This is a genomic window from Pseudomonas sp. Irchel 3E13, assembly GCF_900187455.1.
Lineage (GTDB): Bacteria > Pseudomonadota > Gammaproteobacteria > Pseudomonadales > Pseudomonadaceae > Aquipseudomonas.
The window spans coordinates 1-57,671 of the sequence record NZ_FYDX01000008.1 but is presented as its reverse complement, the minus strand read 5'-3'; the positions used below and the strand labels follow the sequence as shown (position 1 = coordinate 57,671).

The 57,671-nt window shown below is 61.5% G+C and carries 49 protein-coding genes and 1 pseudogene (1 of these 50 running past the window's edge); 15 read left to right on the top strand and 35 right to left on the bottom strand.

What is annotated here, in order from left to right; all coding sequences use genetic code 11:
• On the bottom strand, positions 1-642 hold the 5' portion of the coding sequence (locus CKW37_RS15275) for an SDR family NAD(P)-dependent oxidoreductase (RefSeq protein WP_095156541.1). It extends 60 nt beyond the left edge of the window; only the first 642 of its 702 coding nucleotides appear in the window; the start codon lies at positions 640-642; the stop codon falls past the left edge of the window.
• A 134-nt stretch (positions 643-776) separates the two neighbouring features.
• On the opposite strand from CKW37_RS15275, the gene CKW37_RS15270 reads away from it, so the two are divergent.
• Both CKW37_RS15270 and CKW37_RS15265 read left to right on the top strand, forming a co-directional pair.
• Positions 777-1,175: a Zn-ribbon domain-containing OB-fold protein gene (locus CKW37_RS15270; RefSeq protein ID WP_095156540.1), complete on the top strand. Its 399-nt coding sequence runs from the start codon at positions 777-779 to the stop codon at positions 1,173-1,175.
• Complete coding sequence (locus tag CKW37_RS15265; RefSeq protein ID WP_095156539.1) at positions 1,175-2,365, top strand: thiolase family protein; 1,191 nt, start codon at positions 1,175-1,177, stop codon at positions 2,363-2,365. Before CKW37_RS15270 ends, CKW37_RS15265 begins: the two co-directional genes overlap by 1 nt.
• 9 nt (positions 2,366-2,374) lie before the next feature.
• On the opposite strand, the gene CKW37_RS15260 is transcribed toward CKW37_RS15265, so the two are convergent.
• From CKW37_RS15260 to CKW37_RS15235, 6 genes are all read right to left on the bottom strand, one after another.
• Positions 2,375-3,160: an IclR family transcriptional regulator gene (locus CKW37_RS15260; protein ID WP_095156538.1), complete on the bottom strand. Its 786-nt coding sequence runs from the start codon at positions 3,158-3,160 to the stop codon at positions 2,375-2,377.
• Between the two features lie 94 nt (positions 3,161-3,254).
• The gene (locus tag CKW37_RS15255) at positions 3,255-4,835 is read right to left on the bottom strand and encodes an MFS transporter (RefSeq protein WP_095156537.1); all 1,581 of its coding nucleotides are present in this window, start codon (positions 4,833-4,835) and stop codon (positions 3,255-3,257) included.
• Positions 4,836-4,868: 33 nt separating this feature from the next.
• A complete protein-coding gene (locus tag CKW37_RS15250) occupies positions 4,869-5,753 on the bottom strand; it encodes a fumarylacetoacetate hydrolase family protein (RefSeq protein WP_095156536.1) in 885 nt (294 codons plus the stop codon).
• A gap of 1 nt (position 5,754) precedes the next feature.
• Complete coding sequence (locus CKW37_RS15245) at positions 5,755-6,705, bottom strand: VOC family protein (protein WP_095156779.1); 951 nt, start codon at positions 6,703-6,705, stop codon at positions 5,755-5,757.
• Positions 6,706-6,771: 66 nt separating this feature from the next.
• On the bottom strand, positions 6,772-7,530 hold the full coding sequence (locus CKW37_RS15240) for an SDR family NAD(P)-dependent oxidoreductase (RefSeq protein ID WP_095156535.1): 759 nt from the start codon (positions 7,528-7,530) through the stop codon (positions 6,772-6,774).
• A gap of 51 nt (positions 7,531-7,581) precedes the next feature.
• Positions 7,582-7,818 carry a ferredoxin gene (locus CKW37_RS15235; protein WP_095156534.1) on the bottom strand — a complete coding sequence of 79 codons (237 nt, stop codon included), beginning with the start codon at positions 7,816-7,818 and terminating at the stop codon, positions 7,582-7,584.
• Between the two features lie 108 nt (positions 7,819-7,926).
• Here CKW37_RS15235 and CKW37_RS32455 point away from each other — a divergent pair, with 108 nt between their 5' ends.
• The 5 genes from CKW37_RS32455 (at position 7,927) to CKW37_RS15215 (ending at position 11,899) form a co-directional block, all read left to right on the top strand.
• Positions 7,927-8,112 (top strand): hypothetical protein, encoded by a 186-nt coding sequence (locus CKW37_RS32455; RefSeq protein ID WP_143502002.1) that lies wholly within the window; start codon positions 7,927-7,929, stop codon positions 8,110-8,112.
• Positions 8,113-8,124: 12 nt separating this feature from the next.
• Positions 8,125-9,384, top strand: a complete 1,260-nt coding sequence (locus CKW37_RS15230) for an MFS transporter (protein WP_095156533.1) — start codon at positions 8,125-8,127, stop codon at positions 9,382-9,384.
• A 23-nt stretch (positions 9,385-9,407) separates the two neighbouring features.
• Positions 9,408-9,728 (top strand): 2Fe-2S iron-sulfur cluster-binding protein, encoded by a 321-nt coding sequence (locus tag CKW37_RS15225; RefSeq protein WP_095156532.1) that lies wholly within the window; start codon positions 9,408-9,410, stop codon positions 9,726-9,728.
• 20 nt (positions 9,729-9,748) lie between these two features.
• A complete protein-coding gene (locus tag CKW37_RS15220; RefSeq protein ID WP_095156531.1) occupies positions 9,749-10,984 on the top strand; it encodes an NAD(P)/FAD-dependent oxidoreductase in 1,236 nt (411 codons plus the stop codon).
• 75 nt (positions 10,985-11,059) lie between these two features.
• The gene (locus CKW37_RS15215) at positions 11,060-11,899 is read left to right on the top strand and encodes an oxidoreductase (RefSeq protein WP_095156530.1); all 840 of its coding nucleotides are present in this window, start codon (positions 11,060-11,062) and stop codon (positions 11,897-11,899) included.
• Here CKW37_RS15215 and CKW37_RS15210 read toward each other — a convergent pair.
• From CKW37_RS15210 to CKW37_RS15190, 5 genes are all read right to left on the bottom strand, one after another.
• Positions 11,889-12,239, bottom strand: a complete 351-nt coding sequence (locus tag CKW37_RS15210; RefSeq protein WP_095156529.1) for a nuclear transport factor 2 family protein — start codon at positions 12,237-12,239, stop codon at positions 11,889-11,891. The two genes, CKW37_RS15215 and CKW37_RS15210, sit on opposite strands and share 11 nt — an antisense overlap.
• A gap of 13 nt (positions 12,240-12,252) precedes the next feature.
• On the bottom strand, positions 12,253-13,542 hold the full coding sequence (locus tag CKW37_RS15205; protein WP_095156528.1) for an MFS transporter: 1,290 nt from the start codon (positions 13,540-13,542) through the stop codon (positions 12,253-12,255).
• Positions 13,543-13,573: 31 nt separating this feature from the next.
• On the bottom strand, positions 13,574-14,362 hold the full coding sequence (locus CKW37_RS15200) for an SDR family NAD(P)-dependent oxidoreductase (RefSeq protein WP_095156527.1): 789 nt from the start codon (positions 14,360-14,362) through the stop codon (positions 13,574-13,576).
• An 83-nt stretch (positions 14,363-14,445) separates the two neighbouring features.
• Positions 14,446-15,477 (bottom strand): hypothetical protein, encoded by a 1,032-nt coding sequence (locus tag CKW37_RS15195; RefSeq protein ID WP_095156526.1) that lies wholly within the window; start codon positions 15,475-15,477, stop codon positions 14,446-14,448.
• A gap of 57 nt (positions 15,478-15,534) precedes the next feature.
• Positions 15,535-16,812 (bottom strand): cytochrome P450, encoded by a 1,278-nt coding sequence (locus tag CKW37_RS15190; RefSeq protein WP_177454426.1) that lies wholly within the window; start codon positions 16,810-16,812, stop codon positions 15,535-15,537.
• A 186-nt stretch (positions 16,813-16,998) separates the two neighbouring features.
• Between CKW37_RS15190 and CKW37_RS15185 the strand changes: the two genes are divergently transcribed.
• A complete protein-coding gene (locus CKW37_RS15185; protein WP_095156525.1) occupies positions 16,999-17,664 on the top strand; it encodes a TetR/AcrR family transcriptional regulator in 666 nt (221 codons plus the stop codon).
• A 47-nt stretch (positions 17,665-17,711) separates the two neighbouring features.
• On the opposite strand, the gene CKW37_RS15180 is transcribed toward CKW37_RS15185, so the two are convergent.
• The 8 genes from CKW37_RS15180 to CKW37_RS15145 form a co-directional block, all read right to left on the bottom strand.
• On the bottom strand, positions 17,712-19,316 hold the full coding sequence (locus CKW37_RS15180) for an NAD(P)/FAD-dependent oxidoreductase (RefSeq protein WP_095156524.1): 1,605 nt from the start codon (positions 19,314-19,316) through the stop codon (positions 17,712-17,714).
• 58 nt (positions 19,317-19,374) lie between these two features.
• The gene (locus tag CKW37_RS15175; protein WP_095156523.1) at positions 19,375-20,196 is read right to left on the bottom strand and encodes an SDR family NAD(P)-dependent oxidoreductase; all 822 of its coding nucleotides are present in this window, start codon (positions 20,194-20,196) and stop codon (positions 19,375-19,377) included.
• A 30-nt stretch (positions 20,197-20,226) separates the two neighbouring features.
• Positions 20,227-21,036 (bottom strand): enoyl-CoA hydratase/isomerase family protein, encoded by an 810-nt coding sequence (locus CKW37_RS15170; RefSeq protein ID WP_095156522.1) that lies wholly within the window; start codon positions 21,034-21,036, stop codon positions 20,227-20,229.
• Entirely contained in the window at positions 21,033-22,004 is a 972-nt protein-coding gene (locus tag CKW37_RS15165) for a lactoylglutathione lyase (protein WP_095156521.1), read from the bottom strand. Before CKW37_RS15165 ends, CKW37_RS15170 begins: the two co-directional genes overlap by 4 nt.
• Before the next feature lie 44 nt (positions 22,005-22,048).
• On the bottom strand, positions 22,049-24,583 hold the full coding sequence (locus CKW37_RS15160) for an RND family transporter (protein WP_095156520.1): 2,535 nt from the start codon (positions 24,581-24,583) through the stop codon (positions 22,049-22,051).
• 35 nt (positions 24,584-24,618) lie between these two features.
• A complete protein-coding gene (locus CKW37_RS15155; protein ID WP_095156519.1) occupies positions 24,619-25,740 on the bottom strand; it encodes a YCF48-related protein in 1,122 nt (373 codons plus the stop codon).
• Positions 25,741-25,872: 132 nt separating this feature from the next.
• Positions 25,873-27,237 (bottom strand): DUF1329 domain-containing protein, encoded by a 1,365-nt coding sequence (locus CKW37_RS15150; protein WP_095156518.1) that lies wholly within the window; start codon positions 27,235-27,237, stop codon positions 25,873-25,875.
• A gap of 30 nt (positions 27,238-27,267) precedes the next feature.
• Positions 27,268-28,923: a DUF1302 domain-containing protein gene (locus CKW37_RS15145; protein ID WP_095156517.1), complete on the bottom strand. Its 1,656-nt coding sequence runs from the start codon at positions 28,921-28,923 to the stop codon at positions 27,268-27,270.
• A gap of 407 nt (positions 28,924-29,330) precedes the next feature.
• On the opposite strand from CKW37_RS15145, the gene CKW37_RS15140 reads away from it, so the two are divergent.
• Both CKW37_RS15140 and CKW37_RS15135 read left to right on the top strand, forming a co-directional pair.
• Positions 29,331-30,176, top strand: a complete 846-nt coding sequence (locus tag CKW37_RS15140; RefSeq protein ID WP_095156516.1) for an SDR family oxidoreductase — start codon at positions 29,331-29,333, stop codon at positions 30,174-30,176.
• An 11-nt stretch (positions 30,177-30,187) separates the two neighbouring features.
• The gene (locus tag CKW37_RS15135) at positions 30,188-31,072 is read left to right on the top strand and encodes a DMT family transporter (protein WP_095156515.1); all 885 of its coding nucleotides are present in this window, start codon (positions 30,188-30,190) and stop codon (positions 31,070-31,072) included.
• Here CKW37_RS15135 and CKW37_RS15130 read toward each other — a convergent pair.
• From CKW37_RS15130 to CKW37_RS15100, 7 genes are all read right to left on the bottom strand, one after another.
• A complete protein-coding gene (locus tag CKW37_RS15130; protein ID WP_095156514.1) occupies positions 31,069-31,854 on the bottom strand; it encodes a tyrosine-protein phosphatase in 786 nt (261 codons plus the stop codon). The two genes, CKW37_RS15135 and CKW37_RS15130, sit on opposite strands and share 4 nt — an antisense overlap.
• 2 nt (positions 31,855-31,856) lie before the next feature.
• Complete coding sequence (locus tag CKW37_RS15125) at positions 31,857-33,056, bottom strand: phosphotransferase (protein WP_095156513.1); 1,200 nt, start codon at positions 33,054-33,056, stop codon at positions 31,857-31,859.
• On the bottom strand, positions 33,053-34,087 hold the full coding sequence (locus CKW37_RS15120; protein WP_095156512.1) for an amidohydrolase family protein: 1,035 nt from the start codon (positions 34,085-34,087) through the stop codon (positions 33,053-33,055). The genes CKW37_RS15125 and CKW37_RS15120 overlap by 4 nt, the downstream gene beginning before the upstream one ends.
• 182 nt (positions 34,088-34,269) lie before the next feature.
• Positions 34,270-35,631: a DUF1329 domain-containing protein gene (locus CKW37_RS15115; protein ID WP_095156511.1), complete on the bottom strand. Its 1,362-nt coding sequence runs from the start codon at positions 35,629-35,631 to the stop codon at positions 34,270-34,272.
• A 27-nt stretch (positions 35,632-35,658) separates the two neighbouring features.
• Positions 35,659-37,317, bottom strand: a complete 1,659-nt coding sequence (locus tag CKW37_RS15110) for a DUF1302 domain-containing protein (protein WP_095156510.1) — start codon at positions 37,315-37,317, stop codon at positions 35,659-35,661.
• Positions 37,318-37,381: 64 nt separating this feature from the next.
• Positions 37,382-38,872, bottom strand: coding sequence for an aldehyde dehydrogenase family protein (locus CKW37_RS15105; RefSeq protein ID WP_095156509.1), 1,491 nt, complete (start codon positions 38,870-38,872; stop codon positions 37,382-37,384).
• Positions 38,869-40,488, bottom strand: coding sequence for a GMC family oxidoreductase (locus tag CKW37_RS15100; RefSeq protein ID WP_095156508.1), 1,620 nt, complete (start codon positions 40,486-40,488; stop codon positions 38,869-38,871). The genes CKW37_RS15105 and CKW37_RS15100 overlap by 4 nt, the downstream gene beginning before the upstream one ends.
• A gap of 243 nt (positions 40,489-40,731) precedes the next feature.
• Here CKW37_RS15100 and CKW37_RS15095 point away from each other — a divergent pair, with 243 nt between their 5' ends.
• Positions 40,732-41,379, top strand: a complete 648-nt coding sequence (locus tag CKW37_RS15095; protein ID WP_095156507.1) for a TetR/AcrR family transcriptional regulator — start codon at positions 40,732-40,734, stop codon at positions 41,377-41,379.
• On the opposite strand, the gene CKW37_RS15090 is transcribed toward CKW37_RS15095, so the two are convergent.
• Positions 41,360-42,271 carry a LysR family transcriptional regulator gene (locus CKW37_RS15090; RefSeq protein ID WP_095156777.1) on the bottom strand — a complete coding sequence of 304 codons (912 nt, stop codon included), beginning with the start codon at positions 42,269-42,271 and terminating at the stop codon, positions 41,360-41,362. The genes CKW37_RS15095 and CKW37_RS15090 overlap by 20 nt on opposite strands.
• 54 nt (positions 42,272-42,325) lie before the next feature.
• Complete coding sequence (locus tag CKW37_RS15085) at positions 42,326-43,252, bottom strand: zinc-binding dehydrogenase (RefSeq protein ID WP_095156506.1); 927 nt, start codon at positions 43,250-43,252, stop codon at positions 42,326-42,328.
• Positions 43,253-43,526: 274 nt separating this feature from the next.
• On the opposite strand from CKW37_RS15085, the gene CKW37_RS15080 reads away from it, so the two are divergent.
• Positions 43,527-47,090, top strand: coding sequence for an indolepyruvate ferredoxin oxidoreductase family protein (locus tag CKW37_RS15080; protein WP_095156505.1), 3,564 nt, complete (start codon positions 43,527-43,529; stop codon positions 47,088-47,090).
• 13 nt (positions 47,091-47,103) lie between these two features.
• On the top strand, positions 47,104-47,661 hold the full coding sequence (folE, locus tag CKW37_RS15075) for a GTP cyclohydrolase I FolE (protein WP_095156504.1): 558 nt from the start codon (positions 47,104-47,106) through the stop codon (positions 47,659-47,661).
• 175 nt (positions 47,662-47,836) lie between these two features.
• On the opposite strand, the gene CKW37_RS15070 is transcribed toward folE, so the two are convergent.
• The 3 genes and pseudogenes from CKW37_RS15070 to CKW37_RS15060 form a co-directional block, all read right to left on the bottom strand.
• On the bottom strand, positions 47,837-49,489 hold the full coding sequence (locus CKW37_RS15070) for a methyl-accepting chemotaxis protein (protein ID WP_095156776.1): 1,653 nt from the start codon (positions 49,487-49,489) through the stop codon (positions 47,837-47,839).
• A 272-nt stretch (positions 49,490-49,761) separates the two neighbouring features.
• A complete protein-coding gene (locus CKW37_RS15065) occupies positions 49,762-50,928 on the bottom strand; it encodes an aldo/keto reductase (RefSeq protein ID WP_143502000.1) in 1,167 nt (388 codons plus the stop codon).
• A gap of 36 nt (positions 50,929-50,964) precedes the next feature.
• Positions 50,965-51,731: pseudogene (locus CKW37_RS15060) on the bottom strand (SDR family oxidoreductase).
• A gap of 97 nt (positions 51,732-51,828) precedes the next feature.
• Here CKW37_RS15060 and CKW37_RS15055 point away from each other — a divergent pair.
• On the top strand, positions 51,829-52,722 hold the full coding sequence (locus CKW37_RS15055; protein ID WP_095156503.1) for a LysR family transcriptional regulator: 894 nt from the start codon (positions 51,829-51,831) through the stop codon (positions 52,720-52,722).
• Positions 52,723-53,158: 436 nt separating this feature from the next.
• Here the strand turns inward: CKW37_RS15055 and CKW37_RS15045 are convergent, their stop codons facing one another.
• A complete protein-coding gene (locus tag CKW37_RS15045) occupies positions 53,159-54,169 on the bottom strand; it encodes an NAD(P)-dependent alcohol dehydrogenase (protein WP_095156502.1) in 1,011 nt (336 codons plus the stop codon).
• A gap of 162 nt (positions 54,170-54,331) precedes the next feature.
• Between CKW37_RS15045 and CKW37_RS15040 the strand changes: the two genes are divergently transcribed.
• Positions 54,332-55,246: a LysR family transcriptional regulator gene (locus CKW37_RS15040; protein ID WP_177454425.1), complete on the top strand. Its 915-nt coding sequence runs from the start codon at positions 54,332-54,334 to the stop codon at positions 55,244-55,246.
• 8 nt (positions 55,247-55,254) lie between these two features.
• Here the strand turns inward: CKW37_RS15040 and CKW37_RS15035 are convergent.
• Positions 55,255-56,111 (bottom strand): IS5 family transposase gene (locus CKW37_RS15035; protein ID WP_095156501.1). Its coding sequence is split into 2 segments (ribosomal slippage): positions 55,255-55,767 and positions 55,770-56,111, totalling 855 coding nucleotides; the frame shifts between segments, so codons are not numbered across the junction.
• Positions 56,112-56,811: 700 nt separating this feature from the next.
• The gene (locus CKW37_RS32450) at positions 56,812-57,570 is read right to left on the bottom strand and encodes a hypothetical protein (RefSeq protein ID WP_143501998.1); all 759 of its coding nucleotides are present in this window, start codon (positions 57,568-57,570) and stop codon (positions 56,812-56,814) included.
• Positions 57,571-57,671: the final 101 nt, after the last annotated feature.

Below are 57,671 nucleotides of genomic sequence, written 5' to 3'. Positions count from 1 at the left end.
TAAGAACGCGACCACCCCTGACAGTGCCTGGGGGGTCACCCAGCGACTGCTGTCGGCGTCGGGCATGTCGGCGCGGTTGGCTGGGGTGTCGATGATGCTGGGCAACACCGCGTTCACCGTCACGCCACGGTCTTTCAGCTCTTCGGCCAGGGCTTCGGTCAGGCGGGCCACGCCCGCCTTGGAGGCGGCATAGGCGCCCATGCCGGCTGCGGCCTTGACCGATGCCAGCGCGCCGATATTGACGATTCGCCCGGCGCCGGATCGCAGCAAGTAGGCCAGCGCCGACTGAGCACTGACCACGGCGGTGCGCACGTTCATCTGGTACAGGCGGTCCCAGGTGTTGAGGCTACCGCCTTCGAGGGTTTCCCAGGAAAACCCGCCGGCGACATTGACCAGGCCATCAATGCCGCCCCAGTGCGCGGCCGCCTGCTCGAATGCGCCAGCAGCCGACTCGGCCGAGGTCAGGTCGATTCCACCGAGGCACAGCAGGTTCTGCGTCGCCAGCAGATCAGCAGGCACCTCGCTGCGATCCAGCAGGATCACCCGCGCACCCTGCGCCAACAGGTACTTGCCCAGCGCACTGCCCAAGGCACCGAAGCCGCCCGTGACGACTACCCTTCTGTCCAGTAATGACTGGGACATAGCCAAATCCTCTTGTTGTTTTACCGTGCGAACGGTCGATTCGTGCTTTCTCTGGCGGCAATATATGACACTTTTCCAGAATATGTGCAAATGATACTGTGTGACTCCACGTCAAACATTCACCCGGACTGCTGATGCCTAGAAAACTCCCTGCACTGAACGCCGACAACCGCGCCTTCTGGCAAGGCGGTGAAACGGGCCGTTTGCTGATACACCGCTGCGCGGCCTGCAGCCGCTACTTTCATCCGCCCGCCCCGCTCTGCCCGCATTGCGCAAGCTTCGAGGTGGCCCCCGAGCCGGTGTCCGGCCAAGGCAAGGTGCTCAGTTTCACCATCAACTACCAAGGTTGGGCGCCAGACCTGGAGGTGCCCTATGTCGTGGCGATCATCGAACTGGCAGAGCAAGCCGGCCTGCAATTTGTCAGCAACGTAGTGGGCACACCGGTGACAGATGTACATATCGACATGCCGGTACAGGTCACCTTCCTCAATGCCGAGGATGTGTGGCTACCCCTGTTCGAGAGGGCTCAGTGATGTTCGATCATCGTTACGAAAAAGACGTGGCCATCACCGGCATCGGTCAGTCGGAAGTGGGCCGGCCGTCAGACAAGTCAGCCATGCGCCTGACTCTCGATGCCTGCCTGCAAGCCATTGCCGATGCCGGGCTACAGCGCAGCGATATCGACGGGGTGGCGTGCTGGCCGGGCGACAACAACAATGGCGACCCGTTTTCCCCGGTGGGGCCAAGCGCTCTGAAAAGTGCCCTGGGGCTCAACGTCAACTGGTTCGGCGCTGGCTACGAAGGACCTGGCCCCCTTGCCGGGGTGATCAACGGAGCCATGGCGATCGCTGCCGGACTGTGCAAGCACGTGCTGGTGTTTCGTACCATCACCGAAGCCTCGGCACGCGCGGTCAACCGGCAGGCCGGCGCACTGACCGCCAAGACCCAGGGCCGCGACAGCAGCTATGCATGGCAATGGTTCACGCCGTTCAATGTGCACTCAGGCATAAACCTGATGGCCCTGTACGCCCAGCGCCATTTTCACGAGTACGGCACCCGCGCCGAGCAACTGGCGCAGATCGCGCTCACTTGTCGACGCAACGCCATGCGCAACCCCAAGGCGGTTTACCGCACCCCCATGACGATGGACGACTACATGGGTGCGCGAATGATCTCCTCGCCCCTGCGCCTGTTCGATTGCGATGTGCACTGCGATGCCTCTACCGCCATCGTCCTGTCGCGTCGCGATGTGGCCCAGGACTTGCCGAATACGCCAATCCGCATCGAAGCCATGGGTGCCGCGCTGAACCAGCCCTGGTCGTGGGACCAGATCTCACTGACCCGGATGGCCGCCTTCGATGTCGGTCAGATGATGTGGGCGCGCACCGACTACACCCCGCAGGACGTAGGCTCGGCGCAGTTGTACGACGGTTTCTCGATTCTGACCCTGATCTGGCTGGAAGCCTTGGGCCTGTGCCCCGTTGGCGAAAGTGGGGCCTTTGTCGAAGGCGGGGGGCGCATCGCGCTGCAGGGTAGCTTGCCGATCAACACCAATGGCGGGCAGTTGTCCGGCGGACGCACCCATGGCCTCGGCTATGTGCACGAGGCGTGCTTGCAACTGTGGGGCCGCGCCGAAGGTCGGCAAACCCGCGATCATTGCGTCAGCACAGTGGCCGCGGGCGGCGGCCCCCTGGGAGGCAGCCTGCTGCTGGTACGCGAGTAGCGGCGGGTTTCAGTAGAGCACGCAGGCGACTTCGTTACAGAACTCGATCAGCGCCTTGCCCATCTCGGCAAGGCCCTCTTCGTCGCGCTGGCCACGGAACATCACCGCCGAAACGGTGAACTCGATGCTGTTGGACGGCGAATAGATCGGTGCCGCCACAGCCAGGATGCCGCCCGAAAAATGCCCGTCGTCCATCGCCCAGCCCCGCTCGGCAGCGACTTTGACTTCCTCGCGATAATCCTCGAGCGACAGCGGTCGAGCCCAGCGGATCTTCTCGAAACTGCTTTCCAGCAGCGGATCGTCCATGTCGATCTGAGTGGCGAACAATCGCCCACTGGCGCCCATCAGAATCGGCAGCCGTTGGCCTTCGGCCATGTCGATGCGCACATCAGTGGGGCTGGCGGCGGAACTGACGATGACGATCCGGTCCGGGCTCATCTTGCGCCACAGCGTGATGGTGACCCGCAGCCGCGACGCGAGGTTCTGCAACAGTGGCTTGGCCATCTGCACGCGGTGACCCTGGGTCACCAGTTGCTCCACCAGGCGTGCCAGGCCGGAGCCCACGGAGTAGCGCTTGGACAGCGGGCTGAAATCAACCACATCTTCCTGCACCAGGGTCCGCAGGATGTTGAAGCAGGTACTGGGGTTGATGCCGAGCTGACGGGCGATGTCCACGGAACGCTCGGGTTTACCGCCCTGGCTGAGGTGACGCAGGATGCGTATGGCATTGGAAACCGGTTTCACAAGAGTGGCATTGGCCGATTTTGCGCTGTCGCTGACGTCTGAAATGTCCATACTGCGTCCCGGTAACAAATTATTGCCGTCATTCTAGCCTGAGAATTACCAGCGACGTAAAAGTTTTACATGGGAATTTCTCGTTAACACAGCGTCAGTGTTTTACCGGAGGCTGGTAGATCAGCCTTCGCGTTTGCAGGTCTTCGTGGCGAAACGGCTGCAAAAGCCTTTCCTGAACAAGGTCGGCCTGGGTAACGCGTACCTGCTGGCGCAAGTAGTCGAGCCAGGAGTCGACGATGAACCGCTCGCTGTAGCACTGCGGCTGGGCCATATCGCGATACAGTCGCCAGTTCCGCGCCCCATTGCGCCGCCGCGCCTTGCCTACCGCGTACACAGCCATCAGAAAAGCATCGCGCTGCGTCACGGGCACTTGATACATCACCTCTACCGAGACGGGCCCGTCGGCATGTTCCACGGGCGCCGGCAACTGCAGGCTGTCACTCAGCGGGACCTGGGCAAAGTCGGCTTCGTGCCCCATTTCCACGCGACCCTTGCGCGTCAGCAGCACCCCGCCGAGCAGGCTTAACGTGGACAGCAGCAGGCTCGCCTGCAGTCCTGCAAACTCGGCCAGCACACCCCAGGCGGCGCCCCCGAAGGCCATCGCGCCCATCAGGGTCAATACATACATTGACGCCACGCGAGCCCTCACCCAATTGGCGGCATAGGTTTGCACCACCGAAGAGAGCGTGGCGTTGACCGCCATCCAGCCAAACCCCGCGCACAGCATCATCGAGCACACCACGTAGCGGTTGCTCGACAGCGCGGCGGCCAGAGCGGCGGCGGCAAAGGCGACGGTACCGCAGACAATCAGACGACGCAGGCCGAGCCTGCGCTGCAGGCGGGATGAGTTCAGTGCGGCCAGCACCGCCCCCGCCCCCAGGAACGCCATCAGCAAGCCGTAGCCATCAGCGCCCATGCCCAGTTGCCGCCGAGCAACCAGAGGCATCAGCGCCCACAAGGCGCTGGCGCTGCTGGTGAAGATCAGCACCTGCTTCAGCGCACTGGACAGCACCGCCGAATGGCGGATGTAGCGCAGGCCGCTGCGCATGCCGCCCATCAGGGTTTCCGGCGGCAGATCCTGGGCAGGCGGCGCCGGCGTGAGGCGGAGCAGAAAGAGCATCACCGCGGCCATGCACAGCGCAATCAACAAAAATACTGACGTCGTGTTCCAGTAGGCAATCAATGCCCCGGCCAGGGCAGGACCCAGTGCGCGAGTGGCGTTGACCGCAATGCCGTTCAGGGCAACCGCTGCCGGCACCTGATCGCGGGACAACACGGTGACCATGGTCACCATCCACGCCGACATCCCCAGCGCGCTGCCAGTGCCCAGGACAAAGGTGAACGCCAGCAGCCCCCAGGCTTCGAGGCGGTCGCACCAGGCCAGGACGCTGAGCATGATCGCCGCAAACACCATCAGCCACTGGGTCACGATCAGCCAGCGGCGCCGATCCACAAGATCGGCGATCACCCCACCCGGCAGTGCAAACAGAAACACCGGCAGTGTCACTGCGCTTTGCACCAACGACACCATCGTCGGCGACGCGGTAAGCGTGGTCATGATCCACGCCGCGCCAACCGTCTGCATCCAGATCGCCAGATTGACCACTGCACCGGCCAGCCATAGGCCACGGAAGGCCCTGTTGCGAAATGGCGCCCACGCCGAAGCCTCGCTCATTATTTCTCCTCGGAACGTCTTGCAGAACAGGGTTTAGTGATCCAGCGGCAACCCCAGCCGCCCAACCGCTCGAGCAGGAGCCAGCGGGCAAGGCGCCGCAATGGTGTTGCGCAACTGGCCGATGCCGCCGATGTGTGCCACAACCTGGTCGCCTGGCTGCAAGAACCGCCCGCTCTCCAGGCCCACCCCGTGCGTGGATCCAGTGAACACCATATCTCCGGGGCGCAGCTTGATCCGTGCATCCAGGTAATTGAGCAGCTCATCCAGGGGAAAGATCATGTGTCGGGTGTTGTCTTGCTGGCGCACTTCATCGTTGACGCTCAAACGCATCTCCAATGCGGGCTGCTGCCCGCCACCGAGTTCGTCGACCGTCACGATCCAGGGCCCCGTGGGTGTGGTGCGGTCCATGGCTTTCTGGGTCAGCAGGTCCAGCCGCCCGATCTGCTGGCCCGCATCGCGCGCACTGATGTCGTTGCCCACGGTAAAACCCAACAGGCATGCACTGGCGCGAGGCTCATCCAGCAGGGCTCGACCCACCACCGCCACCAGCTCCACCTCGTAATCCAGTTGCCGGGTCAGCGGCGAATGGTGGATTGGATCATTGGCCCCCACCAGTGCCGAATCGGGCTTGAGGTAGGCCAGCGGGTGCGCCGGGGCCTTGCTACCCAGCCGTTCGAGGTGACTGAGGTAGTTGAGGCCCACGCCGAACACGCGACTGCCCGGCTCCAGCGGCGGCAACAAGCGGGCACCGGCCAGCGACAACCGTTCTCCCGCCAGGTCCAGGGCATCCGGGTGCAGGCTCGCACCCAGTCCCGCCCAGCGCACGAAGGGCGCCCTGACTCGCCGACAATGGTCGCCGCCGGCGTCTACCAGCGCCCAGGACGCCTGTCCGTCCAGCTCGATGCGTGCCAGACGCACGTCACTGCCTGGCCAGGTAGGTGGGCAAGTATTCGGCGTCGAGAACCTCTTCGGGAGTCTTGACGCTCGGGCCGAGGATCGGCCCCACCATCTCGTGCCCCCACAGGCTGAGTTTTTCCGGGTTCAACTCATAGGGATCGCCTTGCCACGGCTCGATTTCAGCGATGGTTTCGAAAGCAAAACCCGAGGGGTTGTAGTGATAGAACGACAGGTGCGGATCTTGTGCATGCTGACCGAGGGTCATCATCATCGGCAGTTCGCGCTGGCGCACGATATCGTAGGTTTCCCCGACATCCCGCACGTTGCGAACGAACAGTCCAACGTGCTGGACGCCCATCCGTCCTGGCCCGTGGCCATAGGCGATGTCATGGCTGGTGTGGTGGTTGAGCTTCGAACGGAAGAAACCCGTCCGCCCCTTGCCCGCCCCCGCGCCGTACCAACTGAAGCCCATGACGTTGAGCAGAAAGTCTTCAAGCTCAGGGGTGTAGTCCGGGGTGATCAGCACCACATGGCCCGCACCGCGCTCGTCGGCAAGAAACCCACTGTGGGGCCGCCCCGGCTGAAATGAACGTGGAAGCCATTTCTGTCCATAAAACAGCTCATGCTGATAGCCGACCGGGTCGCGGAAGCGAACCACCTCGCGCACGCCGCGGGCCTCACAGAGTTGCGCATCACCGCGGCTGTACGCCACGTTGGCCGCCTCAAGCTTCCTGATCCCGTCCTCGAACGCCATGCGCCCGATGGCTTCCCAGCCGATGTAGGCGATGCGGTCAACCTTGCCCGGATGGAACGCAAAGCGGTGACGGCGATCATCGATTCTGAAATACAACGAATCCGGGTCGCCGGGCGGGTTCTTGCCGATGCCAAAGCCCATCACCTGCGGGCCGTACTCGCGCCAGGCGTCAAGATCAGGGGTTTCGAAGCCCATGTAACCGATACCAATGATGTCCACGTTGTTCACCTTGTTCTTGTTCGAGATGAAACGATGCCAACCGCTGCTCGCGCTGTCGCCGCTGGGCTAGACCGCCAGCAGCCCGCCGTCGATGACAAAGTCGGAGCCGGTAATGAATGATGCTTCATCGGAGGCGACGAACACCGCCAGTGCCACCACCTCTTCAGGCTCCCCCGGGCGGTCCATCAAAACGCCGTCGAGCAGCATGGCGCGGGCCTTGGGGTTTTCCAGAAACGACCGGGTGCCAGGCGTGGCGACGAACCCCGGGCTCAGGCTGACGGCGCGAATGCCGACGGCCGCACCTTCCACGGCCAGTTGCCGGGTAAACGACACCACCGCGCCTTTGGCTGCCGCATGGGCGCTGATACCGGCGACTTTCGAGCCGCCCCAGGCTGCCGTAGAAGACACGTTGATAATCACCCCGCGCCGCTCGGCCAGGTAGGGCCAGGCGTATTTGGTGGTGTAGAACAGCAGATCGATTTCGTTGCGCAGGGTGTACTGCCAGTCTTCGATCGAGAATTCGCTCACCAACCCGAAACGCGCCGCCGATGCGTTGTTGTAGAGAACATCGATCCGCCCATGCTCAGCAACGGCGGCCTCGATCCAGGCCCTGGCCTGTTCGTGATCGCCCAGGTCCACGGGGGCGCTGCCATACAGGGTAAAGCCCTCGGCGCTCATCATTGCGCGGGTCTGCTCATGGCCCTCGGCATTGAAGTCGCAGCCGACCACAATCGCTCCCTCGCGGGCGAAGCGCAGCGCTGCCGCACGGCCCTGCCCCCCACCGGTGCCGGTGATCAGGGCCACCTTGTCGCGTAAACGTCCCATCTGCACATCCTCAACTCGTTGGTTATCACGCCCAGCCAAGTGCGGGCGCGCTCAAGCGGGGCTGTCGTCGGCACCGATGGGCTCCAGCCATACCGCTTCGGCCGGACAGGCGGCAGCGGCCTCGCGGGCTTCCTCTTCAAGTTCAGGCGGGACCCGGGCGTCATCGAAGTACACCAGACCGTCGTTATCGAGCTTGTACACACTGGGGCAGATCGTGGCGCACAAGCCATATCCACAGCAGCGCCCACGGTCGGCAACGGCTTTGAACTGCGCTTTGTCTGAACTCATTTTTTTCTCCTTATCAGGTTCAGGATCGTCAAATTATGAACACTTATTTATTTTATGTGCAATTTATTTTTGGCGAGGATATGCTCACCCTCAGCCACGGCAGCAAACATGGTTGCGCCGCAACATTCCCCAACGGGTGTGAGCAATGTTGAACACGCTGTAACCGAGGGTGATTCAACGGCATGGGCGGCGCAGGACATTCGTTTGTCTGTGAGTCATACGGCTTTGCTGGACAAACCTGAAATCACCGATTTCATTCAAAAAACGCAGTGTTTGGCTCAACAAAACCTATAAGGAAGCCAACCCATGAACCCTTCGAAAAACCAGGCGGCCATCGATCTGCACGAATTCCGGCAAAGCTGGAAGATCCTGCTGCTGTCCGTCGCGGGCGTGGCCATCAGCATCAACGCCGCGCTTTTGTACGGTTTCGGCACACTGGTCGTACCGCTGGGCGATGCCTTTGGCTGGGGCAAAAGCGAACTGCAGGCGTGTATCACCTTTCTGTTTGGCGGCGCCGTGGTGTCCCTGCAACTGGTGGGCTGGTTCAACCTGCGCTTCGGCATGAAGCGCGTCACCGTGGTGTCGCTTCTGCTGCTGTCAGTCGGCTACCTGGCCACTACCCAGGTCACCTCGTCGATCTGGTCGATGTACCTGGCCTTTGCGCTACTGCCGATCGTGGGCATGGGTGCGCTGGCCGTGACCTGGACGCAACTGATCAGCCTCTGGTACGACCGCAATCGCGGGCTGGCGCTCGCCATCGGCCTGTCGGGCACCGGCGTCACCGCTGCCACCGTGCCCCGGCTGATGGCCTGGGGCATAGAACAGTGGGACTGGCGTGCGGCCTTCGTGATCCTCGCGCTGCTCAACCTGCTGGTGCTGCTGCCACTGATCCTGCTGTGGTTCAAGCTGCCCAAGGCGGCTGATACCACTCCGCACACTGCCCTGGCGCAGTTGCCAGGCATGAGCTTTCGCGAGGGCATGGGCTCTCTGAAATTCTGGACCTGCAACCTGGCGCTGGGCCTGGTGATCTCGTCGATTGTCGGCATGGTCACAAGCACGGTGCCAATGCTGCAGGCCAAGGGACTGTCGGCAGCGGATGCGGCCACCATTTTCAGCGGCTTCGGCATTTCGCTGATCCTGGGGCGAATGGTCATCGGCTATCTGCTGGACCGGCTATGGCCACCGATTGTCTCCGCGTGCAGCCTGCTGCTCCCCGCCGTTGGCTGCCTGGTGTACCTGAGCGGCACTAGCGAATTCATGCCCTTGATGCTGGCGGCAGTGCTGGTCGGGTTTGGCGCCGGGGCGGAATTCGATATCGCCGCGTTCCTGATTGCCCGCTACTTCGGCCTGCGTGAATACGGCCGCCTGTTCGGCGTTCACCAGGGCCTCAATACCGTGGCATCGGCACTGGCGCCGCTGCTCTTTGCCTTCCTGCTCGCACGTACCGGCTCATACACCGCCATGTTGGTGTACAGCGCCGCGTGCTGCGTGCTCGGCCCCCTGTTGCTACTGACCCTCGGACGAGTGCCACGCTTCAATGCGCAGCCCTTGCCCTGCCACTCCTGAGCCCACAAGAAACGGAGCAGAACATGCCCACACTGACCTTCATCGAGCACAACGGCACCCACCATCAGGTCAAAGGCGAAGTCGGCCAGTCGGTCATGCAGGCCGCCACGTTCGCCAGCGTCCCCGGCCTGCCCGCCGATTGCGGCGGAGCCTGTAGCTGCGCCACGTGCCACACCTATGTCGACGCGGCCTGGTTGCACACGCTGCAGGCACCGGAAGAGATAGAGAGCGACATGCTCGAGTACGCCTTCGAGCGCCGTGAGAACAGCCGCCTGAGCTGCCAACTGATCATCAGCGAAGACATGGAAGGCATGGTGTTGCACCTGCCCTCTTCGCAATTCTGAATGCGTTGCAAGGAGTATTCATGACCCTCGCCTCAGTCGTTATCGTCGGTGCCGGCCAAGCCGGATTTCAAGTGGCCGCGTCCCTGCGCCAGGAAGGCTACGAAGGCTACATCACCCTGATCGGCAATGAGCCCGGCCTGCCCTACCAGCGCCCGCCGTTGTCCAAGGCCTACCTGCTCGGCAAGATCCAGGAAAACAACCTGCTGTTTCGTCCCGCCGAGTTTTACGCCACCCAACGCATCGAACTGCTGCACGACCCGGCCACTGCCATCGATCGGCTCAATCGCCGCGTGGTGCTGGCCTCCGGCACGGCCCTGAGCTATGACCACCTGATACTGGCGACCGGCGCGCACAACCGCCCACTGCCAGTGCCCGGTGCGGAACTGCCGCACGTATTCGGTATCAAGACCAAGGCCGATGCGGATGCCTTGGCGCCGCTGGCCAAACAGGCGCGCAACGTGGTGGTGGTCGGCGCAGGCTTCATCGGCCTCGAATTTGCGGCGGTGGCCGCCGCTCAGGGCGCCCAGGTGCATGTGCTGGAGCTGGGCGAGCGCCCTATGGCGCGTGCGGTGTCACGGGAAATGTCCGAGCTGTTTCGCCAGGCACACGAGCAATGGGGCGTGCACTTCGATTTTCGCCAAGGCCTGGGCCGCATTCTCGACGACAACGGCAAGGTGTGTGGCGTGCAAACCGCGGATGGACGCACCCTGCCGGCAGACCTGGTGGTGTTCGGCATCGGGGTCATCCCCAATGCCCAACTGGCCACCGAGGCGGGCCTGGACATCGAGAACGGCATCAAGGTGGACGCTCACCTGCTCACCTCTGACCCGCAGATTTCCGCGCTGGGCGATGTGGCCAGTTTTCCGTGCGTGCAGAACGAAGAGCAGTCGACCCGCCTCGAATCGGTGCAGAACGCCATCGACCAGGCGCGTACCGTGGCCGCGCGCCTGATGGGCAAGCCCTCGCCCTACGCCGCCCTGCCCTGGTTCTGGACTGACCAGGGCGATCTGAAACTGCAGATCGCCGGGCTCTCCAACGGCCACGACAGCACGGTCGTGCTGGGTTCTGCCCAGGACAGACAACTCTCGGTGCTGTGCTTTCGCAATGACCGCCTGGTGGCCGTGGAGTCCTGCAACCGCCCGGGCGACCACATGGCCGCCCGCAAGATTCTTGCCCGCGCCCCAAGGCTGACGGCGGCCCAGGCGGCGGCCGAAGGTTTCGATCTCAAGACCTGGGAAGCGGCCAACCGCGACTGACGCGCCTCACCCACAACCCGCCGCGCTGTGCCCAGAGCCCAGCGCGGCGTTTGCACAACCTGCTGGAGCGATGCAATGAACAAGGTCTGGTTTGTTACTGGCGCGGGCCGCGGGCTGGGCGCCGCCATTGCCAAGGCGGCGCTGGCGGACGGTGACCGCGTGGTCGTCAGTGGTCGGCGGCTGGAAAGCCTGCACAGTGTGTTTGCCGAGTATGGTGAGCAGGTGCTGGCGGTGGCACTGGAAGTGAGCGATGCAGCCCAGGCACTGGCTGCCGTCGAAGCGGCCGTGGCTCGCTTCGGTCGAATCGACGTACTGGTCAACAACGCGGGGTATGGCCAACTGGCGCCCTTCGAAGACAACCTTGCGAGTGATGCCGAAAAGCAATTTGCCACGAACGTGTTCGGGGTATTCAACGTGTGCCGTGCCGTGCTGCCGGTGATGCGCGCGCAACGCAGCGGTCATGTGTTCAATGTGTCGTCCATGGGCGGCGTACTGGGCATGGGAGGCGCGGCGTTGTACTGCGCCTCCAAGTTCGCGGTGGAGGGTTTCTCCGAATCCCTGGCCCAGGAAGTAGCCCAGTTCGGCATCAAGGTCACGCTGGTGGAGCCGGGGGTGTTTCGCACTGACTTTCTCGATGCCAGCTCTGCTGTATTCGGTGAGCGCGGGCTGCAGGATTACGCCGCGTTCACCGCCAGGGTCAAGGCGGCGTCAGCCGCCGGCAACCATCAGCAGGCCGGCAACCCGGCAAAACTCGGCGAGGCACTGGTACGCCTGGCCAACACCAGCGAGCCGCCAATGCGCTACCTGGCCGGTTCCGACGCCTACCGGCAGGTCAGCGCAAAGCTCACCGGAATGCTCGCGCAGATAGAAGACTGGCGCGAGCTCTCCTGCTCTACCGATGGCACTAAAGGTTAATGAAGTAACGCACGAACAACCTCCCCTCTTCGAACCGATACAACTCGATCGTCTCTATGCCACCGTCCTGCTCGCGAAAGGCGTTCAGGTGGTGGCAGGCCGCTTCATTGCCATTGATGATGCATTGACGCACCTCGACCCTGATCTTGGGCTGCTGTTGCGCCCACATCCCCTCCAGCACTTGCCAGGCGTCATGCTGCGGCTTGCCGACATACTCGATGCTCAAGCCATTGGGCGACACGCTGCGGTAGTGGGCAAAAAACCCCTCCTTGTCGCCCCGATTCCAACAATCGATCTGGCCATGCAGAAAGTCTTCGATCACGTGTTTTTCCATCGTCATGTAAGAGTCGTCCTCAGGCGGGTTGTTGTTTCAACTGACGCTGCAGTGCTTGAAATGCCGGTTCCATCCTGAGCCACAGCAGAATGGTCGGGCCGATGATGGCGCAGAAAAAGCAACTCACCAGCACCGCGGAATAGCTGCCGTACACATCGAACAGATGGCCGAACAGCATCGGCACCAACCCGGACACGATGGTGATCAGGCACAGGTGCAAGCCAAAGATGCGCGCGTAATCCTTCAGGCCGAAATAACGCGCCATCAGAAACGCCGCCAGGTCGAATTCGGCGCCGGCACTGGCACCGATGCACAAGGTAGCCAGCACCAGCAGCGGGACGTGCTGCGAAGCGCCAAAAAAGAAGATCACACACCCCAGCGCAGGCAGTACAAGACTCACCGCCGCCACCAGCGACGGCGAGTAACGGTCCAGCAAGTACCCCACCAGCAAACGGCCGCCAATGATCGAAATGCCGAACGTACTGAAGATCTGGCTGGCTTGCTGCGCGCTCAGGCCCTTGCTTTGCAGCATCGGCACGATGTTGGTGACCATGCCCACGGTCAACGACACTGAAAGGATCAACGCGACGTTGAAGCCCCAGTACTTGCCCGAGCGCAGCGCCTGCCGGAAGCTCATGCCTGACAACGACGGCTCCGTTCGCGGCGTTGACGGGTCGGTCTTACCGGCCCCGGCCGGCATACGTAACCACATCAACGACAGGGGCAGCGTGAACAGCAGCGGCATCGCCCCCAGGGCGATGAACCCGGCTTGCCAGCCATAGGCGGCAATCAACCGCGACAACACGGGTGGCAAGATCAGCGCCATCAGCCCGGTACCGCACAGGATCACGGCCAGGGCCAGCCCCCGATTACGCTCGAACCACAGGTTGACCAGTTGCGTCCAGGTGATCGCGATGGTGCCGGCGCACACGATCGGCATACAGAAGAACGCCAGGTACAACCAGGAGATCGAGCCCTGGATCTGGGTGATGGCGAAGTAACCGACGACCTGCAGCATGATCGAGACGATGGCCACCCGGCGCAGGCCGTAGCGCCGATACAGCCAGCCGACCACCTGGGTGGAGATCGCCACGCCGGCGAACAGAAAGGAAATCGAGGCTTGCAAGTCACCACGGCTCCAGCCGAAGGCCTGTTCCAGCGGAATCACCAGGGTGCCGAACGCATAGAGCAAGGCGGCGGTGATGCTGGTGCAGATGCCGAACAATCCCAGCAGGACCACGCGCCAGCCGCGCTTGAATTCGGAAAAATCATTGCCAGCGGACTGGCGATTGCGAGTCGGTGTAGTCATACGCTTTTACTCCCGGAGCAGACGCGGCTGGTTACTGGCCTTTGAGGATTTCTTCGACCTTGGGCAGCGCGACCATGGTGGCGCCACCGTCCACCAGCAATGAGGTGCCAGTGATGTAGGACGCCTCGTTGGACGTCAGGAAGAGCACCGCATTGGCAATGTCGGCAGACTCGCCCAGACGCCCGACCGGGAAGTGCGCCGCGAGCTTGTGCGGCAGTTCCTGCCCCAGGGTTTCCAGCATGTGGTCAGTGCCGATAAGGCCGGGCTCGACCACGTTGACCAGAATGTTCATGGCGCCGAATTCCACCGCCAGCCCGCGGGCGAAGGCATTCATGAAGGCTTTGCTGGAGCCGTAGGCGATCAGCCGCGGGGTGTATTTGCGGTTGGCCTCACCTGAGGAGATGAAAATCAGCCGCCCCTTGTCGGGCGCCTTGGACAGGTAGGGCGCGCTGTCCTTGGCCAACCAGAACAGCGACTGGATATTGCTGCGCACGATGTGATCGAACGCGTCATCCGGCATCTCGGCGATCAGCCCGTGGCGAGTATCGGCGGCGCAGTGCACCACGATGTCCAGGCCGCCGAACTGGGCTACACCGCCCTCGACCATCGACCTGATCGCCTCGCGGTCGGCGATGTCGCCACCCACCAGGCTGGCTTCGGCACCCAGTGCACGAATCTGCTCGACGGTGTCTTCACCGTAGCGCGCCGTCCGTGCCGAGACCACCACCCGCGCCCCTTCGCGCGCATAAGCCAGGGCGATCGCCCGGCCCATGCCACGGCCCGCACCGGTTACCAGTACCACTTTGTCGCGAAACTTCATCGCGGTTTCCCATTGTTGTTATTGGTAGAGGATTTTGCTCTGAGGCATGCGCCTGCCCGCTGGGGCAGGCGCACAGTGCCGCCTTACAGATCCTTGCCCGGCACATTACGCGCCGAACCGTTGCGCCGGTCCGATTCGCCCCAGCCGAGCCAGTGCGATGGCTCGCGGATATCGCCCACCCGACGCCAGCGCCCTTCCTGCTGGGCGGTGATCGGGAAGCCGCCGACAAAGTCGATCATCTCGCCCCGCTCGTCCGGCAGGAACTCCCACTCTTCCTTGCCTTCCAGCACGATGCGGGCGGACTTCAGGAAATAGCTGCCGTCCTTGTGCTCGGTCTGGCCTTCGATGTCGGTAGTGACCCGTACTTCGCCCTTTTCATTGTTGAAGAAGGCATAACCGAGGTGGTCGTGGCCGACCATGAACGAGCCGGTATCCCAAGTGCCGTCCTTGTACACGGTGACGAACGACCACCAGATGACATGCTTGTTGTTGTTCACCACCAGGTCTTTCTTGAAGTGGATGGCGCCGCCTTCGGCCATGTAGAACTGGTCCAGCGCCAGAGCACCCTTGACGGGCCGGCCCTCGCACACGCCCGCCACGTCCCACAATTGCGAAACATAGAACGTGCCCCACTCCACACCCGGCAAGTACCACTGCAAACCCGGCCCGAGCAGGCGTCCCTCGATATCGAACAGGCCGTCCTCCTTCCAGGTCAGGCGTTCGCTGCTGGCGGTGATTTCCCAGGCATTACCCGGCTCCCCCGGCTGGCTGGCCCAACGCGCGGTATCACCGTCGAGGCTGTGCACGGGCATGGGTGTCAGCGCCTGCCTGGCCATTTTTTCGTGGTCCATGCGCAGGTTGACCTTGTCGACATGGTTGTTCAGGTAGAAGAACTTGGTCGGGTTCGGCGTGCCGTTAGGGGCCATCAGCGAGCGAACGAAGGAATAGATGTTGCCTTGCTCATCGCGCACCGAGCCGAAGGGCGAACTCTTGCTCAGGTGCAGGCCGAAAAAGCCACGCTCGGCCGACATCGAGGCGCCGCTTACCTTGTGCGGGCCCACCAATTGCTGGAAGCCGAAATCGCCACGCTCTGGAATGGTCTTGAACGTTCTCATGATGCCCTCTGTTGTTTTTGTAAGGCCGTGAAGCTGAATGCTGTTTTTGGCGCTGGATCAGTCCCAGATCACCGGCAACCGGGATACGCCGCGCAGTTGCGCACCGCTGATCACCGGTAGCGGTTGGCTCGGATCCAGGCGCAGGTTGGGGAACAGGTCGAGGATGGCGTTGACCGCGCAACTGATCTCGACCTTGGCAACAAACTGGCCGATGCACATGTGCGGGCCAAAGCCGAAACCGAAGGAAGGCTTGGGCTTGCGATCGATGTCGAACACATCCGGGTTTTCGAAGGCGTCTTCGTCACGGTTGGCCGATACCACCATGCACTGCACGAACGACCCCTTGGGGATCTTCACGCCATGGAACTCGACTTCCTTGGCCGTTTCGCGAACCTTGAATGTCGCCACCGGCTCAAAACGTGTGGTTTCGTCCATCAGTCTGGCGATCAGGCTGCGGTCAGCCTTGACCCGCTCCAGCAGACCTGGCGTAGTCAGCAGCAAGGTCATTACCGAACCGAACATGCGCGTGGTGGTTTCGCCGGCCGCCGGCAGCAACGAGCGGGTGAAGGTGATGACCTCATGGTCGTTAAGCGTGCGCCCCTCGTACTCGGCGCGCAGCAGGCGGCCCACGACGTCATCGCCCTGGCTGCCCTCTTGCCGGCGCTGCACCACCACTTCAGCCAGCGCGTCGTACAACCCCTTGACCGCGATCCCGGCCTGGCGGCGCGCCTCGACCATCTTGTCCGGGTCAATCTGATTGCCCCCCACGATGGCCAACGCCCAGGCTGCGTACTGCTTGTATTTGGACGGGTCATCGGAAGGGAACCCCATCAGCGCGTACATGACGCGAATCGGCAGTTCGAGACCGAACTTCATCAGATCGGCCTTTTTCGCTGGCAACATTGGGAGGATATATTCCTCGCGGATCACCTGGTCGATCTGTGGGCGCCACTTGTTGACGGTTTCAGGCATGAACGCCGGTTGCAGCAGGGCGCGCACTTTACGGTGCTCGTCACCGTCCATGGCCAGGATGATCAGGCCGTCGAAGAACGCGCCCAGGCCTTCAGCGATAAACCCGCTGGTGTAGGTAGCGCCGTCGCGAAGCACCGTCATCACATCCTGGTACTTGAACAACGCATAGGTTGGGCGTGTGCCCTGCTGAGTGCCAGCATTGGTCGGCACCCCGAACTGAGTGATGAAATCGCCCTCGTAAATGGGGGATTTCAGCCGTTGCTCACGGCATACCGCATGTATGTCCAGATCGGTGCCGCGATACATTTCCGACACGGCGTTGTAGGCAGTTGCCAGGTCCAGTGCTGCACTTTCCTTACTCATCAGGATCTCCAGTGTTGTTTTTATTCTTGCCCGCGCGCCGGTATTTCCGCGCTTTACGTAGGATGTCTCGCCTGCCAACCTATGGTATGCGCATGTCTTTTGGCGGGTACCCCGATTCGTTTGACTCGGGGTCAAACGAAGGCAGCCGGCTAAATGCTTCAAGGTGTGAATAACAAGGAGTCCAGGGTGGTAGTCAAAGCAGCAGACGGGGCCGAGCAAGGTAAACGCAGCACGATGAAACGCCTGCTCGCGGCTGCACGTGTGGAGTTCGCGAAAAAAGGCCTGGCCGGGGCACGCGTGGAAGAAATCGCCAGGGAGGCTGGCGTCACCAAACAGCTCGTCTACCACTATTACGGCTCCAAGGAAGGCCTGTTCGTGGCGGTGCTGGACGAGTCGTCCAGCCACATCATGTCCGAGTTGGTGAACCTGGAAGTCGAGCAACTGCCACCACCTGCGGCGTTGCGTGCCGTGCTCAACCACTTCTTCGACCAGTACCGGCTCGATCCCTTCCTGGGCAGCCTCGCACTTGAAGGCATCCGCTATCACGACGCCCACGAAACACCTCGTAATCATTTCCAGGAAATGGCGCCGGCGCTGATTGCAAAGCTTGACGCCATCCTGCGCAGGGGCGCCGCCAGCGGGGATTTTCGCGCAGACATCAACCCGCGCCTGCTGCTGGCCTGTGCCTCGCTGGTGACCACGGGCTGGTTCACCAACCGCTATTCGATGTCGACGCTCGCTGGCCTCGATACCGACTCCGCCGAAGGCATGATCACCTGGCGCCAGTACTCGGCCGACTTCGTCATTGCAAGCCTTTCATTGGGCGCAGAAAACAAAACCGGCAGCGTTTGACGGCGGCCGGCTTCACCTTCCTGCGGCCCCTGCGGGCAGGTTGCGTTTCAGCGACGTGTTTTCTGCAGGTAGCGACTCACCCGCCTGGCCGCCAACCGACCAGCCATGCCATTGACCCCGCCGCCGGGATGAATACCCGCGCTGCCGAGGTACAGCCCTGCCACCGGTAGCGTGTCGCCGCCCAGACCGTGCGCTGGGCGCATGGTGCTGGAGCGCATCGACGTGGTGTCGATGTGCACCACGCAACCGTTCACCGTATTCAGGCGCGCGGTGAAGTCGGGCGCGGCTTCGATGCGGCGGCCGATGATCTGCCCCTCAATGCCATCGACATAGGCGAAGAGTTGCTCGATCACCTGATCGGCCACCTGCTCACGCAGCGCATCCCAGCCTTGGTTCGGGTTGACCGGCATCACCGGCGGATAGATGTACAGCACGTCCTGGCCAGCAGGTGCCTGTGAAGGGTCGGCGGCACTCGGTACGGCGACGGTGATATACGGCAACGTGGGCACCTCGCCACGTGCGCAGGCGGCAAAGTTTTCCAGCACGGCCTCTTCAGTGCCGATCATCAGGCACGTATTGCGCAAATCGACACCGTCGCCGCGCATCGCCTCGAACCGCGGCAGCGAAATCTGCCCACGCAGCGCGACATCCACTTTCAATGGGCCCGAGCCCTTGGCATTGGCCGGGGCCATGGCGATACGCGTCAGCAAGTGCTTGGGGATCTGGCCAGAAGTGACCATCTCCAGCGCCGGCCTGGGGTGGCAGCCGGCAATCACGGCGCGGGCGGAGAACGTGCGGCCGTCGGCCAGTTTCACGCCTTTTACCTGGCCATCCCTGGCCACGATTTCACTGACGCTGGCCGACACCAGCACCTGGCCGCCCAACGCTTCCAGGCGGGCCTGCATGGCATTGCTCAACTGCTGCATGCCGCCCATCACCCGCCCAACGCCGAACCGGTGGAGGAACCCCAGCAATGCGTAGTAGATCCCCCCGCCGTCGGCGGTGATGTCGCCCGCGAGGCCAGTCAGCGCGCACATCGCCGAACGGGTGATCGGGTGCTCGAAACGCTCGCGCGCCGCCTGCAATGCCGAGCCGGTCATCAGCGCCATCAGTTCGGGCTTGAGGGCCTTATGCTTGATCGCCGTGCCCACCATCCGGAGTTTTACCCCAAGGTTGGCCTTGGCCGGATCGACCCGCATCATCGGCAGCGCAATGTCCAGGAACAGGTCGATGACCTTCATGAATTCGAGAAATGCATCGGCGTCCCGCGCGCTGAAACGGCGAATCTCGTCGGCGGTGCGCTCGCGGTCGCGCCAGAAGATCAGCGACTGGCCGTCCGGGTGCAGGTACACATAACCCGGCGCCAGTTCCACCGACTTGAAGCCATATTGCTCCAGGCCAAGCTCCGCCGGCACGTGGGCGTGCACGCGCATAGACATCATGTCCAGTGCGCAAGGGTGCACCAGATGCTGCGGCGCTTCGGGTATCAGGTAGCCCGAGGAGGCCATGCCCCCCACCTTGTCCAGGGCCTCGAGCACCAGCACCTTCTTGCCCTCCATGCCCAGGTAGCAGCCAGCAGACAGGCCATTGGTACCGCCGCCAACCACGATCACATCAAAATCAGTGTTTACTGCGGGTTGCTTCTGGTTCATCACATGCTTCCATGTCGAAGGTCAGCCGGGGCGACGCAGGCACGCGTCGCCAGCCGCGTTACATGCCAGTGCGGCCCATTTGCGCAAACAGCGAACGCATGGCCACCAATGAGGGGGTGTGGGTACTGAAGCCACCATCGGCCACCAGGGTGCTGCCGGTGACGAAGGACGATTCATCGCTGGCCAGGAACGCCACCACATCGGCAATCTGGCGCGGAGTGCCGAGTTCGGCAGTGCAGTGGTTGTCCCGCAGAATATCCAGCAGCGCTGGCGGCATGGCGTGCTCGGAGGGCGCCAGGCCGATCTGTACGGCGTTGCCGCGAATCCCCTGCTTACCGTACTGCGAGGCCACCATGCGCGGCAGCATCATCAGGCCGGCCTTGGAGGTGGCGTAACCGGTCAGGGACATGTCGCCCTGCATACCAAGCCCGGAGGTCGCGAAAATGATCGAGCCCTTGCCCAGCTCCAGCATGGCCGGAATCACGTGCTTGGTGCACAGCACCGCGCCGCGCAGGTTGACGGCGATGGCGCGATCCCAGGCCGCCATGTCGAGGTTGACGAAGTCGCGATCCAACTGGCGCTGCTCTGCATTGAGAATCGCCGCGTTGTTGTGCAGTACGTCGATACGGCCAAACCGCTGCTTCACCTGGGCAACCATCGCCTGGACTTCGCCCTCCGACGAAACATCGGTACGAATCGCCAGCGCCTGATGCCCCTCGCCGAGCAGTGATTCGGCGACGGCCATGGCCCCGTCGAGATTGATATCGACCACTGCGATGCTCGCACCGTGGGAGGCCAGCACACGGGCGCACTCTGCCCCCAACCCGCCACCGGCGCCCGTGATAATGGCCACCCGCCCTGCCAGCTTGCCTGTACTCATGTTGATTTCCTTGTTGTTGTAAAGGGCTCTTCACTCGCCCGTGAAACGCGGCTCACGTCGTTCACTGAAGGCCTGGGCGGCCTCTCGTGCGTCGTGGGTAGGCGCCAGCAACGCAAACAGGTCGAGCTCCAGGTTCAGGCCACTCTTGAGGTCCAGCTCCAGCGCCGCGCGGGCCGCCTGCTTGACGAAAGCCGATGCGGTGGGCGGCTTGCCAGCGATGCGCCGGGCAAAGGCGGTCACCTCCTCCAGCAAGCTGAGGGTGTCAGTGGCCACCCGGCTGACCAGACCGATACGCTGCGCCTGCTCTGCATTCATGCGGTCGCCGGAGAGCAGCATATCCAGCGCCTGGCCCGGCGCGACCACGCGAGACAACCGTTGCGTGCCGCCGCCACCGGGAATCAGCCCCAGGCCGGTTTCCGGTAGCGCGAAAACCGCATTGGGCGCCGCAAAACGAATGTCACAGGCCAGCGCCAGTTCCAACCCACCGCCCATGCAGTAACCATGGATGGCCGCGATCACGGGCTTGGCAACGCCGTCCAGGGCTTCGATCCAGCGCACCTTTTCCATGCGCTGGCGTACTTGCAGGCTGGATTCGGGGCCGCGGCGTTCCTTGATATCGGCACCGGCGCAGAAACCCCGCTCACCTTCACCACGGATCACGATCACGCGAATCTCGGGGTCTTGCTGCAGCAATGCCAATGCCTGTGGCACACCCAGGCGAATCGCGTCATTGATAGCGTTGATCTGGTTTGGCCGTGTCAGCACCACCCAACCGACCCGGGCGTCGCACTCGACGCGTACGGCCTCGTTGATCACCTGCTCGCTCGGCGTTGTGGTCATGCAGGGCACTCCTCGAACTCGAACACCTGACCGTTGAGCTCCCGCGGGTCGACTTTGATCAACGCACGGCCGCCCACCGCCTCGGACGACTCGATCCACTCGAAGCGGGTGCCACGGGCACGCAGGTCGTCGGCCTTGGCGGCAAGGTCATTGACGCCGATACGGATGTAATAAGGGCCAGGTCCCCAGTTGTTGACGTAGTGGCCGGCGTCGGTGTTCCAGTAGGTGGCCTCCAGCACATCCAGGGTGGCGCTGTTGGGCACACTGAAACCCATGCGTGCGCGGCGGTAGCCTTCGCCACGGATATGCTCCACCGGCCCGCTCGGCTCCCAGTCCAGGTTGGTGGAAACCTTGCGCAGGGTTTCATCCAGGTCGCGCACCAGGAAGCCGCGTGCGGTCACACGCACCATGTCGCCGGGCTTGAGGTCGCGTGGCTGAACCGGCGGCAACTGGTAGGTTTCGGACGGCATCTGCAACGGCTCGGTCGGCATGATCTCGATGCACAGGCCGCCGTCCACCGACGGTTGGTAATAGGGCTTCTCGGGGGTCGCACCCAGCCACAGCCGATCAAAGGGCATTTCCGGGGTGCGCTGCGCCATGCGAAACGGCAGGCGACGGCGCATCAGCTTGTCCACCAGCGCGTCGAACTTGTCGCCATGCAGGGCGAGCACGATGGAGTGGGTGAGCATCGGGCGGTGGTGGCCCTGGAAGTCTTTCAAGCTCTCCAGGAAGTCATGGAACAGCGGGTCCCCAGGATTGGGGCGATCCAGGTGCCACTGCGGCTCGATGCGCGTGGGCGACACGGCCAGGGACTTGTGTACACGCAGGAAGTGCGCAATGTACGGGTGATTGTCGAACGCCTGGCGCCAGCGTTCGTGCTTGTAGATACCGAGCTTGTCGACCAGCATTTCCGTCATGGCGTCCGGGTCCGGAACCATCATGTCGGCACTCATCAATAATTCGAACATGTCTCTCTCCTCGAAAGGGTTGGCGAGGCCTGTATCCGGCCTTTTCAGTCAGCGGGCACGCCGCGCACGGCGGACCCGGGCAATGCATGTCGTTTGGCCGCGCTCGTTGGCTTGTCGGGGCGTTGCCGCGAGCGCGCGTCGTCGAGGTCGAGGGTGGCCCCGGCCTTGGCGTTGCGTTTGGGGTTGAGCAGGTAATGCGAAAGGGCCGGGATCAGCACCAGCGCCCCGAGCATGTTCCACAGGAACATGAAGGTCAGCAGGATGCCCATGTCGGCCTGGAATTTGATCGGCGACCAGGCCCAGGTGATCACCCCGGCCGCCATGGTCAGGCCGACCAGCGCGACCACGCGACCGGTGAAGTCAAGCGAGCGACGGTAGGCGACCGCCAGGCTGGCCCCGCGCTCCTGCACCGCCAACTGCACGCTGAGCAGGTACAGCGCGTAATCGACGCCGACGCCGACACCGACCGCAATGACCGGTAGCGTCGCCACCTTCAGGCCGATGCCCAGCCACACCATCAGTGCCTTGCAGATAATCGTGGTCATCAGCAGCGGGATAAGCGCCACAACCGTCGCCCGCCAGCTACGGAACGTCAGCAGGCACAGCAGCGCTGTCGCGCCGTACACCGCCAGGTACATGGTGATGATGCCTTTCTCGACCTCGATGTTGGTCGCGGCCTCGATGCCGGCGTTGCCTGCCGCCAACAGGAACTCAACCGGGTGTTCAGCGCCGGGTACGGTGTTGTTCTCCCTGGCGAACGCTTCCGACACCTTCAGCACTCGGCTCAGGGTGTCTGCCTTGTGATCCGCGAGGTAGGCGATCATCGGCGTCACCGAGCACTGCTGGTTGGTGATGCCGGGCGCCGAGATCATTGCCGCGTCCACCGCCGAGTTGGTGATGGCCTGGTCGCGGCTGATGCTGAGCCATTTCGGGCTGCCCTCGGCCATGCCCGAGCTGATCATGCGCACGGTTTCGGCCAGTGACTGGGTGGTTTGCACACCGGGGGTCTGGTTCAGACGCCAGGCCAGCTTGTCCATGCTTTGCAGGGCCGGATAAAGCCGGCAACTGTCTTCGTCGGTTTTCATGATGACCACGAACTGGTCACTGGACAGGCCGTAATGGCGGGTGATGAAGGCATTGTCGCGGTTGTATCTCGAGTCCGGGCGCAGCTCGGGCGCACCGGGGTCGAGATCGCCTACCTTCAGGTGCATCATCACCGCGCTGCCCAGCACGGTCACCAGCACTGACAAGGCAATCACCGCAGTCGCCATCGGGCGCTCGGTGAAACGGTCCAGGCCGTGCCAGACCCGCCCGAGAAAGCCTCGCCCGGCCTCACCGGCCTGGTCCTTGGCAATCGCGATGCGCGCGGCCTTGGCGCTCACGCCCAGGTAAGACAGCGCCACCGGAATCAACAGCAACTTGGTGAAGATCAGCACCGCCACGCCGATGCTGGTGGTCAGGGCGAGGTCGCGGATCACCGGGATGTCGATGATGACCAACACGGCAAAGCCGACGATGTTGGTCAGCAGCGCCGTGAGCCCGGTGAGAAACAGGCGGCGGAACGTGTAGCGCGCCGCTACGTACTTGTGGGTGCCGCGGCCAATGTCCTGGAGGATGCCGTTCATCTTCTGGGTGCCATGGGAGATGCCGATGGCGAAGATCAGGAACGGCACCAGGATCGAGTACGGGTCCAGGTCGTAGCCCAGCAATTGCATCAGCCCCAGCAGCCAGACCACGCCGGCCACCGCCACGCTCACCAGCAGCAAGGTGCTGCGCAGGCAACGGGTATAGAAGTAGACGAACAGGCCGGCGATCATCACTGAGGCGCCAAAGAACAGCATGACCGAATACAGGCCGTCGATCAGGTCGCCTACCAGCTTGCTGAAACCAACGATGTGGATGCCGACCTTGTCGCTTTCGAGCGAGCGGATCTTGTCTTCAAGCTGTCTGGAGAAGTCGCCATAGTCCAGCGGCTTGCCGGTTTGCGGGTTGGTGTCGAGCAGCGGTGCCACGATCATGCTCGACTTGCTGTCGTTGGCCACCAGGCTACCGGTGATGCCAGCGCGCATGATGTTGCGGCGCAAGGCCTGGATCGCCTGCTCGCTACCGTCGTAGTCCGATGGCATCACTGCCCCGCCATCGATGCCCTCTTCGGTGACTTCCTTCCAGCGCACGATGGGCATCCACAGCGACTTCATCCATGAGCGGTCAACGCCCGGAATCAGGTACAGCGTGTCATTGACCTTCTGCAGGGCCAGCAGATACTCGGCGTCATAGATATCGCCGGTCTTGTTCTCGACCACCACCCGGACACTGTTGCCCAGCCCCGGCAACTGGTTTTTGTAGGCCAGGTAATTCTTGATATAGGGACTGGAGCTGGGAATCATCTTTTCAAAGCTGGCGTTCACCTGAAGCTGTGCCGCAAAGAAGCCCAGCACCACGGTAGCGAGCAGGCAGGCAACGATGACCAACATGCGGTTACGGAAGATCACCCGCTCAAACCAGCCGCCGGAGTTTTTATCGAAGTCCTCCAGATGGGCAATCACTGGCATCCCGCTGTTGAATTTTTGCTCGACCATGTTTTCTTTCTCGTTGGGGAATCGTGCCGACGGCGTCAGTTAGCCCGGGCGATATCGATGACCTTGGCGCCAGCAAAGCGCGCCACCACCAGCCGCCCGTCCTGCTCTGTCGCGCTGGCGGCATACACCTCGCCCACGCGCGCCTGTGCCAGTGGGGTGACGTCCAGAGTGCGGCGATCCACACTGACCAATTGCCCGCCCTGGCTCACCACCACCAGCGCCGTACCTTGCTCCACGACACTGACCAGGCTGGTATCGATGCCGGTTTCAAGCCGTTGCCAGTGCTGGCCGGCGTCGACGCTGGCGAACAGATTGCCGCGCAGCCCATAGGCCAGCAGTAACTGCTCGAAGGCGGCGACGCCGAAATAAGTGCCGGTGTAGGGCGTCTCGATTTTTTCAAAGCGTTGCTGACCAGGCTCAAGGCGCAGCAGTACGCCCTGTTCGCCGCTGATATAGAACGTGCCATTGCGCTCCGCCAGCCCGTACAGGTGCATGCGGCGGGGGTTGTCAGCCCGCTCGAGCCAGGGTTGCCAGGTGCCGCCAGCGTCCTCGCTGTGCAGGATCATGCCGAAGGCGCCCACAGCGAAGCCTCGGCCGCTGGCGTCGAACAGTACGTCCAGCAAAGGCGCGGGTAGCACATCGGGAGTCGCGGAACTGCCCGCGGCACGTTTGACCTCCTGCACCAGGTCACCAGCCTCGGGGTCGCCTTGTTCGGCGCGTTGGCCGTAGACACTGCCGAGCAGGCTCAGCAGCTTGCGTCCGTCCATCTGCACGGCCCAGGTGGCGCCGCCATCGCTGCTATGCAGCACCACGGAGTCGTGGCCGACGATCCAGCCGTTGCGCGCATCACTGAAACGCACCTGGACGAAGTCGCTGGAAACCGGACTGTGGACCTGCTGCCAACTGCTGCCATTGTCACTGGAGCGTTGAATCAAGCCGTGCAGGCCGACACCGACCAGCGTGTTGCCGGCACGTACCACGCTGATCAACGGCGCGGCCAGCGGCTGCCCGAGCGTCTGCGCCGGCACGTCAAGCGGATCGCTGGCGACGGTCGCCGCCTGGGTTGCACCCGCCATCGCCAGCCACAAGGGGATCAGCGCCACGCTCAACACACACGTGCGCCAGGGTTGGGGTCTTGCAAGGCCTTGGCTAATCATTGTTTTTATCCTCACCACGCCAGAGTCGCCCTGCTACCCGACAGCACACCGCACGCTGCCAGGCATCAGGCACAACCTTCTCAACTGCGCGCCGCTTTGCAGGGCGCGCAGGTTACTGCCAGCACACCAGACTCAGCGTTGGGTCTCACGCGCGACGATGGCCTCGGGGTTCATGTCCCGTTCGGTACGTGGCGTGTCGGAGAACTTGTAGCCCCCCTTCAAACCGTCGTTGAGCAGCGCCCACATGCCTTTGTTGAAGTCGTACACAACGTTCTTCACGTTGTACGGCAGGTCCTTGTCGTATAGCTGCACACCGCTGAGGAAGATGGCGCGATACAAGGCGCCGCTTTGGTCCCAGGCGTCATACAGGCCGATACCGAAGGTGTCCTCATCCAGGTAGTAGGTGCGCTTGCTGTAGACGTGGCGCTTGCCCGGCTTGAGCGTCGCCTCCACTACCCATACGCGGTGCAGTTCCCAACGCTCGCACGCGGGGTTGGCATGGTGCTTGAGAAATTGGTCGTCCTGCTTGCACTCGAAGTAGAACTTGTAGGCGTTGTAGGGGATGTACATCTCCTTGCGGCCCACCAGCTTGTAGTCGAAGCGGTCCTGGCTACCCGAGAACATTTGCAGTTCGTCGAACAGCGTCACCCCGCCCTGGCTGGCCACCGGGGTGTCGAAGGAGAACTCGGGCGCAAGCTTCACGCGACGCTGGCCGGGCGAGTAGCTGAAGGCGCGGCGAGCCTTGGTCGCGGGGTCCAGGTAGTCGTTGAGCACGGTGACCTCACCCGAACGGCGCGCCGGATAGTTGTTCAGCGAATACACCCGCGCATACATCATCGGATCACGATCGGCCTGCGTCGGCTGGTAGTAGGGCTGCTCTTCGAAGGTGGCCTGCTCGGCCGCCTTGGTGCGCTGGCCATTGGCGTCCATCACCCAACTGTTGGATGAACTGGTGGTGGAGTAGCCGGGGCCGATCTTGTAACGCAATTGCTGGTTCCAGATCACCTCGTTGCCGGTCTTCGGAATCGGGAACGGCAGCCCGCCCCGGCAGGCAGGGTCAACCGCCAGGCCATCTTTCTGGGTGTTGCAACTGGTCGCATTTCGTACCGTGGCCTCCAGCACCTCTTTGGGATAGGCAGTGGTGCGATGGCTCGGGTAGATATCGAAGTAGTACTCCGGGTACTTCTTGAGGATTTCCTTCTGCCCGTCACTGAGTTTGTCGGCGTATTGCGCCACGTTTTGCGCAGTGATGCGGAACAGGGGCTTCTCGTTGCGGAACGGGTCGGCCCAGAACCCGCTGTCGGGCTTGAAATCCGCCGGCGCAGTGCGAAGCCCGCCGTCATAGGCAGGGATGGTGCCCTCTGCGTTGCCCGCTTTGATCGCGCCGAAGGGGGTCAGGGTCGTACCAAGCTGCGCGGCCTCTTCAGGGCTGACCGCAGCCAGGCTGCAGGTAGCGATGCCGAACAGTGCGAGGGACAAGGCTAATTGTCGTTTCATTCAGGCGGTCTCCGTTTTTATTGGATTTGTTCAGAAGGAGGTTTTGAATGTGAATGCCAGCCAACCACGGTCGGTGTTACCGACGCCACCATTGCCAGCGACGGTGCCATTGGCCAGGTTCTTGGGCTGGGCACGGGTATCGGCGTAGCGCAGACCGAATTCGTACTGTTGCTGGTAGGTGAACTTCACACCGGCCGACCAGGACATCGCGCCTTCACTGCCGCCACCGGCCGTTGCAGCGTTGCCGTGGATGCCGTAGTTGACGGTCAGCGGCACGTCCATGTCCCACGATGGGAAGATGCTCAGGTACTGCGGCGTGTAGTTCACCGCCACCGCATAGTAATCACGCGTCGAGCAGCCATCCGACGCATCGCCGGAGCCGGCCACGCCGGGTGTGCGAGCGTCTGTACAAGCATTGTTGCCCTTGTATTTGAACAGCTCGTCATGCTCGGTGACCTTGACCAGGTGGCTGTAGGCGAACTCGCCGACCAGGGTCGCGTTGTTGGCGATGAAGTTGCGCGGCATGCCGTACACCGCGTTTGCGATGAAATGGATGGTGTCGCCGCGCGGCCCTTCGTCATCCAGTGTGCTGACGCCGGTGGCGTTCAATGCGCCGTTCTTGCGGTACGACAACTCAGTACCCACGGCCACAGAGTCGAACACCCGTGCAAAGCTGACACCGGCAAGCTTCACCCCGCGTGGGTAAACGACGCGGTACTCGCCCAGATTGGCTTTGACCTGCGGCGCGAGCCACGGCTGGTAGTCATCGAACTGGCGGTAGTAGAAGCCGAAGGTCGATTCGATCGCCTCCAGGTTGTACTTGGCCATCACGCCCCAGTTGGCATTGCTGTCACGGCCATATCTGGATGAGCTGCGTTTGAGTGCCCCTGCGCCGGCCGGCATCTGGTCCGGCCCTTCGAACAGGAAGTCCGCGGCGCCGAAGTAGGTGCCGCCGTAAGGAATGCGGGTGTAGTCCCACTCATAGAAATACTGGCCAGCGATGGACAGGTGGTCAGTGACCTGCGCCTTGGCCGACACCTGGCCAATGGGCAGAAATACTTCTTTTGTCTCGATACCTGGGCTGGTGGCGGCTTTTACACCGTCGCTCGGCGCCTGGGAGTAGGAAACGGAGTGGGCACCGAACAACAGGCCCTCACCCCAGTAATTGGTATGGCGGCCGATCTTCACGTTGACCGGAGTGTCGCCCAGTTGAAAGTTCTTCCACACGAATGCATCGAGGATTTCACCCGATGGCCCCCTGACATAGCGCTTGACCTGATCGCTGTAGTGGCCATTTTCGTAGCTGGTCTGGCCGCCCACCTGGCTGTGCACACTGGTGTCACGGTAAGCATGGTCATACCAGCCGGCAGCACTGAGGCGTGCGCCCCACTCGTTCAGGTAGGAGAAGTCCACTTCGCTCAACACATCGAGCCGATTTGTAACGATATCGCCTTTGTCGAACTTGCTGTCGGACTCGTCGGAGGTCGGGGTCCGCATGATCCGGTGATCTTGCCCTTCCATACGCATGCCCAGGTTATAGCGCACGGTGTTGTCCCAACGCAGGCGGTAATCGGGGTTGCTCAGGTCAAACGAAATAGCGTGGGCTCCACTCATCCCGCCGAGCACTGCCAGCGCTACTGCACTGCGGCTAAACACATGCCTTCCAGACTTGGTCATGTCTTTCATACGCCACCTTTTATTTTTATTTTCAGTCGTTTGTGTGAGGTCAAGTGACGGTTGCTGGCGTTGTGAGGCGCCGCTGCCTTGCCGCTTGCCTAAGCGTCTTGGGGTGGTCTTGCCGGCAGGTTTACCGGTGAAGCGCTCCCATGGCCTGGAGGCAAATTAACCGAGAAAAAAAAATAATTCCATATAAAGATTTCAATTCTCTATTCAGAATAATCAGCGTTTTTTTGCCTGCTACTCACGCTTGGCCTCGAAAGGCACGGAAAAACTCACGACCAATACTGCACACAAAAAAGCTTACTGTTCAATTATGTTTTGCTCTGACTGTCTTTTTCCGGTAAACAAGCCACAGAAAGCACCTGCGCTGCACCTGCGCTCAGCCCATAAAAACTACAAGGAGCTCGCCCTGCATGAACATCGACCTCAGCGGAAAACGTGTCATTGTCACGGGCGCCTCACGCGGCATAGGCCTTGCGATAGCCCGTGCCTTCGCCCTGGAAGGCGCCCGCGTGGCGATTTGCGCGCGCAGCCTTGAGGCCGTCCGTGAAGCGGCATCGCAACTTCAGGAAAACGCGCAGGAGGTGCTGGCCCGGGCGGTGGATGTCACAGACACTCAGGGTGTTCAACAATTTGTCGGCGAAGTGGTCCAGGCATGGGGTGGCGTGGACATTCTGGTCAATAACGCCGGCCAGGGACGCGGTGGCAACCTCGAAACCCTTACGCCGGAGGCCATTCTTGAACACGCGAATGTGTTGCAGATGGGGCATTTCCGCTTTGTCCAGGCGGTGGTGCCATTCATGCGTGAACAGCGCTGGGGACGAATCATCGAGATCAATGCCCTGGCCGGCACCGTCCCCACCCCCGATGGCATCCCGTCCGTGATCAACCGAGCGTCATGCATTGCGCTTTCCCGGTCGCTGGGCATGTCGCTGGCCAAGGACAACATCCTCGTCAACAGCCTGAACATGGGCTGGATCGACACCGGCCAGTGGGACCGTCACTACAAGGAAATGGGGCCCGGCGTCAGCCGGGAAGAGTTCGACGCCATGGTCATGAAAGTGGTGCCGATCGGCCGCTACGGCAAACCGGAAGATGTCGCGGGAATGGTGCTGTTCCTTTCCAGCGAATACGCCAGCTTCATCAGCGCAGCGTCGATCGACATTGCCGGGGGCATGGGCGGACAGATTGCCTACTTCCCGACCCTCAAGCGCGATTTTGCCGTCGCCATGGCCGCTCGAAATACCAAAAGCCACTGAGGCGCCCCGTGATGAACGTGCTGTTGCCTGTGCTAGCCACGCTGATCTGGGCCGCCAGCACGGTGGTCAACCGGCTGTCAGTGGGGGTGATCGACCCCGCGGCCATTTCCTTCTATCGCTGGCTGACCGCGTTGCTGGTGTTGTCGCCCGTCCTGCTGCCCAGAGCCTGGAGAATCCGCCGGGCGATACGGCCACACCTGCCCAGGCTCTGGCTGCTGGGCTTGCTTGGCATGTCGCTGTACCAGTCACTGGCCTATTTTGCCGCACATACGGTCAGCGCCACCTCGATGGGACTGATTCTGGCGACCATGCCCTTGCTGACGGTACTGGTAGCGTTCCCACTGCTGAACACCCGCCCGACCCTGCCGCTGCTGGTTGGTGCCGCTATTTCATTCGTCGGGCTGGCGTGGTTACTGGCAGCGGGCGATTTGTCGTCGCTGTGGCAACACGGAGTGGGGCTGGGTGAGGGCCTGATGCTGCTGGCATCACTGTCATACGCCCTGTATTGCGTGTTGGTGAAGCGCTGGCAAATCCCCCTGCCCATCTGGGAAAGCCTCTACGTACAGATACTCTGCGGCACCTTGCTGCTGGTGCCGCCGTTCCTGCTTGCCTCATCGATGACCCTGAGTGCGCAAAGCCTGCCACTGGTCCTGTTTGCCGGGCTGTTCGCTTCAGCGCTGGCACCCGGCCTGTGGATACACGGCCTGCAACGCCTGGGCGCGGAAAAAACCGCCGTGCTGATGAACCTGGTGCCGTTGTTTACTGCGGTCCTGGCGATAGGTCTGCTCGGGGAGACATTGCACCTGTACCACGCGGTAGGCGGCGGCCTGATTCTGCTGGGGATCGCGCTGGCCCAATGGCAACCCGCGCGTCTGCCCGTCAGCACCCGGCCCTAAACCACAAGCAGGCGCTCACGCAGCGCCCGCAGACCCTCGCGATCCAGACCGCTGAAGCGCAGCAGATAACGCTCCAGCCCTCCATATTCGGCCTCTATTACCGCATACGCGGCATTCAGGTATTCGGGCCGGGCATCCAGCACCACATCGATTGCCGCTTCTTGGACCGACTGGCCCACCATACGGCTCACCGCCAGGTGCATGGCCTCCTGGCGCGGTGCATCAAGCTGGCTCAACCGCCGCGCCGAGCGCAGATAGTCCGCCATGATCTGCGCCGGCTCGACCCCGAGCGCATGCAGTACGAGCGCCACGGCCACGCCCGTGCGGTCCTTGCCGGCGGTGCAGTGGATCAACACCGATGCCTTGCGCCCGGCGAGCAGGCTGAACAGCAACGGCATATGCCCCGCCAGCAGACCGGGCAAGCGTCGGTACACCTCCAGCATCATGCCTTGCGCGCCCTCCACAGCCGGGTTTTCGGCCAGCATCGCGGCGATGCCAGGATCCGCCCGCAGGTCGCCACCGATCGGCAAGTGAAACTGGCGCAGGCCCGCACCCGGGAAAGCGCTCGGGTAACACTCGCGCTCGCCCGCACTGCGCAGGTCACACACCGCCTTCAGGCCCAGCCGCTGCAGTACCTGCCAGCTCGCGGCTGTCAGCCGATGCAACTGGTCCGAGCGCAACAGGCTATGGCCTGCGATACGTCGGCCGCAGGGGGTGGACATGCCCGCCAGGCTGCGAAAGTTGTCCACGCCAGGCAAGTGCAGCGTGTGTAGCGTAGTCATGCTCATTTCTCCAGCAAGTGGGCATAGGCCTGCGTCAGCGCACGCGCACCCTCGCCCAGCACAGGGATACGACGCGGCTTGCGCCCGTGCGTCAGCAAGCGAAGGGTGTCGAAGTCTTCGGCGGCGGCAAAGAAGCGTTCTACCATGGGCAGACCTGCCTGGCCCCAGTCATCCATGTTCGACATCCACGTCTGCATGCCCCACACCGGCCAACGCCGCAGTTGCTCCCAAGCGGCGTCCTGGTCGAGTACGCCAATCGCGCCCAGGCTGATCAACTTCTCGCGGTACACCCGCAACAGCCGCTGCGCATCGGCGCGACGCTCCTCAATCGTCAGCGCGCCGAGCATGAAATACGCCACATCGCGCCACGGTCGACCACGTCTCGCCAGTTGCCAGTCGAGCCAGATGCGCTGTCCATCTTCGCGCAGGAAGCTGTTGCCCTGATGCGAGTCGCCATGAATCAGGCAGATGGGTGAGGTCTGCGCCCGCTCGAAGGCAGCCAGCTCGTCGAAAGCATGGCTGAACAGTTCCGGGGTCTCGTACATCCAGCGAGGCAGCCGCTGATGGTAGTCGTCCTTGCGCAGATTGACCTTGATGTAGTTGTACATGCGCAGCAGGCCATCAGTGTCGACCGGGTTGGCCATCGACACCGGCAACCAGCCCTGGCGGTGCAACTGCGGGTCGGCCCAGGTCGCGGCATGCAGCGTGGCCAGCGACTCCAGACCTCGGGCGACACCATCCACGCCCAAGTGATCGGTGCTGTGGCCGAATCGCCCGGCTGCCAGCCCCAGGTCCTCCATCAGCACCACACCGCGACCACCGCCATCGGCGTCCCAGTCAGTGAAATAGGTGGCTGGCAATGGCGCATCGGGCCAGACACGGGCCAGATGATAGAAGCGCGACTCCAGTTCACAGATATCGCCGCTCTCGAAACCCTCGGACCAGTTCGACTTCAGGCACACATGCGACGGTATGCCCGCTTGCCGGCCAACGTCGTTCAGCTCGAGACGGGCGCGCAGTTTCGTGGTGTGCCCGTTGCGGACCTCCACCACCTCCAGCGCCAGCACTTCGATACCGGGGTAGCACGGCTGAAGCAGTTGCGTGAGCCAGGCCGCGCTGATTTCACCGAGTTGCCGCGGCAACCGCCCAATGCGTTGCGGGTAGGGCCGCCCGGCGCTCATGGCGAGCAGGCTGCCGGTCATGGTGTCACTGCATGAGCGCTGGCCGGCACCTTGAGCTTGAGCAGTTCGATGGCGTTTCCGCTGCGAATCCGCTCGCGATCCTCACCCGACAGCCCCAGCCCGGCGGTCAGATCCCCGTGGTCATAGGCCCCGCCAAAGTTGGTGCCATACAGCAAGCGTTCGGCCCCCACTACCTCGGCGACGCCACGCCGCAAGCCGGGTGCGTGTACATCGAGGTCGAAGTAGAAGTTCTGCAGGTAGTCCAGCAGTGGCCGCTGGTTTCGCGTATCAGGCGCCATTGCGTGGTTGAGCTCACTGAGCCGGCCAAGTTGGAAGATCGCCATGCCACCGGCGTGGGTGATGTAGGTTTTCAGGGTTGGAAACACATCCAGCGCGCCACCGCAGATCAGGTACCAGAAGAACAGCGTTTCATCGACGCAATCACCCACGATGGAGGTGGTTTCGAACTTGTCATCGGTGTGTTTCTCGCCCCAGTAAATCGACTGGTTGAAGCCATGCACCATGATCGGCACATCGAGTTGCACAAGCTTCTCCCATACCGGGAACAGTTGCTCGTCATAGGCCTGCAGACCGTTGAAGTTGGCGCCGCCGACACAGACGCCCTTGGCCCCCAGTTGGGTGACCGCGCGTTCGATTTCCCTGGCAGCGTTGTGCGGGTCGGCCAGGTTGGCATGGCACCAGAAGTCAAAATGGTCGGGGTCGGCACGGCAGAATGCCGACATCTCGTCATTGCAGACACGCGCATATTCATTGGCGAAATCACCAGCCCAATACATGAAGCAATGCGAAGGCGTGGACACCACCAGCTTGTCGACGCCCCGCTCGGCCATCAGCTTGCGGCGACTGGCGTGAGTCATGCGGGCCAGCAGGTTGGCTTGCGCTTCGGCATCGCTGGCGGCCTTGGCCGGTTGCTTGGTACCGAGGGAAAAATGACCGACGGTCAACCCCTGCACCTTCATGAACGGGCCCCAGAATTCGTGACGGTTGAGCATGCCCTCGGTGAGCAGGTGGGCGTGTACATCGATCAGCATGGCGTTTCTCCTTGTTGTAATCAGCCAGCAGGCCGAACGGTCATCGACTGGACCGCTCGCCAGGTTCGGACATCACAACAAATATAAACATTTTTTGATTTTGTGTTCATTTAATTTTTGCCGTATGCAAGGCAAAAAAAAGCGGCCCTCGCAGGCCGCCAATGTCTGGACGCATGGTTGAATCAGCGCTGGGTCTCTTGGGCCACAATGGACTCGGGCTTCATGTCACGCTCGGATAACGGTGTGTCGTGCACCCGGTAGCCGCCCTTCAGACCATCGTTCAACAGCGACCACATGCCTTTGTTGAAGTCGTAGCTGACGTTCTTCACGGTGTAGGGCAGGTTCTTGTCGTACAGCTGCACAGCACTGAGGAACAATGCCCGGTACAGCGTGCCTCCCTGGTCCCACGCGTCGTAGAGCCCGGCTCCAAACGTGTCTTCGTCGAGGTAATAGGTGCGCTTGCTGTACACGTGACGTTTGCCCGGCTTCAGCGTCGCCTCCACCACCCACACCCGGTGCAGTTCCCAGCGTTCGCACGCAGGGTTGGCGTGGTGTTTGAGAAATTGCTCCTGCTGGCCGCAACTGAAGTAGAACCTGTAGGCGTTGTACGGGATGTACATTTCCTTGCGCCCGACCAGCTTGTAGTCGAAGCGGTCCTGGCTGCCGGAAAACATCTGCAATTCGTCGAACAGGTTGACCCCGCCCTGGTTGGGTACCGGGGTGTCGTAGGCGAACTCCGGCGCCAGCTTGATCCGTCGCATGCCCGGTGTGTAGCTCCACGCACGACGTGGCTGGCGTTGCGGGTCAAGGTAATCGGCCAGAATAATCAACTGCCCTGCACTGCGCGCCGGGTAGCTGTCCAGCGCCCAGGCCCGGTAATACAACTGCGGATCCCGGTCGGCCTGCGTGACCTGATAGTAAGGGGCCTCTTCCAGCGTGGCAGACTCGGCCGTCTTGGTCACCGAGCCCTGGGAGTCCACCACCCAGCTATTGGACGAAGCCGTCGTGGTATAGCCGGCGCCCTTGTAGCGCAGTTGCTGGTTCCAGATCACCTCGTTGCCATTTTGCGGGAGCGGAAACGGCAGGCCACCGCGGCACGCGGGGTCCACAGCCAGGTTGTCCTGGGTAGTGTTGCAGGTGCTGGCGTTGCGCACGGTGGCATCGAGCATGGCCTGCGGGTAGGCGGCGGTACGGTGACTGGGGTAGATGTCCAGGTAGTAGTCCGGGTATTTGCCCAACAGCATCTTTTGTCCGCCACTCAGACGGTCGGCGTACTGCGCCATGTTCTTCGAATTGATCCGCAGCAGCGGTTTTTCATCCTGGAACGGGTCGGCCCAGAAGCCGCTATCCGGGGAAAAGCCCGGGGGTGCCTGGCGCAGGCCACCGGTGTAGGGCGGAATGCTGCCCTCGGCATTGCCCGCGATAATCGCGCCGAAAGGCGTCAGCGTCTTGCCGATCTCGGCGACCTGATCGGCCGGTGCCGCGCCCAGGCTGCATGTGGCAACGCTCAGCAACGTTACCGCCAGTGCCATCTGTAGTTTCATCAACAGGTACTCCGCTTCTTGGCTTTCTTAGATGGAGGTTTTGAAGGTGAACGCCAACCAGCCCCGGTCCGTGCCGCCGACACTGCCGTTGCCGCCCACGGTGTCACCGGGAATGTGCTTCGACTGCGCGTCGCTGTCGGCGTAGCGCAAGCCGAATTCATAGCGCTGGGCGTAGGTCAACTGCACGCCGACCGACCAGGTCAGTGCTCCTTCGTTGCCGCCACCGGCCGTTGCGGCATTACCCGACAGGCCGTAGTTGACGGTGAGCGGCACCGTCATGTCCCAGGACGGGAACACCGACAGGTACTGCGGGGTGTAGTTGAGCGCGAAAGCCGCGTAGTTGCGGGTGGAGCAACCATCACGCTTGTCCCCCGAGCCGGCCGTGCCCACGCGCGGGTCTACGCAGTTGGCGTTGCCTTCGCCCAGATACAGGTCTTCGTGACCGGTCACCTTGCGCAGGTGGCTATAAGCGAACTCCCCGACCAGCGTGGCGTTGTTGGCGATGAAGTTGCGCGGCACGCCGTACACCGCGTTGGCCACAAAGTGAAAGCTGTCGCCACGCGGTCCTTCGTTGTCGGTCGGGTCCACCCCTATTGCGTTCAGGGCACCGCCTTTGCGGTAGGAAATCTCGCTGCCCACCGAAACCGAATCGAACACGCGGGAAAAGCTCAGGCCCATCAGCTTGACGTTGCGGGGGTAAACCAGACGGTAGCTGCCACTGGCCAGGGATACCGCGGGCGCCAGCCAGGGCTGGTAATCATCGAACTGGCGGTAGTAGACACCGACAGTGGACTGAATCGCCTCCACCTCGTACTTGGCCATTACGCCCCAGTTGCCCGAGTCACGACCGTATCTGGACTTCTCTCGGTTGAGGGAAAACCCCGGCGCAACCGGTAGCCGGTCCGGGCCTTCGAAGAACGGGTCAGCCGGACCAAAATAGGTGCCGCCATACGGCATGCGGGTGTAATCCCATTCGTAGAAGTACTGCGCGGCCAGGGTGAGGTTGTCGGTGGCCTGTGCCTTGGCGGAGATCTGCCCGATGGGCAGGAACACTTCCTTGGTTTCGATGCCCGGGCTGGTGACGGCCTTGGCGCCATCGAGCGGCGCTTGCGAGTAGGACACCGCATGGGCGCCAAACAACAGGCCCTCCCCCCAGTAGTTGGTATGGCGGCCCACCTTGACGTTGACGGTGGCATCACCCAGGCGCACGTTCTTCCACACGAAGGCGTCAAGCATTTCTCCCGACGGGCCCTCGACGTAACGCTTGACCTCCGCGCTGTAGCGATCGTTGTCGTAACTGCTCTGGTAGCCGGCGACATGGCTGCGCACCGTGCTGTCATGGTACGCCTGGTCGTACCAGCCGGCGGCGCTCAGGCGCAGCCCCCAGTCCTTGCGGTAGGACAGGTCGATTTCGCTGAGTACATCGACGCGGTTGGTGACGATGTCGCCCTTGTCGAACTTGCCATCGGACTCGTCATACGAGGGCGTGTTCATGATGCGTCGGTCCTGGCCCTCCATGCGCATGCCCAGGTTGTAGCGCACCGTGTTGTCCCAGCGCAGGCGAAAGTCCGGGTTGGGCAAGTCGATGGCCACCGCCAGTGCGGCGCCAGTCTGGCCTACCGACAGGCCGCTCAATATCAGCAGCGCCAGGGACCGCGAGCGGCCCTGTTTTCTCGTCCCTTTCATGCAAACCACCTTTTGTTCTTATTGTCAGTCGTTCTGTTGAAACGCCCTTGGCGAGGCGCTGGTACTAGCGGCCGATGGGATAGATGATCGATTTTTCCTGGGTAAACTCCTTCAGCCAGTTGGGCCCGAACTCGCGGCCGATACCTGAGCGTTTGAACCCGCCAATCGGTGCATAAGGCAAGCTGCCGCTGCCGCCGTTGAGGTACACACTGCCGGCGCGGATGCGCCTGGCGAGGTCGTAGGCGACGGCGGCGTCCGCCGAGGCCACCGCACTGTTCAGGCCGAAGCGCGAGTCATTGGCGATGGCGACCGCCTCATCATCACTGTCGAACCCGATCACCACGCCGACCGGCCCGAAGATTTCCTCTTGGGCGATGGTCATGTCGTTGCGAACATTGTCGAAGAGGGTGAGCTCACTGAAGAACCCGCGGGCCAGGTGCGCCGGGCGTCCGCCGCCGCACACCAGCGTGGCGCCAGCGTCCCTGCCGCTGGCGATGAAGTGCTCGACCCTGGCCCGCTGTGCCTCGCGAATCAGCGGGCCCATCATCACGCTGGGGTCTGCCGGATCGCCGACCTTCCACTGCCCGGCAATGGCCTTGGCGCACTGCACGAACGGCTCCCTCACCGAGTGGTGAACCACGAAGCGTGTGAGCAAGGCGCAGCCCTGTCCCGCGTTCACCGCAAGTCCGGCGACCGCACCCAGGGCGGCGGCCTGGATGTCAGCATCTGCGCGCACGATCAATGCCGACTTGCCACCCAGTTCCAGGTGCACACGTTTGAGCGTGGGTGCGGCCTGGCTCATGATGCTGATGCCTACCGCTTCAGACCCGGTGAATGACACCATGTCCACGCGCGGATCACTGCTCAGCAGGCAGCCGACCGCTGTACCCCCCGTGACAATATTGAGCACGCCTTTGGGCAACCCGACCTCTTCGGCGATCTGCCCGAACAGCAACGCTGAGTACGGCGTGAAAGGCGAGGGTTTGAGCACCAGGGTGTTACCCGCCAGCAACGCCGGGAACACTTTGGCCAGGTTGAGCAGAAACGGGAAGTTATAGCCGGTGATACCCGCCACCACCCCGATCGGCTCACGCTCCACGGTGCCGCTGCCCAGGATCATCGGCCCGCCCGGGTTGAAGGGATCTGGATTGGCCTGCACGGGAATCTGCAGGCTGTCGCTGTGCAGCGATTGCTCGATGGCCGTGAGCACATGGCCGAGCGGCATGTCCACTTGCATGGCATAGGTCACGCCCTGCGAGCAGCCGACCTCGGCGATGATCAGCGCGGCGATCTGTTCACGCCTGGCCACCAGCGCAGCATGCATCCGCCGCAGGTAGCCCGCACGCTCGGCCATGCTCAGCCACGGCCAGGGGCCGTGGTCGAAGGCCGTGCGCGCAGCGGCGATGGCCGCCTCGGCGCTGTGCAGATCGCCGGCCGGGGCGTAGCCGATCACCGCCTCGGTGGCGGGGTTGAGCACCGCTTCGGGCGGACCGTCCGCCCGAACCCAGTCGCCATCGATATACAGTTTGTCCAGTTGGGTGAAGGGAACGCTCATGCGGTTACCGCTCCTGATAGCTTGCCGGTGATAAGTTCTGCCGCGCGCATGGCGATGGCCATGGCCGGTGCATTGGTGTTGCCCGATACCAGGCAGGGCATCACCGAGGTGTCGACCACCCGCAGGCCCTGGACACCGCGCACACGTAGCTCGGGATCGAGCACCGAAGCACTGTCGGCGCCCATGCGGCAGGTGCCGCTGACGTGGAAAGCGGTCTGGCCGAAGCGACGAAAGGCCGCCAGGATCTGGTCATCGCTTTCGACGTGCGCCCCCGGTGTCAGCTCACTCACGATGTACGGTTTTAGCGCCGGCTGTGCGGCCAGGCGGCGACACCAGCGGAACAGGGCAATTGCCGAGCGACGATCGACCTCGGCGCTCAAGTAGTTGGCGTCGATACGTGGGGGCGCGCTGGGGTCAGCCGATTGAATACAAACCTGCCCCTGGCTTTGCGGGCGCAGGAAGTAGCCGCCGATGGTCAGGCCGGGTTGCCTGTCGATCTCAACCTTGTTGCCGTCGCCGTCCATGGAATAAAGACTGACGCCGATCTGCGCATCCGGGCGCTCCAGCTCCGGCAGCGTTTTGACAAAACCGCCCGCCTCATGGGCCGCGTGAGTCATCGGGCCTTTCTTGCGCAGAAAGTACCGGGCCACCGCCGCCAGCAGGCCCAACCCGTGAAAGCAGTGGTTGAAGCTGCCACGAGTGACCCGGTACTGCATCGCCATGTACACGTGCTCACGCAGGTTGCGTCCCACCTCGGGCGCGTTGTGCACCACGGCGATGCCCAGCCCCGACAACAACCCGGCCGGGCCGATGCCTGATAGCTGCAGCAACTTGGGCGACTCGATGGCTCCCGCGCACAGCAGCACTTCGTAGCGCACGTCGAAACAGGCCGTTCCCGCGTGGCCACTGGTGTGTACCGCCGAAGCGCGGCGCTGGGTGAACTCGATACGCTGTACGTCAGTGTCCGTCATCACCGTCAGATTCGGGCGCTCACGTATCGGGTCGAGAAAGGCCCGCGCGGCACTGAACCGCTGCCCCTTCCAGGTGGTCTGCGGCTGATAGCCAAAACCACCCTCGCGCACCGACGCAACGTGGTTGGTATCGTCGGTGCGCGCCGCCCCCAGCTCACCGGCCGCGCTGATCACCGCATCGCACAAGGCATCCCCCGCCGGGTGCACGGTGACTTTCAGCGGCCCGCCCACACCGCGCCACTGGCTCTTGCCCAATTGGTGGTCTTCCAGCGCAACGAACTGCCGCCCCATGTCGGCCCAGCCCCAGCCGGTACACCCCAAGGCTTCCCAATGGTCGTAGTCGTCAGGCGTACCGCGCACATAAACCATGCCGTTGACCGAACTGGAGCCGCCCAGCGTCTTGCCCTTGAGCCATACCTCGTCGGCCATGCCCGCACCGCGGGCGGCCTGGTAACTCCAGACATGCGGATTGCCGGGGCGCAGGAGTTTGCCGATGCCCCGGGGCATGGCGATCAGCGGGCTGCGATGCTCCGGGCCGCTTTCGATCAGCAGCACCGATACCGTCGAGTCGGCAGACAATCGGTTGGCCAATACACACCCCGACGACCCGGCGCCGATGATGATGTAGTCGTACGTTTTGCTCATTGTTGTTGTTCTCTCCAGGTACGTGGGCACTGGAGAGACGGTACGGCCGGCGGGGTAAAGCGACAACGAACGGAACCGCGAATGTGTTCGGCATGCGGGAAATAATTAACAATTATCGAAAATCTGTTCTAAAACATTTCTTGCCGACCTGGAAATGTGTATGCCACTGTTCAGGAAGCACCGCCGGGCAGCCCTGCCGCCAGGCGTCACGACTCCAATAAGAAAGCTCTGCAGAGGTACAGGATGAAGCGTGCAAGTTCCGTACAAACCGTAGACAAGAGCCTCTCCAGCCGACGCCACGCCTTGCGTTCGCAACGCACGCGCGAACGGCTGCTGGACCAGATGTACCGCCTGGCGTTAGAGAAGGACTACAGCGAAATCACCGTGCAGGAATTGCTGGATAGGACCGGGGTAGCACGCTCGACGTTCTATGCGCACTTTCGCGACAAAGAAGATTTGATCATCGCCGGGTACGACGCCATCGGCGTGCCGTGTACGCGGATCACTGAAGTCCGTGGCGACCGGTGCGTGGTACTGGACGTATCGGCCTGGCTGTTCGGCGCGACCGAACGCCATGCCGCGCTCACCACCTCATTTTTCAGCGGTCCTGGGCACCGCGTGATACTGGCACACCTGGAAAGCATCCTGACCATCCAGGTCCGTGAACACTATCGCTCACAAGGCCTCTACTCACGAACCGGCATCCGCGGCGAAGCCGCCGTGCGCTGCTTCGTCGGTGCCTTGGTGGGGTTGTGGCTATGGTGGGTGCGCCACGATTATCCCAACTCCGCCAAGGAAATGACCGAGACCTTCGACAGCCTGATGAACAACGGCTCCTGGCCGCCGCAAGCCAGCGCCTGCCAGGAGGGCATCACGACGCGCACGCCATGATCAGGAACTGCCGGAACGCCTGGGCAGGCGCCGACAGGCACCTGTCCGGCAACCAGATCAGCCCCAGCTCCATGGGCGGAATGGTATCCACCAACGGCCGGACCTCGATCTTTTTGCCCTCCAGCGACCAGGCCCGGTAGAGCATGTCGGACAGGATGGTCACGCCAAAGCCGTGACCCACAAGGCCGCGCAACGCCTCCATCGAGGACGTGCGAAAGGCGACATTCGGAGCCAGCCCGCGCGACTCCCAGTAGCGCAGCGTCGAGCTGTCCCCTTCGTCCAGGGTGGCCAGGATATAGGCATGCTGCGCGACGTCTGCGAGGTCGATTGACGTGGCTGCCATCAAAGGGTGCTGGCTGGACAACCAGAGTTGTCGGCGTGAACGGATCAACACCTGGTGCGCAAAGCCCTTCAGGCTGGGCGTGTTGGACACGATCGCAAGTCCCAGGTCAAGGTCGCCATCATTCACCGCCTGTTCGATGCTGTGGCGGTCCATGTCTACAAGGTCGATCTCTACCTGCGGGTAGCTGCGTTTGAATCGCGCCAGCAACGCTGGCAAGAAATAGCCCAGCACCGTATACGACGCCCCCACGCGCACACTGCCCTGCATCGCATGGCTGAGAAACAGCGGCTCGCTCAGGGCGTCCTGCAGCGTGTCGAGGATGTGCCGCGCGTGCTGGGCAAACTTGTTGCCTTCGGCCGTCAGCGTCACGCCATAGGGCAAGCGGTCGAACAGGCTGACGCCCAGGGTCTCCTCCAGGTGCAGCACCGCGGCGGTAATGGCCGACTGCGACACATGTACCTTGAGCGCCGCCTGCGAGAACTGCCCGGCATCGGCCGCCGCCACGAAATAGCGCAACTGGCGCATGGAAACGTCTTTGCCCTTGGTCATCTGCTTGCCGAGCCTGCCGCCACAACGAATGGAACCGCTTACCGCGTGCATCCGTCAGCGGCGGATAGTGGCCGTGATCTTTGCGTGCGGCCCGTTGACCTGCGCAGCCCATGCTTCAGCCGCCTGGTCGAGGGTGAAGTCCAGGTAGTCCACGTGAATCTGTTGTTCCCTGGCAATCTTCAGCAGCCGCAGCCAGATCTGCTCGCGGTCCGCCGGAGGCCGCTGGCCGGTACCGATGCACGACAGGTTGCGAAACAGCAAGTCGGCGATGTCCAGGTTGAGCTGGCGGCCAGCACCGGTGCCGATGGTGATGATGCGCGCCCCCCAATTTGTGGCCTTCAATGACGTCAGCAGGGGCTGCCCGCACACCAGGTCGAGGACCACGTCGAAGCCGCCATCGCCTGCGTCCTTGAGCGCCTCCACATCATCACTGCCGCCCAAGGTCACCACTTCGTCGGCAATGCCGCGTGACTTCAGGCTGCCCAGTGCCGCCTGCGAGCGGGCGGCACCGACCACCTTGCCCGCGCCCATGCCGCGCGCAAGCTGCAGGGCAATCTGCCCCAGTGTGCCGGTAGCGCCCAGCACCAATACCTTTTCGCCCTTCTGGATCGCTGCCTTTTCCAGCGGCACGATGGCCCCGGTAGCAGCAATGCCCATGCTGATCGCAGTCTTGTCGTCCACATCGTCCGGCACGTTCCACACCTCGGCCTGCGGCACCAGGGTTCGCTCGGCCCACGCGCCATAAGGCAGCACCGAGCGCTCACCGAAATACACCCGACGGCCATCCGGAGCCCGGCCCACGCCTTCGCCGCGAATGACACAGGGGTATTCGACGCCCAGGCGATAGGCACCCCGCACGTCCCAACCCCCGAGGCCGGCAGTGTCCACATCGATCAGTACCGCGCCGTCCTGCGCTTGCGGCTCATTGAACTCACGCACCTGTGGCGGCGCATTGCGTTCGGAAATGATGGCTGCACGCATGGCTTTACTCCCTTGTCTGTTTTGTTTTCCAGCGTTTTCACCATCAATAATTGAACATATTTTGATTATTTGTCCATATTTAATTAGCATCACCCCGGCCCAAGCGGTCGTACACAGCCAACGCCGCACCGCCCGGGTATTTGAAAAGCCAATATCGCGCCGTCGTTTTTGTGATTTTACGATCGATACCCTGCTTTCTAGACTTCGGCCGAAACAAGGCATCGCCACGCAGCGGGCACCGCCACACAAGAACAAAAACGCCTGGAGGATGAACATGAGTACGCCGGTTTCACTGGATGACAAATATGTGCAACACAGTGGTCACGTATTGCTCACAGGAATTCAGGCGCTGGTCCGCCTGCCCCTGATGCAGCGTCAACGCGACCAGGCCAACGGCCTGAATACCGCGGGGTTCATTTCCGGCTATCGCGGCTCGCCGCTGGGCGGTTTCGACCAGGCTTTGTGGAAAGCACGTGACTACCTCAAGGCGCACCACACGGTGTTCCACCCCGGCATGAACGAAGATCTGGCCGCCACCTCGATCTGGGGTACACAGCAGGTCAACCTGTTCGAAGGCGCGACCTATGATGGCGTGTTCGGCATGTGGTATGGCAAGGGCCCGGGTGTGGACCGCTGCGGTGATGTGTTTCGTCACGCCAATGCCGCGGGCACCTCACCCTTCGGCGGGGTGCTGGCCATTGCCGGCGACGACCACGGCGCGCGCTCCTCGTCCCTGCCGCACCAGACCGAACACATCTTCAAAGCAGTAATGATGCCGGTACTGGCACCCTCGGGCGTACAGGAATACCTGGACTACGGCATGCATGGCTGGGCCATGTCGCGCTATTCCGGCTGCTGGGTCGCACTCAAGGCGGTGGCCGACACCGTTGAAAGCGCAGCCGTGGTGGACATCGATATCCACCGTGTTCAGCCGGTTATTCCCACCATTGCGCTGCCCGAAGGTGGCCTGAACATCCGCTGGCCGGACCCGCCACTGGCACAAGAACAACGCCTTCTGGAACACAAGCTGTATGCGGCGTTGGCCTATGCCCGCGCCAACCGTCTTGATCGTATCGTCATGGATGCGCCCAATGCCCGGATCGGCATCGTGACCTCGGGCAAATCCTATCTCGACGTGTGCCAGGCCCTGAAGATCCTCGGCATCGACGAGGCGCAGGCGCAGAAGATCGGCCTGCGCGTGTACAAAGTCGGCATGGTCTGGCCACTGGAAGCCGAAGGCGTGCGCCTGTTTGCCGAAGGCCTGGAAGAGATTGTGGTAGTGGAAGAAAAGCGCCACCTGATCGAATACCAGCTCAAGGAAGAACTCTACAACTGGCGTGAAGATGTACGTCCGCGCATCGTCGGCAAGTTCGACGACAAGGGCGAATGGAGCCTGCCGCATACCGACTGGCTGCTGCCGGCGATCAGTGACCTGACCCCGGCGATGATTGCCCGTGCCCTGGCCAAGCGGATCCTGCGCCTGCACCCGGGCGGCCCGCTGCAGGTTCAGTTGGCCGTACTCGACGCACAACTGGCCAGCAAGGGTCAGTTCAGCAACCTGATGGAGCGTGTACCGCACTACTGTTCGGGCTGCCCGCATAACACCTCGACCCAAGTGCCCTCCGGTAGCCGCGCACTGGCCGGCATCGGCTGCCATTACATGGCGGCCTGGATCTACCCGCAAACCCAGACCTTCAGCCAGATGGGCGGCGAAGGCGTGGCCTGGATCGGCCAGGCGCCGTTTACCACCACCCAACACGTGTTTGCCAACCTGGGTGACGGCACCTACTTTCACTCCGGCATTCTCGCCATTCGTGCCGCCATCGCAGCCAAGGCGCAGATCACCTACAAAATCCTCTACAACGACGCGGTGGCCATGACGGGCGGGCAGCCGGTGGATGGCAGTCTGAGCGTGGCGCAAATCAGCCGCCAGTTGGCGGCCGAAGGCGTTCAGCGCCTGGTGGTGGTCAGTGACGATGTCGAGAAGTACAAGGACATCCACGACCTGGCCGAGGGCGTACCGGTAATGCGTCGCGACAAAATGGACGAGGTGCAGGAACAGTTGCGCCAGTTCCAGGGTGTGTCGGCGATCATCTATGACCAGACCTGCGCCGCCGAGAAACGCCGGCGTCGCAAACGCGGAAAGTTCCCCGACCCGGCGCGCCGGGTGGTCATCAACGAGGCAGTATGCGAAGGCTGTGGCGACTGCAGCAGCAAGTCCAATTGCATGTCGGTGGTCGCGGTCGAAACCGAGTACGGCCGCAAGCGCGAAATCGACCAGTCGTCGTGCAACAAGGACTTCACTTGCCTCAACGGCTTTTGCCCAAGTTTTGTCACCGTAGAAGGCGGTGCGCTGCGCAAGCCCCAGGCCCTGGCAGCCCAGCCCGGCGACCTGTGGACGCTCCCCAACCCCGTGACCGTCTCCCTCGACGAGCCCTACAGCATTCTGGTGACCGGCGTGGGCGGCACGGGCGTGGTGACCATCGGTGCCTTGCTGGGCATGGCGGCGTTCATCGAAGGCAAAGGCACGCTCAACCTCGACATGGCGGGCATGGCGCAAAAAGGCGGCGCGGTCTGGTCGCATATTCGCATCGCCGCGCGCCAGGAAGAACTGTTCGCCCCACGGATTGCCGAGGGTGAAACCGCCCTGCTGCTGGGCTGTGACCTGGTGGTCAGCGCCAACACCGAAACCTTGTCCAAGCTGCGCCAGGGCGTAACGCATGCGCTGGTCAACAGCGAGAAAAGCATCACCAGCGCGTTCGTACGCACCTTCGCCATGCAGGCGCAAAGCGGCGACTTGCAGAGCCATCCCGACCCGCAATTCCATACCGAGCACATGTCAGCGCAGATTGCCGAGGCTGTTGGCCCTGCGCGCGCCGACTTTGTCGACGCAAGCAGAATTGCCACAGCGCTGATGGGCGACTCGATCGCCACCAACACCTTCATGCTGGGCTATGCCTACCAGAAGGGCTGGTTACCGGTGGGCGAAGCCGCACTGATACAGGCCATCGAACTGAATGGCACCGCAGTGCCCTTCAACCTCGCGGCCTTTGCCTGGGGCCGACGCAGCGCCCACGACCTGGCGCGGGTGCTGCGTCTGGTGGACGCCGGCAAGCAGCAAAGCGCCGACCGCACGCTGTCGCAGACCCTGGAAGAAACACTGGACCGGCGCACAAACACCCTTACCGCCTACCAGAACAAGGCCTATGCCCAGCGCTATCGACAACGCGTCGAGCAGTTCATGGCGGCCGAGACCCGGCTGCTGGGCCAGCCGGGCGAGCTGTCGCAAAGCGTGGCCCGCCAGTACTTCAAAGTGCTGGCTATCAAGGATGAATACGAGGTCGCGCGGCTATTCACCAATGGCGAATTCCTGGCGAACATCCAGTCGACGTTCGAGGGCGACTACCGTCTGCGGTTTCACCTGGCACCGCCGCTGCTCAATGACAACAATTCGGGCAAAGCCCCGAAAAAACGCAGCTTCGGGCCTTGGATGCTGAAAGGCTTCAAGCTGTTGGCCAGGCTCAAGGTTGTGCGTAACACCTGGCTCGATCCCTTTGGCCACACCCATGAACGCAAGGTTGAACGCGACTGGCTGCGCAACTACGAAAGCATTCTGGATGAAGTACTGACAGGCCTTGGGAGCGACAACCTGCGGTTGGCGCGTGAGCTACTGGAACTGCCAGACAGCGTGCGGGGGTATGGGCCGGTGAAGGAGCGTTTCCTGCGCCATGCCCACCAACGACAGGCGCAGTTACTGGAGCAATGGCGCACGGGTTCGAGCGGGCAGTTTCACGATGCCAGCGCGGCCACCGGCAAGATTACCGTCACTCAACTCTGAATCAGGGACAGCCATGAACGAGGAACTCATCCGTAACTACCGCGAAATCCTGGAGGGCGTCGGCGAAAACCCGCAGCGCGAAGGTTTGCTCGACACGCCCAAGCGCGCAGCGAAAGCCATGCAGTACCTGTGTCATGGCTATCAGCAAAGCCTTGAGCAAATCGTCAACGGCGCATTGTTCGACTCGGACAACGACGAGATGGTGATCGTACGCGACATCGAGTTGTATTCGCTGTGTGAGCACCACTTGTTGCCGTTCATCGGCAAGGCGCACGTTGCCTACATCCCCACGGGCAAGGTCCTGGGTCTGTCGAAAGTGGCACGTATCGTCGATATGTTTGCGCGCCGGCTGCAGATCCAGGAAAACCTGACCCGCCAGATTGCCGAAGCGATTGCCGAGGTGACCCATGCTGCCGGCGTGGCGGTGGTGATCGAGGCCAAGCACATGTGCATGATGATGCGCGGCGTGGAAAAGCAGAACTCGGTGATGAGTACCTCGGTCATGCTGGGGTGCATGCGCGATTCGTACAACACTCGGCAAGAGTTCTTGCAATTGATTCGTAGCCGTTAGCACTCACTGGTTTGCGGGAACGGCATCTGCTACTCCCGCACACCAGCCACGCGTCAAATTTCGCCACCGAACATCAACGTCAGCCCTGTGATAAACCGCGCCAAGTCGCGAACAGGCCACGTTTGCGCAACCATGAGCGTCGCCAGCGGAGCCCCTCGACAAGCGGCCTCACCGGTCAGGCTTCGAAGCGGAAACGGCTCACCGCCAGGCTAAGTTCGTCTGAAAGCTCCCGCAGGGAAACCACCGCTCCGGACACTTGACGTGTAATCGCATCACCATCCCCTGCCATCCGTGCGATGTGTTCGATATTTTCTGCTATCCCCCGGCCGCCCTCACTTTGCACACTCACTGCGTCGGCGATCTGGTCCACGCCCCGCGTCGAGTCGCCGACCAGGTCCGCGGCCTGCTGCAAGGTGCTCTCCAATTCGCTCAGCAACCTGCCGCTGTCATCCAGCGCCACGGTGCCTGCCCGCAGCGCCTCGTCAACCACCTCGGACTGACCCTCAAGCTTCACGGTCAGATCATTGATTGAATTGGCCGCTCGCGCCGAGCGTTGCGCTAATTGACGCACTTCATCAGCCACCACACTGAAACCGCGCCCGCTTTCCCCTGCGCGCGCCGCTTCGATCGCCGCATTGAGCGCCAGCAGGTTGGTCTGTGCAGAGAGGTCCTTGACCTGGGTGATGCTGGTGGTGATCGCCGAAGTGCTTTCGACGAAATCACCCACCGAGCCGCGGATAGCTGAGAATGCGAGGCGTACGCTGTCGATGTTTTCGAGCAGCCGCGACAGCGCCAGATGCCCGTCCTGCGTGCCCCGCAAGCTGGCCTCGGCGGACCCTCGCAGACTCTGGGCATGGTTGGAGATGGCGGCGATGCTGACGCTCATCTGCTCGATGGTCATCGACACCACCCCAACCGCACCGGTCTGTGCCGAGGAACTCTCGGCCACCTGCGCCGAGGCGCCTACCAGGGTCTCGGCCGAGGCGCTGACCGAAGCTGCAACCGCTGCGACCTGGCGCATCGCCTGCTGGAAACTGTCAATCAGCTCATTGAACGCCTGCGCCGTATGAGCGATCTCGTCCCCCCCGATCACGCGCACACGATGGGTCAGATCACCGTCACGCAACCTGATCGATGCCTGCTCGATTTCTCGAATAGGACGCAGGATCTGCCCCCGCAACAAAAGACTGACCATCAAGGCCAGGGCACTGGCGGCCAGCAGTACTACTACCAGCATCTTTGACATCTGGCGCTGCAGGGTACCGGCCTCGGCGAAAGCGTCGGCGGTCAGTTGTGCCTGCAACCCCAACAGACGGTTGAACTGGGCTTGCAGACCGTTGCTATCAGCGCGCACCCGGCCCAATAGCGAAGCCGCCTGAATCTGATCTCTCAAGGCGGTGCTCTGGAAATCGTCCAGCCCTTGGGTAACCACAGCAGCCTGCTCGTGCACCGCCTCGTAGAGCGCCTTCTCCTCATCACCCAGGCGGCTCTCACGGGCTGCGTTGTCGAGACCAGTGCGCAGGTCATCGACACTGGCCCGAATATCCTCGAAATAAGACTCCAGTTCCTCGAGCGTGGCCTGCCCCTGGGACTCAAGAATGCGTGACCCCGTGGCATATGCGCCGACCATCGCCGCCTGCAACGCGGTCGCGGTTTCCAGCACCTGCCGATATTGCTGGAAGCGCAACTGTTGAATTTCTTCGATGACTGCCTGCTGCCTGGCCAGACCGTAATAGGCCATACCTGAGACGACTGACAATGCAAGCACGAACAAGATGGGCAGCACCAACAGCTTGGCACCGATGGAAAGCTTTTTTGCAAAGAGCATGATCAATGACCGTTCTTGTTGTTATAGGGAATCCGCTGACGTGGAAATCTATCACGTCAAATTCTATATACAACATCAAATTCCCAATGGAGAACAATCAGGATAGAAACCCTCTCTGTCGTTGCTTTAGCTGATCGTGACGATGCAGAGCTGTTCACCACCTCCCAGGAATGATCCAAATATGCTTGTTCAAATCGATTGGATCAGGTGTAGCCAACCAAGGCTCCCCCGTTCGTATCCCCACAGAATCGGCCAGAAGCAGACGATCGCGGCTAGTCACGGTCGATTTGCTGCATGTGCATTTCAGACATGCGCTCGCCATGCACCGTCAATTTGGAGAATTGTTGCTCCATGGCCACCAGGTCTTCATTAGTGAGCTGGATATTCAACGCGCCAAGGTTTTCAGTCAGATGATCGATTCTGCGAGTGCCGGGGATTGGCACGATCCAAGACTTCTGAGCGAGCAACCAGGCGATAGCCACTTGTGCGGGTGTGCCGCCTTTTGCTGCGGCCACTTTTCTCAAGAGGTCCACGACCGGCATATTTGCGGTCATGTTTTCAGGGAACATACGAGGGAATGTTCCACGGAAATCAGTCTTCGGATCGAACTTGGTGTTGGCGTCCATTTTACCGGTGAGATAGCCCTCCCCCAGCGGCGCCCATGGCACAAACCCGATTCCCAATTCTTCGCATGCTGCGAGAACGCCGTTGTGTTCCGGGTCACGATGGAAGAACGAGTATTCGGTCTGGATGGCGGAGACAGGCTGAACGGCGTGCGCACGGCGAATGGTTTTGGCACTCGCTTCGGACAGACCGAAATGCAGAATCTTGCCTTCAGCGATAAGGTCCTTGATCGCGCCCGCTACGTCCTCAATAGGGACATTGGGATCGACGCGATGCTGGTAGTAGAGATCGATGTGGTCGGTCTGCAAGCGCTTGAGAGACTCTTCGACAACCTTTTTGATGTGCTCCGGGCGGCTGTTCAGGCCGATGGTGCCGTCAATGGCAAAACCGAATTTACTCGCGATCGTCACTTGGTCGCGAAACGGCTTAAGCGCTTTGCCCACCAGTTCTTCGTTGGTATAGGGGCCGTACACCTCCGCCGAGTCGAAAAAAGTGACGCCGTTTTCAAACGCCGTGCGAAGCGTTTGAATGCCTTGAGCAATATCGGCGGGTGGACCGTAGTTGGCGCTGATGCTCATGCATCCGGCACCAATGGCGGAGACCTCTAAATTACCTAGATGACGTTTGGTCATTTTCGCCTGTTCTCCAGGAAGGGTTTTCGAGCCTTGGTCAGCGGTAGGTGGGACCGAAGATTCAGCCCAGGCCGAAGCGCCGACGGCCAGTGCAGCGCCCGTCAGGGCGGCTTTGGTCACGAACTCGCGACGGCCAAGAGAGGTGAAAAAGTCAGAACGCGATACCGGCTTTTCGCTGTCCATAAAAACTCCTGAGTGCGGTGAGTGCGTATTGCAGAATCAGTGCGCGGTAAAACCGCCATCGACGGGCAACGCAGTGGCCACGACAAGCTTGCCGCCGGGCTGCACAGCCACAACACGGCTGCTGCGATTTCATCCGGTCGTCCAAGGCGCTCGATAGGTTGGTCGCGTTTGACGCCCTCCATTGCCTCGGGCGACCGCTTGAGCAGCTCACTGAACATCGGGGTGTCAATCACGCCTGGGCAAACGACATTCACCCGGATTCCGCGAGCGGCGTATTCAACCCCGGCACTTTTGGTCAATCCGATCACGCCGTGCTTCGTCGCGTGATAGGTGGCGCGACCTGCCTGACCGACCAACCCACCCAGCGATGAGCAATTCACAATGACACCGCTGCCCTGACGCACCATCTGGGCCAGTTCGTGTTTCATGCACGCCCAAACGCCACGCAAATTGACCGCGTTGACCTGGTCGAAGGAGGCTGTAGCTTCGTCGGTCAGGGCCCCGGAGTGGCCCGCGATACCGGCGTTATTGAAGGCCATGTCCAACCGGCCATGATGGGCAACGATGCGTTCAATCATCGCGGCCACTTGCGCCTCGTCCGCTACATCGCACACGAGAGCAGTCACCTGGTGACCGTCGGCGCGCAGCTTGTCGGTTTCGCCGTGAAGTAACGCTTCGTTGATGTCGGCCAGGACTACGGCAGCGCCGGCGCTGGCAAAGGCTTTTGCCGCTGCGAGGCCGATGCCAGCACTCGCCCCCGTCACCAGGGCTACTTGTCCGTCGAAGTTGTAGATCGGATTCATTGAAGAGTCCCACGCGGAATGTGGGGCCAATCTAGCAGCGCACCCTATAAATAATTAGCTGGTATGATTGGAATGCACCCATATCAGATAGATATCAATCATGCGGGACACTGTTAACGACCTGGTGGCATTTGTGACGGTTGCTCGTGAGCGGAGCTTTACCAAAGCAGCGGCGCAACTGGGGACATCCCAACCTGCGCTAAGCCGAACGATGAGGCGTCTCGAAGAACAGTTGGGCGTGCGCTTACTCACGCGCAGCACCCGAAGCGTTTCACCTACGGAAGCCGGGGAGCGCTTGATAAGCGCCATCGCCCCCCACTTTGAAGGCATTGAGGCCGGGCTGGCAGACCTGTCCGAGCTAAGCGGAAAACCAGTGGGCACCTTACGGATCACCTCGGTAGAACACGCCTCAGCAACCATCCTGGCACCTGCCGTTAGCAGGCTCCTGCTGGACTACCCAGAGGTACGGGTCGAAATCAACAATGACTACGGACTGGTCGACATCGTCGAGCAACGGTACGACGCAGGTATTCGGCTCGGTGAGCAGGTTGCCAAAGATATGATTGGGATGCGTATCGGCCCGGACTTCCGGCAGGCGGTGGTCGGCTCGCCTGCATACTTCGAACGCAGACCCAAACCCATTACGCCCCATGACCTGACGACCCACATCGGAATCAATTTGCGGCTGCCAACATCTGGCGGATTGTGGTCTTGGCCGTTTGCGAAGGCAGGCCAGGAGATTAAAGTCCGAGCGGAAGGGCACGTTGTCTGCAACACAGTTCCGCTGATGCTGGACTTCGCCATCGCGGGAATCGGGCTAGCTTATCTTCCCGAAGACGTCGTCGAATCGCACATTGCGCAAGGCCGACTGATTCGTGTCCTAGATGAATGGTGCCCTACTCTCACGGGATATCACCTCTACTACCCTAGCCGTAGACAACCCAAGCCCGCGTTCAGGCTTTTGCTGGATCTGCTGCGTTCTGGCGTGTGATGCGGCGTTTACACCTGTTAATTGCCTCCTGCCCGCAACGGCAGCTATTGGCCATTTTCGCATCTGGCTTCAGGCCGTTTACGGGCAGAAGTAGCCCCTCGCGAAATGCGGGATGCTCCGTCGCGCGCATGCTGGCGAAGAGCATCGGCAAAGCTTGAAGCCTCGCTGCTGCCAGCGGCTTTGTAGTGCAGACGCTGAAGAGGTGGGCGACGTCCTGTGCGCTGGCGTCGCCAGTCTTGCGAATGTTTCGGTGCCCTCGGCATAACCGCACACCGTTTCAAGGTCGCGGCCGCACAGCGCAACGACGTCGAAATGCTCCAACGCTTACAAAGTCGGAATATGGCCGTAGCGTGCCCAGCCTCCGGTTCCGATGATGCCCACACGGATTTTATTGGTCATACAGGGTCTCCTCTTGGCAAGTTCAGGCTGACGGGGGTTACGAAACCTTGATAACGACTTTGCCGAACGGACCACGGGCCAAGTGCTCGAAGGCCTTTTTCGCATCTTCGAAGGCGTAGGTCTGGTCGATCACCGGGCGGATTGCGTGGTCGTTCAAGAAAGCGTTCATGCGGTCGAACGACGAGCGAGGGGCTACAGCGATACCGCGCAGAGTTGTCTGACGGAAGATCAGCGGCATCAAGCTCAGCGTGGTGACCTGGCCAGTCAAGAAGCCGATTTGCGCGATCTTGCCGGCAGCTTTGGTAGCCAGAATGGACTGGTTCAAGCCTTCGCCGCCTGCTACGTCCAGCAGCAGGTCTACGCCCTTGCCATCGGTGAGTTTCAGCACTTCTTCCTCCCAACGCGGGAAGGTGCGGTAGTTCACGCCTGCAACGGCGCCGAGCTTCTTCACAGCTTCCAGATTTGCGTCGCTGCTGGAGGTAACGATTACTTTCGCCCCCAGGGCAGTTGCGAGCTGGATAGCGAAGATCGACACGCCACCAGTGCCCTGCACCAGAACGGTTTGACCGGGTTGGATTTGGCCGAAGTCAACCAGCGAGTACCATGCCGTCAGTGCTGCAATCGGCAGGGTCGAGGCTTCTTCGTCAGACATGTTGTCTGGTGCACGAACAGCGCTTTCTTCGTGGATGATCATGTACTCGGCCAAGCCACCAGGCAGCGGCATACCGAAGCAGTAGGCAGGTTCGTTTGGACCTGGCTCGCCATCAATCCAGCGCGAGTAAAGGTGCGAGTTGACGCGGTCGCCAATCTTGTAACGGCTAACGCCTTCGCCGACGGCAACCACAGTACCGGCAGCGTCGCTAACCGGGATCAGAGGTTTGGGCACCAGGTGCGGTTCATAGAAACCATCGACGATGGCCTTGTCGCGGAAGTTGAGCGACACAGCGCCGATCTTCACTAGCAACTCACCGGCTTTTGGCTCAGGCGTAGCTGCTTCGCCAAGTGCCAGGTTGTCGAGACCGAAATCGTTCAGAAGCCAAGCTTTCATCTGTCTATCTCCAGTTGGGGGGTGACCTACTGGCAATATTGTTCCCAAGCGAGGCTGGTCAATAAATGCCCAGGCCGACACAGGATTGTTGTTTTCATTGGCAACAATCAGAATGACCTCGAATGACTAATCCGCAACAAAACCGACAGGCAGCACGACGTTATGGAACTCCTCCAATCCATGCAGGTTTTTGCCAAGCTGGCCGAACTGGGCAGCTTTACCCGCGCTGCGGACGCCATGCAGATCGGCCGCCCGCAAGTAACCCGCGCCATACAGGAGTTGGAAACTTCGCTCGGCGTGCGGCTGTTTCAACGCACCACGCGTACGGTAAGGCTGACCTCCGAAGGTGATCAATTCTACGAGCGGGTTAAAACCATTCTTGGCGAGGTCGCGGGTGCCACGGCCATGTTCGCCTCGCCAGGCTCAACCTTGCGGGGACGATTACGGGTGGATATTCCTACCGCGTTTTCTCAGCCCGGTTTGATCGAGAGCTTGCGCGCGTTTACCACCCTGTACCCGGCAATCGAGTTGGTCCTGGGGGTTACCGACAGAACGGTCGATCTGGTCGCAGAGGGCGTGGACTGTGCGCTGCGCATTGGCGAGCTACCCAGTTCAAGCCTGGTCGCCCGCCGCATCGGTATGGCAACGATGGTCACGTGCGCGGCGCCCCGGTATCTGGAAGAACAGGGTGAGCCTAAGACGCTTGAAGAACTCAACGCACACCACGGCGTGACCTTTCTGTCCGGCCAGAACCAGCGCCCGCTGGCCTGGCAATTTCTGGACGGCGGTCGTGAGCACTCCCATATCAGCCGCCAGGGGATCACCGTCAACGAGTCCAACACCTATGTGGAGTGTGGCGTCGCGGGCTTCGGCATTCTTCAGGCCCCGGGCATCACCCTGGATCGCTTTCTGGCGGAAGGGAGTTTGGTCGAGGTGCTGCGCCCCTATCGTCCACATCCGCGGCCTGTCTCGGTGCTGTACCCGAGTCGCTCGCATCTGGCGCCGCAGGTTGAGGTGTTTGTTGAATGGGTGCGGGAGCAATTTCCGAAACTTTATGGGCGCTGGCTAAAAAACTGATAGGAGCGCTAGGCTCTGTACGAAAAGAGATGTCGCAAACACCGCATAGAACAAGCCAGTGAGACCATGGCGGCATAACTTTTTGCGCACTTGTCGAAGCGTGCCACGATGCGGCGGTTCTCTTTCAGCCAGCCAAACATGCGCTCGATGATGTTGCGCTGTCGGTACTTGGCCCGATCAAACAGTCTGGGTAAGCCGGGCTTGGGTTTGCGTTTCATTGAGCGTAGCGGGATGACGGGCTGCATTCGATATTGGTCGCAGTAGCGGCGAAGCGCTTCGGCGTCATAGCCTTTGTCGGCAAGCAGCCATTTGCAGCGCTTGCGTGGGCGACCTCGTTGGCCTGATGGAATGCTGACGTCGTCCAGCAGTGGTTGGGCGTAACTAATGTCACTGGCTTGACCGCCAGAGAGGAGGAAGCGCAACGGTGTCCCGTTGCCGTCGCAGAGCATGTGGATTTTGGTTGTCAGGCCACCGCGACTGCGGCCTAGAGCGTGATCGGCAGGCTCGTCAGGCCCCCTTTTTTCCCGGCGCCAGAAGAGGCTCGGGTTGAACGTACTGCGGTTGAGTCGATCATCCAGGTTTGCACATCGATCAAGCCTTGCTCATTCAATCTCAGGTGCAAGCGTTTGAGCATCTGATCGAAGGTGCTCTGGTTTCGCCAGCCCCGGAACCGTTGATACACCGTTGACCATGGGCCGAAGCGTTCCAGCATATCTCGCCACGCAGCGCCCGAACAGAGTACCCAGAGCACGCCATCGAGCATCAGCCGGTCGCTCAGGCGGGGCCGCCCCCGACCATGGGTTTCAGTGAAGAGGTCGGCGACCACAGTCCAGGCTTCATCCGAGAGTTCGTAACGCTTTGCCATCACAGAATTCCTTTCCGTAGATGGCCGGGAACCCTACTGAATTTCAGCTTCCAAAGGGCGCCGATTGGGTTTCTCGGGATTTCGTACAGAGCCTAGGCCGTAGTCTAGTTGCGCACCCCTCGCGCCACCGTGTATGGTCTTGGGATGCAACCAGAAGCAGGTTAAACCAGCTTCAAAAATGGTTGCCTTATTTGTATAACTAATTGATTTTTAAATATTTATTTTGGTTCCCCTACAGCCCATCGCGGTGAATCTACAGAATTGCATCCAGACATACGCCATCTCGAATGGCCTGTCCGGTGAAAGCTGTGGGGAACACATGCCACCGTCCATTTGCGCAGGGATGTGCACTAGCGGTTTGCTGCTTGGACGGCAGGCTTTTGAGTGACTCACACCGTTCGCCTTCCCCGTGGGTTTGGGGAAGCCCCGGAAGGAATTCCGGCGTCGGCCTGAAGGCCACTGCGTTCGACGCGTCGTCCCTGGATGATAGCGATCCTGTACATGGCAACGACGGTTGTGCAGGGTGAATGCCGCGAAAACGGTGAACAGAATGAAAGACTTCATTCGATCTGTTTGGCGTCTGGTGGTCGATGTATCTCGAGTGCTCCGTGCGGGCCTCGCGATACTCGACTACTACGACCGTCATAATCCTTAATCAGCAACCCGCCTGAGGCAACTCAGGCGGGTACTCTCCTGCAGTTTACTGATCGGGACTGCCGAAGGTCGCCTCGAAAAGCGAAAGTTTTTCCCCAAGGAGATCCAGATCCTGAGTATCGAGAATCTTCATGAATGACTGATTGATCGTATTGCTTAAATGTACGCGGCCCTTGAACACATCTGCTTGGCCAAGCATGGTGTAAGAGAAGTAATCAACTCGTCCTGTCCAGTAGCGATGTGATCCCTCGGGAGCATCAAGGTTCATATGCTCGAACCGAATAGCATTCAAATATTCTTGCAGGCCTCCTGAAATAGTGCCCTTTCCATACCAGTATGGCTGATAAGGGGTGTTTTTATGAAGTTCTGATAGCACGAGCGCCATAGCTCCGAGGGCCAAGGCCATGCTGATGTCTTTTTTAAATTCTGCGAAATTGAGAACTTTGCAAAGCTTACCAAATAGTGGCAGGCCTGTTTCAAATTTATCGCTATCTATTTCTCGGTCTAAAAGGTTTGAATAGAACCACTTGAATACATCAGGGTTATCCCTAAACTGGGATTCACAGGTTTCCGCATCAATCAACAAGTGCTGAGGTTTGGAGCTTGGCAGCTTTATATGATGTGCCAGTTCAGCAATTAAATATTTCGCTTCGCCAAAAGGGGGGGCGTGTTCTAATATTTTATTGAGGAGCTGTACATTTCCTTCTGTATGATGATCAAACTCAATCCTAGTCAAATAGGTATAAAGCTGTTCATCTATTGGCAGCCGAACGGGCTCTTGAATCGCCCCTAGTTTCGTAGACACCTCCAAGCCTCATAATGAGGCCCAAATAGGAGGAGCCATGAGTCGTCAGCGTTACCCCGAAGAATTCAAGATCGAAGCGGTCAAGCAAGTGACCGAGAAAG

Coding starts and splice junctions, on each gene's coding strand:
- CKW37_RS15270 (WP_095156540.1), top strand. CDS start 777: ATGCCTAGAAAACTCCCTGCACTGAACGCCGACAACCGCGCCTTCTGG.
- CKW37_RS15265 (WP_095156539.1), top strand. CDS start 1,175: ATGTTCGATCATCGTTACGAAAAAGACGTGGCCATCACCGGCATCGGT.
- CKW37_RS15260 (WP_095156538.1), bottom strand. CDS start 3,160: ATGGACATTTCAGACGTCAGCGACAGCGCAAAATCGGCCAATGCCACT.
- CKW37_RS15255 (WP_095156537.1), bottom strand. CDS start 4,835: ATGAGCGAGGCTTCGGCGTGGGCGCCATTTCGCAACAGGGCCTTCCGT.
- CKW37_RS15240 (WP_095156535.1), bottom strand. CDS start 7,530: ATGGGACGTTTACGCGACAAGGTGGCCCTGATCACCGGCACCGGTGGG.
- CKW37_RS15235 (WP_095156534.1), bottom strand. CDS start 7,818: ATGAGTTCAGACAAAGCGCAGTTCAAAGCCGTTGCCGACCGTGGGCGC.
- CKW37_RS32455 (WP_143502002.1), top strand. CDS start 7,927: ATGGTTGCGCCGCAACATTCCCCAACGGGTGTGAGCAATGTTGAACAC.
- CKW37_RS15230 (WP_095156533.1), top strand. CDS start 8,125: ATGAACCCTTCGAAAAACCAGGCGGCCATCGATCTGCACGAATTCCGG.
- CKW37_RS15225 (WP_095156532.1), top strand. CDS start 9,408: ATGCCCACACTGACCTTCATCGAGCACAACGGCACCCACCATCAGGTC.
- CKW37_RS15220 (WP_095156531.1), top strand. CDS start 9,749: ATGACCCTCGCCTCAGTCGTTATCGTCGGTGCCGGCCAAGCCGGATTT.
- CKW37_RS15215 (WP_095156530.1), top strand. CDS start 11,060: ATGAACAAGGTCTGGTTTGTTACTGGCGCGGGCCGCGGGCTGGGCGCC.
- CKW37_RS15210 (WP_095156529.1), bottom strand. CDS start 12,239: ATGACGATGGAAAAACACGTGATCGAAGACTTTCTGCATGGCCAGATC.
- CKW37_RS15205 (WP_095156528.1), bottom strand. CDS start 13,542: ATGACTACACCGACTCGCAATCGCCAGTCCGCTGGCAATGATTTTTCC.
- CKW37_RS15200 (WP_095156527.1), bottom strand. CDS start 14,362: ATGAAGTTTCGCGACAAAGTGGTACTGGTAACCGGTGCGGGCCGTGGC.
- CKW37_RS15195 (WP_095156526.1), bottom strand. CDS start 15,477: ATGAGAACGTTCAAGACCATTCCAGAGCGTGGCGATTTCGGCTTCCAG.
- CKW37_RS15190 (WP_177454426.1), bottom strand. CDS start 16,812: ATGAGTAAGGAAAGTGCAGCACTGGACCTGGCAACTGCCTACAACGCC.
- CKW37_RS15180 (WP_095156524.1), bottom strand. CDS start 19,316: ATGAACCAGAAGCAACCCGCAGTAAACACTGATTTTGATGTGATCGTG.
- CKW37_RS15175 (WP_095156523.1), bottom strand. CDS start 20,196: ATGAGTACAGGCAAGCTGGCAGGGCGGGTGGCCATTATCACGGGCGCC.
- CKW37_RS15170 (WP_095156522.1), bottom strand. CDS start 21,036: ATGACCACAACGCCGAGCGAGCAGGTGATCAACGAGGCCGTACGCGTC.
- CKW37_RS15165 (WP_095156521.1), bottom strand. CDS start 22,004: ATGTTCGAATTATTGATGAGTGCCGACATGATGGTTCCGGACCCGGAC.
- CKW37_RS15160 (WP_095156520.1), bottom strand. CDS start 24,583: ATGGTCGAGCAAAAATTCAACAGCGGGATGCCAGTGATTGCCCATCTG.
- CKW37_RS15155 (WP_095156519.1), bottom strand. CDS start 25,740: ATGATTAGCCAAGGCCTTGCAAGACCCCAACCCTGGCGCACGTGTGTG.
- CKW37_RS15150 (WP_095156518.1), bottom strand. CDS start 27,237: ATGAAACGACAATTAGCCTTGTCCCTCGCACTGTTCGGCATCGCTACC.
- CKW37_RS15145 (WP_095156517.1), bottom strand. CDS start 28,923: ATGAAAGACATGACCAAGTCTGGAAGGCATGTGTTTAGCCGCAGTGCA.
- CKW37_RS15140 (WP_095156516.1), top strand. CDS start 29,331: ATGAACATCGACCTCAGCGGAAAACGTGTCATTGTCACGGGCGCCTCA.
- CKW37_RS15135 (WP_095156515.1), top strand. CDS start 30,188: ATGAACGTGCTGTTGCCTGTGCTAGCCACGCTGATCTGGGCCGCCAGC.
- CKW37_RS15130 (WP_095156514.1), bottom strand. CDS start 31,854: ATGACTACGCTACACACGCTGCACTTGCCTGGCGTGGACAACTTTCGC.
- CKW37_RS15125 (WP_095156513.1), bottom strand. CDS start 33,056: ATGACCGGCAGCCTGCTCGCCATGAGCGCCGGGCGGCCCTACCCGCAA.
- CKW37_RS15120 (WP_095156512.1), bottom strand. CDS start 34,087: ATGCTGATCGATGTACACGCCCACCTGCTCACCGAGGGCATGCTCAAC.
- CKW37_RS15115 (WP_095156511.1), bottom strand. CDS start 35,631: ATGAAACTACAGATGGCACTGGCGGTAACGTTGCTGAGCGTTGCCACA.
- CKW37_RS15110 (WP_095156510.1), bottom strand. CDS start 37,317: ATGAAAGGGACGAGAAAACAGGGCCGCTCGCGGTCCCTGGCGCTGCTG.
- CKW37_RS15105 (WP_095156509.1), bottom strand. CDS start 38,872: ATGAGCGTTCCCTTCACCCAACTGGACAAACTGTATATCGATGGCGAC.
- CKW37_RS15100 (WP_095156508.1), bottom strand. CDS start 40,488: ATGAGCAAAACGTACGACTACATCATCATCGGCGCCGGGTCGTCGGGG.
- CKW37_RS15095 (WP_095156507.1), top strand. CDS start 40,732: ATGAAGCGTGCAAGTTCCGTACAAACCGTAGACAAGAGCCTCTCCAGC.
- CKW37_RS15090 (WP_095156777.1), bottom strand. CDS start 42,271: ATGACCAAGGGCAAAGACGTTTCCATGCGCCAGTTGCGCTATTTCGTG.
- CKW37_RS15085 (WP_095156506.1), bottom strand. CDS start 43,252: ATGCGTGCAGCCATCATTTCCGAACGCAATGCGCCGCCACAGGTGCGT.
- CKW37_RS15080 (WP_095156505.1), top strand. CDS start 43,527: ATGAGTACGCCGGTTTCACTGGATGACAAATATGTGCAACACAGTGGT.
- folE (WP_095156504.1), top strand. CDS start 47,104: ATGAACGAGGAACTCATCCGTAACTACCGCGAAATCCTGGAGGGCGTC.
- CKW37_RS15070 (WP_095156776.1), bottom strand. CDS start 49,489: ATGCTCTTTGCAAAAAAGCTTTCCATCGGTGCCAAGCTGTTGGTGCTG.
- CKW37_RS15065 (WP_143502000.1), bottom strand. CDS start 50,928: ATGGACAGCGAAAAGCCGGTATCGCGTTCTGACTTTTTCACCTCTCTT.
- CKW37_RS15045 (WP_095156502.1), bottom strand. CDS start 54,169: ATGAAAGCTTGGCTTCTGAACGATTTCGGTCTCGACAACCTGGCACTT.
- CKW37_RS15040 (WP_177454425.1), top strand. CDS start 54,332: ATGGAACTCCTCCAATCCATGCAGGTTTTTGCCAAGCTGGCCGAACTG.